The organism is Agrococcus baldri, assembly GCA_900114805.1.
In the GTDB taxonomy this organism is placed as follows: domain Bacteria; phylum Actinomycetota; class Actinomycetes; order Actinomycetales; family Microbacteriaceae; genus Agrococcus; species Agrococcus baldri.
This window is the reverse complement of record FOZN01000002.1, coordinates 281,105-336,026: the sequence shown is the minus strand read 5'-3', so window position 1 is coordinate 336,026 and position 54,922 is coordinate 281,105. Positions and strand designations below refer to the sequence as shown.

Annotated in this window: 60 protein-coding genes and 2 pseudogenes (2 of these 62 cut by a window edge); 30 read left to right on the top strand and 32 right to left on the bottom strand. The window is 70.1% G+C overall.

The genetic code is table 11. From position 1 onward, the window contains the following. Positions 1-562, bottom strand: partial view of a sensor histidine kinase gene (locus BM288_RS05750; RefSeq protein ID WP_143103040.1) — the 5' portion only. Its footprint begins 668 nt before the window's first position; 562 of the gene's 1,230 nt are visible here — the first part of the coding sequence; its start codon is at positions 560-562; the stop codon falls past the left edge of the window. Positions 563-844: 282 nt separating this feature from the next. Between BM288_RS05750 and BM288_RS05745 the strand changes: the two genes are divergently transcribed. Beyond that, positions 845-1,507: a DUF6766 family protein gene (locus BM288_RS05745; protein ID WP_404799685.1), complete on the top strand. Its 663-nt coding sequence runs from the start codon at positions 845-847 to the stop codon at positions 1,505-1,507. 27 nt (positions 1,508-1,534) lie between these two features. Here BM288_RS05745 and speB read toward each other — a convergent pair whose 3' ends face one another. Beyond that, complete coding sequence (speB, locus tag BM288_RS05740; RefSeq protein ID WP_092916823.1) at positions 1,535-2,503, bottom strand: agmatinase; 969 nt, start codon at positions 2,501-2,503, stop codon at positions 1,535-1,537. 156 nt (positions 2,504-2,659) lie between these two features. Here speB and BM288_RS05735 point away from each other — a divergent pair, with 156 nt between their 5' ends. From BM288_RS05735 to BM288_RS05725, 3 genes are all read left to right on the top strand, one after another. Next, positions 2,660-3,337 (top strand): O-methyltransferase, encoded by a 678-nt coding sequence (locus BM288_RS05735; protein WP_092916821.1) that lies wholly within the window; start codon positions 2,660-2,662, stop codon positions 3,335-3,337. Between the two features lie 88 nt (positions 3,338-3,425). Continuing rightward, the gene (locus BM288_RS05730; protein ID WP_092916819.1) at positions 3,426-3,683 is read left to right on the top strand and encodes a hypothetical protein; all 258 of its coding nucleotides are present in this window, start codon (positions 3,426-3,428) and stop codon (positions 3,681-3,683) included. 94 nt (positions 3,684-3,777) lie between these two features. Continuing rightward, positions 3,778-3,975 (top strand): hypothetical protein, encoded by a 198-nt coding sequence (locus tag BM288_RS05725; protein ID WP_092916817.1) that lies wholly within the window; start codon positions 3,778-3,780, stop codon positions 3,973-3,975. A 37-nt stretch (positions 3,976-4,012) separates the two neighbouring features. On the opposite strand, the gene BM288_RS05720 is transcribed toward BM288_RS05725, so the two are convergent. Then, on the bottom strand, positions 4,013-5,194 hold the full coding sequence (locus BM288_RS05720; protein WP_092916815.1) for an MFS transporter: 1,182 nt from the start codon (positions 5,192-5,194) through the stop codon (positions 4,013-4,015). Between the two features lie 113 nt (positions 5,195-5,307). Here BM288_RS05720 and BM288_RS05715 point away from each other — a divergent pair, with 113 nt between their 5' ends. Then, positions 5,308-6,564 (top strand): MFS transporter, encoded by a 1,257-nt coding sequence (locus BM288_RS05715; protein ID WP_092916813.1) that lies wholly within the window; start codon positions 5,308-5,310, stop codon positions 6,562-6,564. 60 nt (positions 6,565-6,624) lie between these two features. Here BM288_RS05715 and BM288_RS05710 read toward each other — a convergent pair whose 3' ends face one another. The 3 genes from BM288_RS05710 to BM288_RS05700 all read right to left on the bottom strand — a co-directional run bounded on the left by BM288_RS05710 (position 6,625) and on the right by BM288_RS05700 (position 9,336). Then, on the bottom strand, positions 6,625-7,452 hold the full coding sequence (locus BM288_RS05710) for a MetQ/NlpA family ABC transporter substrate-binding protein (protein WP_092916811.1): 828 nt from the start codon (positions 7,450-7,452) through the stop codon (positions 6,625-6,627). Between the two features lie 97 nt (positions 7,453-7,549). Further along, positions 7,550-8,353 carry a methionine ABC transporter permease gene (locus tag BM288_RS05705; protein ID WP_092916809.1) on the bottom strand — a complete coding sequence of 268 codons (804 nt, stop codon included), beginning with the start codon at positions 8,351-8,353 and terminating at the stop codon, positions 7,550-7,552. Beyond that, positions 8,350-9,336 (bottom strand): methionine ABC transporter ATP-binding protein, encoded by a 987-nt coding sequence (locus BM288_RS05700; RefSeq protein ID WP_092916807.1) that lies wholly within the window; start codon positions 9,334-9,336, stop codon positions 8,350-8,352. Before BM288_RS05700 ends, BM288_RS05705 begins: the two co-directional genes overlap by 4 nt. 221 nt (positions 9,337-9,557) lie before the next feature. Between BM288_RS05700 and BM288_RS05695 the strand changes: the two genes are divergently transcribed. Next, complete coding sequence (locus BM288_RS05695; RefSeq protein WP_092916805.1) at positions 9,558-9,965, top strand: (deoxy)nucleoside triphosphate pyrophosphohydrolase; 408 nt, start codon at positions 9,558-9,560, stop codon at positions 9,963-9,965. A gap of 25 nt (positions 9,966-9,990) precedes the next feature. On the opposite strand, the gene BM288_RS05690 is transcribed toward BM288_RS05695, so the two are convergent. The 3 genes from BM288_RS05690 to BM288_RS05685 form a co-directional block, all read right to left on the bottom strand. After that, positions 9,991-13,101, bottom strand: coding sequence for a DEAD/DEAH box helicase (locus BM288_RS05690; protein ID WP_143103039.1), 3,111 nt, complete (start codon positions 13,099-13,101; stop codon positions 9,991-9,993). Positions 13,102-13,139: 38 nt separating this feature from the next. Next, positions 13,140-13,328, bottom strand: a complete 189-nt coding sequence (locus BM288_RS14280; protein ID WP_143103038.1) for a hypothetical protein — start codon at positions 13,326-13,328, stop codon at positions 13,140-13,142. A 743-nt stretch (positions 13,329-14,071) separates the two neighbouring features. Continuing rightward, a complete protein-coding gene (locus BM288_RS05685) occupies positions 14,072-15,055 on the bottom strand; it encodes an alpha/beta hydrolase (RefSeq protein WP_092916801.1) in 984 nt (327 codons plus the stop codon). Between the two features lie 145 nt (positions 15,056-15,200). Here BM288_RS05685 and BM288_RS05680 point away from each other — a divergent pair, with 145 nt between their 5' ends. Continuing rightward, positions 15,201-16,076, top strand: a complete 876-nt coding sequence (locus tag BM288_RS05680; RefSeq protein ID WP_092916799.1) for an aldo/keto reductase — start codon at positions 15,201-15,203, stop codon at positions 16,074-16,076. A gap of 71 nt (positions 16,077-16,147) precedes the next feature. Here BM288_RS05680 and BM288_RS05675 read toward each other — a convergent pair whose 3' ends face one another. Further along, on the bottom strand, positions 16,148-17,155 hold the full coding sequence (locus BM288_RS05675) for a hypothetical protein (protein WP_143103037.1): 1,008 nt from the start codon (positions 17,153-17,155) through the stop codon (positions 16,148-16,150). Between BM288_RS05675 and BM288_RS05670 the strand changes: the two genes are divergently transcribed. The 5 genes from BM288_RS05670 to BM288_RS05650 all read left to right on the top strand — a co-directional run bounded on the left by BM288_RS05670 (position 17,147) and on the right by BM288_RS05650 (position 20,176). Continuing rightward, positions 17,147-18,112 carry a hypothetical protein gene (locus BM288_RS05670; RefSeq protein WP_143103036.1) on the top strand — a complete coding sequence of 322 codons (966 nt, stop codon included), beginning with the start codon at positions 17,147-17,149 and terminating at the stop codon, positions 18,110-18,112. The two genes, BM288_RS05675 and BM288_RS05670, sit on opposite strands and share 9 nt — an antisense overlap. A 50-nt stretch (positions 18,113-18,162) precedes the next feature. Next, positions 18,163-18,357, top strand: a complete 195-nt coding sequence (locus BM288_RS05665; protein ID WP_092916793.1) for a hypothetical protein — start codon at positions 18,163-18,165, stop codon at positions 18,355-18,357. Between the two features lie 116 nt (positions 18,358-18,473). Then, complete coding sequence (locus BM288_RS05660) at positions 18,474-19,025, top strand: nitroreductase family protein (protein WP_177220268.1); 552 nt, start codon at positions 18,474-18,476, stop codon at positions 19,023-19,025. A gap of 90 nt (positions 19,026-19,115) precedes the next feature. Then, positions 19,116-19,709: an ArsR/SmtB family transcription factor gene (locus BM288_RS05655; RefSeq protein WP_092916789.1), complete on the top strand. Its 594-nt coding sequence runs from the start codon at positions 19,116-19,118 to the stop codon at positions 19,707-19,709. Further along, positions 19,706-20,176, top strand: coding sequence for a HEPN domain-containing protein (locus BM288_RS05650; RefSeq protein WP_092916787.1), 471 nt, complete (start codon positions 19,706-19,708; stop codon positions 20,174-20,176). Before BM288_RS05655 ends, BM288_RS05650 begins: the two co-directional genes overlap by 4 nt. 69 nt (positions 20,177-20,245) lie before the next feature. On the opposite strand, the gene BM288_RS05645 is transcribed toward BM288_RS05650, so the two are convergent. Then, positions 20,246-20,638, bottom strand: a complete 393-nt coding sequence (locus BM288_RS05645) for a MerR family transcriptional regulator (protein WP_177220267.1) — start codon at positions 20,636-20,638, stop codon at positions 20,246-20,248. A gap of 173 nt (positions 20,639-20,811) precedes the next feature. Here BM288_RS05645 and BM288_RS05640 point away from each other — a divergent pair, with 173 nt between their 5' ends. Both BM288_RS05640 and BM288_RS05635 read left to right on the top strand, forming a co-directional pair. Next, the gene (locus tag BM288_RS05640) at positions 20,812-22,332 is read left to right on the top strand and encodes a SulP family inorganic anion transporter (protein WP_092916785.1); all 1,521 of its coding nucleotides are present in this window, start codon (positions 20,812-20,814) and stop codon (positions 22,330-22,332) included. A gap of 85 nt (positions 22,333-22,417) precedes the next feature. After that, entirely contained in the window at positions 22,418-22,909 is a 492-nt protein-coding gene (locus tag BM288_RS05635; protein WP_092916783.1) for an HNH endonuclease, read from the top strand. 16 nt (positions 22,910-22,925) lie between these two features. Here BM288_RS05635 and BM288_RS05630 read toward each other — a convergent pair whose 3' ends face one another. Beyond that, positions 22,926-23,492 (bottom strand): hypothetical protein, encoded by a 567-nt coding sequence (locus BM288_RS05630; RefSeq protein WP_143103035.1) that lies wholly within the window; start codon positions 23,490-23,492, stop codon positions 22,926-22,928. A 111-nt stretch (positions 23,493-23,603) separates the two neighbouring features. Here BM288_RS05630 and BM288_RS05625 point away from each other — a divergent pair, with 111 nt between their 5' ends. From BM288_RS05625 to BM288_RS05595, 9 genes and pseudogenes are all read left to right on the top strand, one after another. Further along, positions 23,604-23,960 (top strand): PadR family transcriptional regulator, encoded by a 357-nt coding sequence (locus BM288_RS05625; protein WP_092916779.1) that lies wholly within the window; start codon positions 23,604-23,606, stop codon positions 23,958-23,960. Further along, a complete protein-coding gene (locus BM288_RS05620; RefSeq protein ID WP_092916777.1) occupies positions 23,957-24,706 on the top strand; it encodes a hypothetical protein in 750 nt (249 codons plus the stop codon). The genes BM288_RS05625 and BM288_RS05620 overlap by 4 nt, the downstream gene beginning before the upstream one ends. Before the next feature lie 135 nt (positions 24,707-24,841). Further along, positions 24,842-25,416 (top strand): annotated as a pseudogene (locus tag BM288_RS14590) (DUF1016 N-terminal domain-containing protein). Further along, positions 25,392-25,565, top strand: a complete 174-nt coding sequence (locus tag BM288_RS14585; RefSeq protein ID WP_318255423.1) for a PDDEXK nuclease domain-containing protein — start codon at positions 25,392-25,394, stop codon at positions 25,563-25,565. The pseudogene BM288_RS14590 and the gene BM288_RS14585 overlap by 25 nt, the downstream one beginning before the upstream one ends. After that, the gene (locus BM288_RS14580; RefSeq protein WP_318255356.1) at positions 25,550-25,708 is read left to right on the top strand and encodes a hypothetical protein; all 159 of its coding nucleotides are present in this window, start codon (positions 25,550-25,552) and stop codon (positions 25,706-25,708) included. The genes BM288_RS14585 and BM288_RS14580 overlap by 16 nt, the downstream gene beginning before the upstream one ends. Before the next feature lie 21 nt (positions 25,709-25,729). After that, complete coding sequence (locus BM288_RS05610) at positions 25,730-26,632, top strand: LysR family transcriptional regulator (RefSeq protein WP_092916775.1); 903 nt, start codon at positions 25,730-25,732, stop codon at positions 26,630-26,632. 101 nt (positions 26,633-26,733) lie between these two features. Next, entirely contained in the window at positions 26,734-28,032 is a 1,299-nt protein-coding gene (locus BM288_RS05605) for an aminotransferase family protein (protein ID WP_092916773.1), read from the top strand. Continuing rightward, on the top strand, positions 28,029-29,186 hold the full coding sequence (gene ald / locus BM288_RS05600) for an alanine dehydrogenase (RefSeq protein ID WP_318255355.1): 1,158 nt from the start codon (positions 28,029-28,031) through the stop codon (positions 29,184-29,186). Before BM288_RS05605 ends, ald begins: the two co-directional genes overlap by 4 nt. Before the next feature lie 66 nt (positions 29,187-29,252). Beyond that, positions 29,253-30,761, top strand: coding sequence for an aldehyde dehydrogenase family protein (locus BM288_RS05595; RefSeq protein ID WP_318255354.1), 1,509 nt, complete (start codon positions 29,253-29,255; stop codon positions 30,759-30,761). A gap of 6 nt (positions 30,762-30,767) precedes the next feature. Here the strand turns inward: BM288_RS05595 and BM288_RS05590 are convergent, their stop codons facing one another. Together BM288_RS05590 and mgtE are read right to left on the bottom strand one after the other, a co-directional pair. After that, positions 30,768-32,543, bottom strand: coding sequence for a nuclease-related domain-containing DEAD/DEAH box helicase (locus BM288_RS05590; protein WP_092916767.1), 1,776 nt, complete (start codon positions 32,541-32,543; stop codon positions 30,768-30,770). 25 nt (positions 32,544-32,568) lie between these two features. Then, entirely contained in the window at positions 32,569-33,918 is a 1,350-nt protein-coding gene (mgtE, locus tag BM288_RS05585; protein ID WP_092916765.1) for a magnesium transporter, read from the bottom strand. A 252-nt stretch (positions 33,919-34,170) separates the two neighbouring features. Between mgtE and BM288_RS05580 the strand changes: the two genes are divergently transcribed. Continuing rightward, a complete protein-coding gene (locus BM288_RS05580; protein WP_092916763.1) occupies positions 34,171-34,842 on the top strand; it encodes a DNA alkylation repair protein in 672 nt (223 codons plus the stop codon). A 14-nt stretch (positions 34,843-34,856) separates the two neighbouring features. Here BM288_RS05580 and nhaA read toward each other — a convergent pair whose 3' ends face one another. From nhaA to BM288_RS05565, 3 genes are all read right to left on the bottom strand, one after another. Beyond that, a complete protein-coding gene (gene nhaA, locus BM288_RS05575) occupies positions 34,857-36,116 on the bottom strand; it encodes a Na+/H+ antiporter NhaA (RefSeq protein WP_177220266.1) in 1,260 nt (419 codons plus the stop codon). Positions 36,117-36,220: 104 nt separating this feature from the next. Then, the gene (locus BM288_RS05570) at positions 36,221-37,000 is read right to left on the bottom strand and encodes a GOLPH3/VPS74 family protein (RefSeq protein ID WP_318255353.1); all 780 of its coding nucleotides are present in this window, start codon (positions 36,998-37,000) and stop codon (positions 36,221-36,223) included. 44 nt (positions 37,001-37,044) lie between these two features. Beyond that, on the bottom strand, positions 37,045-37,593 hold the full coding sequence (locus tag BM288_RS05565; protein WP_092916759.1) for a small multidrug efflux protein: 549 nt from the start codon (positions 37,591-37,593) through the stop codon (positions 37,045-37,047). Positions 37,594-37,828: 235 nt separating this feature from the next. On the opposite strand from BM288_RS05565, the gene BM288_RS05560 reads away from it, so the two are divergent. Continuing rightward, positions 37,829-38,602, top strand: coding sequence for an SDR family NAD(P)-dependent oxidoreductase (locus tag BM288_RS05560; protein ID WP_092917732.1), 774 nt, complete (start codon positions 37,829-37,831; stop codon positions 38,600-38,602). A 16-nt stretch (positions 38,603-38,618) separates the two neighbouring features. On the opposite strand, the gene BM288_RS05555 is transcribed toward BM288_RS05560, so the two are convergent. Continuing rightward, on the bottom strand, positions 38,619-39,377 hold the full coding sequence (locus BM288_RS05555) for a helix-turn-helix domain-containing protein (protein ID WP_092917730.1): 759 nt from the start codon (positions 39,375-39,377) through the stop codon (positions 38,619-38,621). A 182-nt stretch (positions 39,378-39,559) separates the two neighbouring features. Here BM288_RS05555 and BM288_RS05550 point away from each other — a divergent pair, with 182 nt between their 5' ends. Further along, a complete protein-coding gene (locus tag BM288_RS05550) occupies positions 39,560-39,994 on the top strand; it encodes a DUF4260 domain-containing protein (protein WP_092916757.1) in 435 nt (144 codons plus the stop codon). Between the two features lie 9 nt (positions 39,995-40,003). Here the strand turns inward: BM288_RS05550 and BM288_RS05545 are convergent. The 8 genes and pseudogenes from BM288_RS05545 to BM288_RS05520 form a co-directional block, all read right to left on the bottom strand. Further along, positions 40,004-40,391: pseudogene (locus BM288_RS05545) on the bottom strand (M18 family aminopeptidase); the annotation flags it as partial. A gap of 222 nt (positions 40,392-40,613) precedes the next feature. Beyond that, positions 40,614-41,528, bottom strand: a complete 915-nt coding sequence (locus BM288_RS14275) for a hypothetical protein (protein ID WP_143103034.1) — start codon at positions 41,526-41,528, stop codon at positions 40,614-40,616. A 36-nt stretch (positions 41,529-41,564) separates the two neighbouring features. Continuing rightward, positions 41,565-42,323 (bottom strand): hypothetical protein, encoded by a 759-nt coding sequence (locus BM288_RS14270; RefSeq protein ID WP_143103033.1) that lies wholly within the window; start codon positions 42,321-42,323, stop codon positions 41,565-41,567. A 171-nt stretch (positions 42,324-42,494) separates the two neighbouring features. Beyond that, positions 42,495-43,793, bottom strand: coding sequence for a M18 family aminopeptidase (locus tag BM288_RS05540; protein WP_092916755.1), 1,299 nt, complete (start codon positions 43,791-43,793; stop codon positions 42,495-42,497). 76 nt (positions 43,794-43,869) lie between these two features. After that, complete coding sequence (locus BM288_RS05535; RefSeq protein ID WP_318255351.1) at positions 43,870-44,661, bottom strand: alpha/beta fold hydrolase; 792 nt, start codon at positions 44,659-44,661, stop codon at positions 43,870-43,872. A 55-nt stretch (positions 44,662-44,716) separates the two neighbouring features. Then, a complete protein-coding gene (locus tag BM288_RS05530; RefSeq protein ID WP_318255350.1) occupies positions 44,717-45,253 on the bottom strand; it encodes a LapA family protein in 537 nt (178 codons plus the stop codon). A 79-nt stretch (positions 45,254-45,332) separates the two neighbouring features. After that, the gene (locus tag BM288_RS05525) at positions 45,333-45,557 is read right to left on the bottom strand and encodes a putative acetyltransferase (protein ID WP_092916751.1); all 225 of its coding nucleotides are present in this window, start codon (positions 45,555-45,557) and stop codon (positions 45,333-45,335) included. A 46-nt stretch (positions 45,558-45,603) separates the two neighbouring features. Then, positions 45,604-47,028: an SDR family NAD(P)-dependent oxidoreductase gene (locus BM288_RS05520; RefSeq protein WP_404799693.1), complete on the bottom strand. Its 1,425-nt coding sequence runs from the start codon at positions 47,026-47,028 to the stop codon at positions 45,604-45,606. 197 nt (positions 47,029-47,225) lie between these two features. Between BM288_RS05520 and BM288_RS05515 the strand changes: the two genes are divergently transcribed. The 4 genes from BM288_RS05515 to BM288_RS05500 all read left to right on the top strand — a co-directional run bounded on the left by BM288_RS05515 (position 47,226) and on the right by BM288_RS05500 (position 51,772). Further along, positions 47,226-49,739 (top strand): DEAD/DEAH box helicase, encoded by a 2,514-nt coding sequence (locus BM288_RS05515; protein ID WP_092916749.1) that lies wholly within the window; start codon positions 47,226-47,228, stop codon positions 49,737-49,739. Between the two features lie 65 nt (positions 49,740-49,804). Next, positions 49,805-50,278 carry a transporter substrate-binding domain-containing protein gene (locus BM288_RS05510; protein ID WP_092916747.1) on the top strand — a complete coding sequence of 158 codons (474 nt, stop codon included), beginning with the start codon at positions 49,805-49,807 and terminating at the stop codon, positions 50,276-50,278. Then, entirely contained in the window at positions 50,275-51,273 is a 999-nt protein-coding gene (locus tag BM288_RS05505) for a cation diffusion facilitator family transporter (protein WP_092916745.1), read from the top strand. The genes BM288_RS05510 and BM288_RS05505 overlap by 4 nt, the downstream gene beginning before the upstream one ends. 55 nt (positions 51,274-51,328) lie before the next feature. After that, on the top strand, positions 51,329-51,772 hold the full coding sequence (locus BM288_RS05500) for a nitroreductase family deazaflavin-dependent oxidoreductase (protein ID WP_092916743.1): 444 nt from the start codon (positions 51,329-51,331) through the stop codon (positions 51,770-51,772). A 151-nt stretch (positions 51,773-51,923) separates the two neighbouring features. Here the strand turns inward: BM288_RS05500 and BM288_RS05495 are convergent, their stop codons facing one another. The 6 genes from BM288_RS05495 to BM288_RS05470 form a co-directional block, all read right to left on the bottom strand. Then, entirely contained in the window at positions 51,924-52,112 is a 189-nt protein-coding gene (locus BM288_RS05495) for a hypothetical protein (protein ID WP_092916741.1), read from the bottom strand. A 6-nt stretch (positions 52,113-52,118) separates the two neighbouring features. After that, on the bottom strand, positions 52,119-52,748 hold the full coding sequence (locus tag BM288_RS05490) for an SDR family NAD(P)-dependent oxidoreductase (protein WP_092916739.1): 630 nt from the start codon (positions 52,746-52,748) through the stop codon (positions 52,119-52,121). A 25-nt stretch (positions 52,749-52,773) separates the two neighbouring features. Continuing rightward, the gene (locus tag BM288_RS05485) at positions 52,774-53,283 is read right to left on the bottom strand and encodes a nitroreductase family deazaflavin-dependent oxidoreductase (protein ID WP_092916737.1); all 510 of its coding nucleotides are present in this window, start codon (positions 53,281-53,283) and stop codon (positions 52,774-52,776) included. Between the two features lie 43 nt (positions 53,284-53,326). Continuing rightward, positions 53,327-53,518: a hypothetical protein gene (locus BM288_RS05480; protein ID WP_092916735.1), complete on the bottom strand. Its 192-nt coding sequence runs from the start codon at positions 53,516-53,518 to the stop codon at positions 53,327-53,329. 96 nt (positions 53,519-53,614) lie between these two features. Then, positions 53,615-54,250 carry an NAD(P)-dependent oxidoreductase gene (locus BM288_RS05475; protein ID WP_092916733.1) on the bottom strand — a complete coding sequence of 212 codons (636 nt, stop codon included), beginning with the start codon at positions 54,248-54,250 and terminating at the stop codon, positions 53,615-53,617. A gap of 109 nt (positions 54,251-54,359) precedes the next feature. Then, positions 54,360-54,922: the 3' end of a glycosyltransferase gene (locus BM288_RS05470; protein WP_092916731.1), read on the bottom strand. The gene runs 673 nt beyond the window's last position; only the last 563 of its 1,236 coding nucleotides appear in the window; its start codon lies beyond the right edge, outside the window — the gene reads right to left on this strand; it ends in the stop codon at positions 54,360-54,362.

Below are 54,922 nucleotides of genomic sequence, written 5' to 3'. Positions count from 1 at the left end.
CGTGGGCGGCGGCCAGGCGCTCCTGCTCGAGGGCGCTCGCCCAGGCGCGGTCGCCGAAGATCCAGGCGCCGCCGAAGTAGGCGATGTTGATGACGATCTGGATCATCAGCAGCGCGAAGAACGCCGAGACGCCGCGCTCGCCCGTCTCCGGGTCGAAGAAGCCGCGCACCGCCGACGACGCGAGCCACGCGGCCATCACCACGACGATGCTCACGCGCGTCCACAGCGCGCGCGTGCGGTTCGCGTCCCACGCGCCGATCGAGTAGAAGCCCATGAACAGCGCCACCTGCGAGACGTAGATCTCGATCACGCCCAGCTCGCCCGCGACGATGTAGATGACCACCTGCGCGATCGAGGCCGCCACCGGCTGCACCCGGCGCAGCATCAGCGGCGCGGCGAGCACCACGGCGGCGAGCATCGGCTGCCAGATGGGCACGTCGGCGAACTGCATCCCGGTCATCGCGGTGAGCGCCACCATCAGGCAGCCGACCAGCGCGAGCACGCCGGCGAGCAGCGCGTCGGCGCGCAGCGATCGCGCGTCGGGGGCAGGGCGCACGGGCATGCGCTCGAGCCTATGCGCGCGGCGGCGGCGCGCGCCTCCGTCACGAGGCGGGCGGATGCGTCGGGTCGCCTCCGCCGCGCGGGGGAGCGCAGCGCTGATGCGCGCCCGGGGGCCGCGGCGCGGCTCTGAGCCCCATCTCAGGGACGCGGAGCATGCTTCGAGCATGCGTGACGATGAGCGGGGCACGCCCGGCACCCGGGCGGTGTTCGCAGTCTGCCTGACCGTCATCGCGATCGGCCTCACGATCATGATCGTGCTGCCGCTGGTGGGGCGGTGATGGGCATGCGCAGACACGGGCTCTCGATCGCCTTCGGCGCCATCTTCCTGCTGGCGCTGCTCGGCCAGTCGTTCGCCGGGCTGGCGGTCTTCAACGACGAGCAGGTCGCGCACGGCGACGCGACGGTCGGCTACGTCGACTTCATCGCCTCGTCGTCGTTCCTGGTCGACGTGGCCGAGAACTGGCAGTCGGAGTATCTGCAGTTCTTCCTCTACATCTTCGCCACCATCTGGCTCGTGCAGCAGGGCTCGCCGGAGTCGAAGAAGCCCGGCGAAGAGGGCATCGGCACCGACGAGCAGCAACAGGTGCACGAGTTCGCCAAGGCCGATTCGCCGCAGTGGGCGAAGGTGCGCGGCTGGCGGCATGTGCTCTTCTCGAACTCGCTGCTGCTGACCATGGGCGTGATCTTCGTGCTCTCGTGGCTCGCGCAGTCGCTGGCCGGCGTCACCGTCTACAACGACGAGCAGCTGCAGCACGGCGAGCAGACGATCGGCTGGCTCGAGTACGTCGCCTCGGCCGAGTTCTGGAACCGCACGCTGCAGAACTGGCAGTCGGAGTTCCTCGCCGTCGGCAGCATGATCGCGCTGTCGATCTACCTGCGCCAGCGCGGCTCACCCGAGTCGAAGCCGGTCGGCACGCCGCACGGCACCGCCGCCGAGAGCGGCTGAGCCGCGCGCGGCGGGTGCGGCCCGGCGTCAGCCGGCGGCGCCGCCCTCCCGCGCCGGCAGGTCGATGAGCGTCAGCAGCTCCCACGCGGTGTGGGCCGCGGCGAGCCCGGTGATGCCGGCGTGGTCGTGCGCCGGCAGCACCTCGACCACGTCGCCGCCCACGATCGGCAGCCCGCGCAGCAGCCGCAGCACCGCGAACAGCTCGCGGGTGCTGATGCCCGCGACCTCGGGCGTGCCGGTGCCGGGCGCGTGCGCCGGGTCGAGCACGTCGATGTCGATCGAGATGTAGACGGGGCCAGAGCCGAGGCGAGCGCGGATCTGCTCGGCGATGCTCTCGGGAGTGCGGCGGCCGAACTCCTCGCTGGTGATGATCCGGAAGCCCGCCTGCGCGTCGTCCTCGAGCTCGCTCGGGTCGTAGACGCCGCCGCGGATGCCCACGTGCTGGCAGTGCTCCAGGTCGAGCAGCCCCTCCTCGGCGGCGCGGCGGAAGGGTGAGCCGTGCCAGATGCTGGCGCCGTGCAGCGTGTCCCACGTGTCGAGGTGCGCATCGAAGTGCAGCACCGCGAGCGGCCCGTGCTGCGCGGCCGCCGCCCGCAGCAGCGGCAGCGCGATCGTGTGGTCGCCGCCGATGGCGATGATGCGGGTGCCCTGCTCACCGAGCGACCTCGCCTGCGCATGGATCGACGCCACTGCGGCCTCGATGTCATACGGCCCGACGCGGAAGTCGCCCGCATCGACGACCTGGCGGTCGCGGAACGGGTGGGCGTCGTGCATGAAGTGATACGGATGCAGCTGCCTCGAGTGCTCGCGCACATGCGCCGGGCCGAAGCGCGCGCCCGGCCGGAAGCTGGTGCCCGAGTCGAAGGGGATGCCCACGACGGCGATGTCGGCGTGCTCCACCGCGTGCGCCTGGGGCAGCAGCGCGAACGTCGCGATGCCCCCGTAGCGGGGCATGCCGGGATCGTCGCGCTGTCCGATGATGTGCTCGTTGGCCATGGTGGCCATGCTCCCAGAGGGAGCGAGCATGTGCGCGTGGCACGACCGCGACCGGCTTCGAGAGTGCCGCGAATGGGATGTGGCGGCCGCCGACGAGTGAGCCCTGGCGCCCGCCGCGCCCGTGCCGCAGACTGGCGACACGAGCGAGGAGGCACCATGGCCGAGCCCACCGAGGTCACCGCGAGCGAGGTCGAGGCCTACCTCGCCGCCACCCTGCGCGTCGAGGATGGCGCCGCCGCCGGCACCCGCGCCCGCCAGCACTCCGAGGGACTGCCCGACATCGAGGTGTCGCCGCTGCAGGCTCGGCTGCTCGAGCTGCTCGCGCGCATCGCCGGCACGCGCCGCGCCCTCGAGATCGGCACGCTCGGCGGCTACTCCACCCTGCACCTGGCGCGCGGCGTCGGCGAGGGCGGGCAGGTCGTCACGCTCGAGCTCGAGCCCGACCATGCCGCGATTGCCCGCGAGAGCCTCGACGACGCGGGGCTGGGCGAGCGGGTCGAGATCCGCGTGGGCCGCGCCGTCGACAGCCTGCAGCGCCTCGTCGACGAGGCCGCGCATCCGTTCGACTTCGTCTTCATCGACGCCGACAAGGAGTCGAACCTCGCCTACCTCGACTTCGCGATGCGGCTGACCGGCCCGGGCGCGCTCATCGTGGTCGACAACGTCGTGCGCGCCGGCGACGTCGTGCACGCGCACGCTGAGTCGTCGATGACGCAGGGCTCCCGCGCGGTGCTCGAGGCGATGGGGGCGGATGCGCGGCTCGAGTCGACCGCGCTGCAGACGGTGGGCGCGAAGGGCTGGGACGGCCTGGCGATCGCCCGCCGCGTCACGTAGCGGCAGCCCGACGGCGGTCGGCGATGCAGTCGGTCGTCGGCCGGTCGCACGAGCCGTGTACCCCAAAGGTGTACCCCGATGGGCTAGCGTGAGATGCATAGCTCTCCACCCTGCCCCGCACGTCGTCTCCCTGGTCGCCGACTCCGCCGACATCCCCAGCACCGCCCTCGCCTGGCCCTGGCTCCAGCTCGTCTCCGCGGCGACGACGCCCAGCGCATCCGATGGCCTGTGGAGCCTCATGGTGCCGATCGGGGTCGTCGCGCTGTTCGTGGTCGCGGTGGTCGTCGGCGTCATCGTGCTGCGCGCGGTGATCACCCGCCGCAACCCGGAGATCAAGGAGCCGTAGGCCCCGCCGCCATTGCGCTGACGCAGCTGATGTGGCCGCCGGGAGCGAGGCTCTGGGTGATCGTGCAGCTGCAGTAGCCGGGCCGCGACCGCGCGTGCGCGAGGGCCGCCGCGGCCGGGTCCTGCCCGCCTGGGTCGGCGTCGCGCTGGGCGCCTGGGCACTCGGATGCGTCTGGATCGTCGGCCCGAGCGGCTTCCTGACGCTCTCGGTGCCGGTGACGCTGCTGCTGATCGCCAGTGCCCGTGCCCGTGCGGCAGCCGCGGTAGAGGCGCGCGGCCAGGCGACGGCTTGACGCGCACTGCTGTGCCTCTAATCGCGTCGGAGCGCGATCAGCGCCCGCGGGGGAAGGCGAGCATCGCCGCAGCACTCAGCAGCCAGATGCCGCCCGAGAGCGCCAGCATCAGCAGCGGGTCGAGCCCCGCCAGCGCGCCGGCGAGGGCGGTGCCGGCGGCGCTCGCGGTGGTGCGCAGCGCGGCGCCCATGGTGAACACCTGCGCGACGACCTCGGCGGGGCTCTCGTCGCGCCGCAGCAGCAGCATCGCGGCGGTCGGTGCCGCGCTGCACAGCCCGGAGAGCGCGATGAGCGCGACCGTCCAGCCGATGCCGAGATCGATCGCGGCGGCGAGCGTGGCGAGGCCGACGAGTGCGTAGCCGATGCCCAGCGTCGCGTGCGCCGAGAGCGTGCGGCGGCGCAGCGGCTCGATCACGGCGCCGATGAGCGCCCCGACCGCGTAGCCGGCGACGATGAGGGCGCTCAGCGACGCATCCCCGGTGGCGAGCAGCGCGATGCCGATGGCGGCGATCGGCATGATGCCGCGGCCGAGCTCGGCGAGCGTGCCAGAGATGGTGACGACGGCAAGTCGCCGGTGGACGACCATCGCGGTGATGCCTGCGCCCATCGATCGCAGGAGTCCCGGATGCTTCGCGTCGCGGGGGCGCATCGGCAGCAGCGGGTAGGCGGCGAGCGAGACGAGCGCGATCACCGCCATCGCCGCGAGCGCCCAGCGCGCCCCGAGCGTCGGCGCGAGGGCTGCGACGATCGCCGGTCCTGCAACCCCGCCCACGTTGTAGCTGAGCGCGTCCAGCGCGTACGCGCGTCGCGCATCCGAGCCCGGTGGGGCGACGAAGCTCGACAGCCCACCGAAGCCGAAGGGTGTGAGTAGGCCGCTGACGGCCAGTGCTGCGGCCACCGCCCACACCGGCACGGGTCCGAGGGCGGCGGCGATGCCGTAGGCGACGGCCATGCCGGCGGCGGCGGCGATCAGCAGGGCGCGCGGCCGGCGGGCGCGATCCAGCAGCGCGCCCGCGAGCGGTGCGGCGACGATGCTCGGCACGAGCGCGACGGCGACGAGCGCCGCGCCGAGGGCCAGGTCGCCGGTGATCTCGACGGTCAGGATCGGGATGGCGATCTGCGTGCCGCTGACCGCCGTGCGGATCGGCGCCGAGGCTGCGAGCTGGCGCGGGCCGGCGATCGCTGAGGCGGCGCCGTCACGGGGCGAGAGGTCGAGCACGCTCCATTCTCTCGCGCCTCGTCACCGTGCCCGGTCGCAAGGGGTGACAGCCGGGCACTCGCACGGCTACCGTGAGCCTGACGCCTACGACGTTCCTACGAGCGGAGCCGACGATGTCGACGAGCGCCCCTGCTGAGCAGACAGCTGCTGCTGCACCGAACCTGCGCGGCGGCATGACCCAGGTCATCATCGCGACGCTCGCCTCGACCGTGGGCTTCTGGGCGTGGATGGCGATCGCGCCGCTGCAGAACATCTACGCCGAGTCGATGGCACTCGATCAGGGGCAGATGTCGATCCTGCTCGCCATGCCCGTGCTCGTCGGCGCGCTCGGGCGCATCGTCGTCGGGGCGATGACCGACCGGTTCGGCGGGCGCATCATGTTCAGCGCGGTGCTGCTGCTGGGTGTGCCGGCGGTGCTGCTGGTCGCCCTCGCAGGCAGCATCGGCAGCTACCCGCTGCTGCTGGTGGCGGCGTTCCTCCTCGGCATCCCCGGCACGATCTTCGCCGCCGGCATCCCGTTCGCGAGCGCCTGGTTCGCGCCGCAGCGACGCGGCTTCGCGACCGGCGTGTTCGGCATGGGCATGATCGGCACCGCCGTGTCGGCGTTCCTCACGCCGCGGCTCGTGGCATGGGTCGGCTACTGGCCGACGCACCTCCTGATCGTCGCAGTCATGGTGCTCTTCGCGCTGCTGGTCTGGTTCGGCATGCGCGAGTCGCCGGCGTGGGCCTCGAGCCACCAGAAGCTCGTGCCCAAGGTCGTCGGTGCACTGGGGCTGCTCATCACGTGGAAGATGTCGTTCCTGTACGCGATCGTGTTCGGCGGCTTCGTCGCGTTCTCGACCTACCTGCCCAAGTACCTGATCACGATCTACCCCAACGAGGTCGACCCGATCGGCGCCGGCACGCGCACCGCGCTGTTCGCTGCGGCGGCCGTGGTCGCGCGCCCGATCGGCGGTGTGCTGGCAGACCGGTTCGGGCCGAAGGTGGTCGCGCTCATCTCGCTCGCCGGCATCCTTGTGACCGCCTACGTCGTGGGCCAGCAGCCGCCCGAGGGTGTGCTCACGGGAGTGGTGTTCATCCTGATGGCGGCGGCGATGGGGCTCGGCATGGGCGCCGTGTTCGCCTGGATCGGCCCGTCGACCCCGCCCGACAAGGTGGGCGCCGTCACCGGCGTCGTGGCCGCGGCCGGCGGCCTGGGCGGCTACTTCCCGCCGCTGGTCATGGGCGCCACGTATCACGCCGAGACGAATTCGTATGCGCTCGGCCTGTGGCTGCTCGTGCTCGTCGGCTCCGCGGCGCTCGTGGTCGCCGGCATGCTGCGCGACGCGCGGCCGCAGATCGCCGCAGCAATGGAGCCGAAGACGAGTTGAGGGTCCGCGTCCGAGTTGAGCACTACTCGGACGCAAACCCTCAACTGACGGGGGAGTCGCTCAGTTCTCGATCGGCACGATCAGCCCGCCCCAGGTGTCGAGCAGGTACTGCTGCAGCTCGTCAGAGGTGAGCAGCTCGTAGAGCGCGGCCACGCGCGGGTCGTCCTCGAGCTCGGGGGTGGTGACGAGCGCGTTGAAGTAGTCGCTGTCGCTGCCCTCGACCAGGATCGCCTGCTCACCGGTCAGACCGGCCGGCAGCGCGAACGAGGCGGTGACGAAGACGGCGTCGTTGTCGGGGATCGCCAGCGGCAGCGTGGCGTTCTCGACCTCGGTGAACGCGAAGTTCTGCGGGTTCGAGGTGATGCCGTCGAGGTTGGTGGTGCCCTCGGCGATCTCGATCAGGCCCTCGGCCGCGAGGATCTCGAGCGCGCGCGCCTCGTTCGTCGGGTCGTTGGGGATGGCGATCGAGGCGCCCTCGGGCAGCTCCTCGAGCGAGCCGATCGACTCCGAGTAGAAGGCGGCCGCCGGCAGGTAGATGTCGCCGACCGAGACCAGCTCGCCACCGGCCTGCGAGTTGTAGGTCTCCATGAACGTGGTGTTCTGGAACAGGTTCGCCTCGGTCGAGCCGTCGGTGAGCGCCGGGTTGGGCGTGTTGTAGTCGGTGAACTCGACCCACTCGATGTCGAGGCCCGCCTCTTCGGCGAGGTTCTCGTCGACCCACGTGAGCATGTCGCCGGCCGGCACCGGCAGGGCGCCGACACGGATGGTGCCGAGCGAGCCGTCCTCGGGCGCCTCGGCGGGCGCGCCCGCCGAGCAGGCGGCAAGGGCCGCGACGGTCAGGCCCGCGGCGATGGTGGTCGCGACGCGACGCTTGATGGTGAAAGTCATGGTGCTTCCTTCGGTGGTGATGGGTTCGGATGCGCTGCGGCGGCCTGGGCGCGCCGGCGCGGGTTCGGGTGCTCGGCAGCAGGGCCGCCGGGCTGGCTCAGTGCGGGCTCTGCGGCACGGTCGTGGACCGCGTGCTCGGGACGTCCGCATCGAGGTGCGCCTGCGCATCCGTCATCGCCTTCTTGCCGCCGCGCCTGGTGGGCACGGCGCCGAAGCGCTTGGCTGCGAGGGTGAGCAGCCACTGGATGGCCTGCACGAGCACGAACAGGATGATGACGACGAAGACGATGTGCAGCACGCTGTAGCGCTGCATGCCGTAGGTCAGCGCGACGTTGCCGAGGCCGCCGCCGCCGACCACGCCGACCATCGCCGAGAAGTTGATGATCGAGGTGATGGTGGTGGCGGTGCCGAGCAGGATCGCCGGCCACGCCTGCGGCAGCAACACGCGCTTGACGAGCAGCCAGCGGGAGGCTCCGAGCGAGTCGGCCGCCTCGAACAGGCCCGGGTCGACCTCGCGCACGGCGATCTCGACCACGCGCACGAAGAACGGGATCGCCACGAGCGTCAGCGGCACGATCGCGGGGCCCGTGCCGATGAACGAGCCCAGCAGCCAGCGGGTGACGGGGATGAGCGCGATCATCAGCACGATGAATGGCACCGAGCGGCCCAGGTTGACGACGAAGCCGAGCACCCGGTTGATGGCGGTGCCGAGCCAGCGCTGCCCGGCCGGCGCCTCGAGGAAGCGCCCCTGCTCGGTGCCGACCAGGACGATGCCCAGCGGCAGGCCGACGACGAAGGTGATGGCCATGGCGATGGCCGTCATGTAGATGGTCTCCCACGTGCCCTCGAGCATCACCTCGAGCAGCTTCGGCCAGAAGTCGGGCGAGTTGACGTCGATCATGCGTGCACCTCCCAGGCGGTGACGCCCTGTGCGGTGAGTCGGTCGATCACCTTGAACGAGACGGATGCGTCGCCGGGCACGGCGAGGCGGGTGCGGCCGGCCTGCTGGCCGTTCAGCGTCTCGAGTGCAGCGCCGAGGATGGAGACGTCGAGCCCGAACTCGCGCGTGAGCTGCGCGATGATCGGCCGGTCGGCGCTCAGGCCCCGGTAGGTGATGTCGACGATGCGGTGGCCCGGGATGTAGTGGGCTTCGCCGACGGGGAAGAGCTCGGCGGCGACGCGCGAGCCGGGCGTGCGGATGAGCTCGTCGAGCGAGCCCTGCTCGATGACGCGGCCGGTCTCCATGAGGGCGGCAGCGTCGCAGATGCGCTTGACGACCTCCATCTCGTGCGTGATGAGCAGCACGGTGAGGCCGAGCTCGCGGCTGAGCCGCTGGATGAGCTCGAGGATCGAGCGGGTGGTCTCGGGGTCGAGGGCGCTGGTGGCCTCATCGCTGAGCAGCACGTCGGGCTTCGAGGCGAGCGCGCGGGCGATGCCGACGCGCTGCCGCTGCCCGCCGGAGAGCTGGCCGGGGCGGTCGTCGGCGCGGTGGGCGAGCCCGACGAAGTCGAGCATCTCGAGCGCCTTCGAGCGGCGCTGCGCCTTGGGCGTGCCGACCGCCTCGAGCGCGAACTCGACGTTCTGCACCACGCTGCGGTTGCCGACAAGGTTGAAGTGCTGGAACACCATGCCGATGCGGTGGCGCTCCTTGAGCAGCGCCTTGCCCTCGAGCGCGGTCACGTCGACGCCGTCGACGACGACCCGGCCCGAGTCGGGCCGCTCGAGCGCGTTGACGGTGCGCAGCAGCGTCGACTTGCCGGCGCCCGACTGCCCGACGACGCCGAAGATCGAGCCGCGCGGCACCTCGATCGACACGTCGTCGAGCGCGACGACGGCGTCGGGGCCGTCGCCGAAGCGGCGGCTGACGTGCTCGATCGAAATCATGGAACTCCAAGTAGGGGCGCGGCCGACGCCCTGGCTGTGGTCTGGTGCAGCCCGTCACCGACGACGGGCTATCAGACATTGTCTCGCGGATGCGTTGCAAGCGCGAGCATGTGACGTCGCGTGACGCTCTTGACGGTGGTCGAGCGGGCGCGCGCAGCGCGCAGTATCGAGACCGGGTCACTCGCTCGGCCTAGGGTGGAGGGCAACCGGGGGAGGCGTCCGTGAAGAAGCAGATCAACGTCGTCGGTGCAGTGATCGTCAAGGAGGGGGAGATCCTGTGCGCGCAACGGGGCGAGCGCGGCTCGCTCGCCGGCATGTGGGAATTCCCGGGCGGCAAGATCGAGCTGGGTGAGACTGCGCGAGCAGCACTAGAGCGGGAGATTGCGGAAGAACTTCGGATTCGCGTTGACGTCGGCGACGAAGTCGAGACGACGACACACGAGTACGAGTTTGGCGTCGTGACACTAAGCACGTTCTACTGCGCGCTGCAGAGGGGCGAGCCCGAACTCCTCGAGCATGCCGCCCTAGAATGGCGTGCACCGGGCGACCTCCACGAGTTGGACTGGGCGCCAGCTGACCGTCCGGCCGTTGAGCGGGTCCAAGCCTGCTTTGCACGCCAAGTTCGATAGCTGCTCAAGTCGGCGGAACCGGCGATTAGCTGACGGCTGCTGCAACCTGGAAGAGTGTAGTGGGCATCGCCTTATCGAGTTTCCACTTGATAGCCATGGGGAGTTCGCCTTCGTGCTCTACGTAAGTTGCACCACCGATGCAGACGTAGGGACTGGTGCCAATCGGTCCGTCCTTCTCCTCGCGAACGAACAGGACTACCGCCGAATCTTCAGCCACATGATTGATGTATCGCTGGCCCGTCGGGCTGTCCTCGCGCGTCCCCGCTTGCGATTCCCAGTGCATAAGTGTCGGACTGATCGCATAGTCGTTGTACATCGTCGTCGGTGAGTATTGGTGCTCTGCCTTCATTAGGGTCACCATGAACGCGTCGAGCCGCTCGGTCTTGGAGTAAACCACACCCTGGCGAATAGAGTTCGGGCGCCGACTGCCGAGCTGGGAGTAGCGAATTGCCGGCAGTATCTCTTCACGTGAATATCGAGCATGCACGGAAAGTACGAGGTGAAGGCGATTCTCGATCGCAGGACTGTTGCCCACGTGGCTGGCGGACTTTGCTGCCTCCAGCAAGTTGAGATTCTCGTCGACGAACAGTCGATCGGAACGCAGCTCTGCAAGACCCGCTTCGAATGACGTGAATTGCTTCTCGTTGCCTGGCCAGACGCTGAAGAACAGCATTTCGGCGAAGACCCGGTCACGTTCCGTCATGGCTCCGTACGATCCGGATTGACCGCGCAGAATCCGCGAGTAGGCGTCAGCCCGCTCTGGGTCATCAACGTGCGCCAGCGAACGGGAGCGCTTGAGCAGCTTCGCCGTTCGCTCTTCGATCGGGCTCTTGTCATTGAGCGCCAGCCGCCGCAGCCCAGTCCACGTGCCTTCCGAGCGGTAGACATCTTCAATCGACCAGCCACTGTCTCTGAGGAAGGGGTCAAGCTCTGGTGACTGAAGCTCACGAAGATCCGAGGCCATGACAGACTTCGACGCGCGAAGTCCACGCTTGACATTCGCGAGTACCGTTTCCTGCGACTCCCGGTCGAGGATTATTTGACTCCCAGGTGGCGCGGTAGGAAAGCCTTCTTCAATCTCGCGAACTACGTGTCTGTGGCCAACACCGGTGAGTGCTCTAAAGCGATCCGCGTACGAGAAGCGGTCGGACTGCTTGGAAACGAAATCGAGCACGGTCAGGACGGACTTCCCCTGAGAGCGCCTTAGGCCCCGGCCGAGCTGTTGCAAGAAGACGGTCACGCTCTCGGTCGGGCGCAGGAAGAGGACCGTATCGATCTCCGGAATGTCGACGCCTTCGTTAAACACGTCGACGCAGAAGATGGCTTGGAGGCCACCCTGGCGAAGTTGCTGCACTGCCCGCTCGCGCACGTCCTTCGGCGTGCCTGCGACGATTGCCGCGACTTTGAAGCCTGCCGCGGTGAAAGCCTCCGCCATGAAAGTTGCGTGCTCAACTGAAACGCAGAATGCAAGTGCTCGCATTCGAGACGTATCACCAAGGTAGCGTCGGGTGGCGTCCACGACTTTGCCTGCTCGTGCTGCGTTATGTGAAAGCGCAGCACTCAGCTGCACAGAATCGTAGCCGCCGCGAGCCCACTTGAGGCCAGATAGATCCACATCGTCAGCGATGCCGAAGTAGTGGAAAGGAGAGAGCAGATCGGAGCTGAGCGCATCCCAAAGCCGGAGCTCACTAGCAATCCGGCCATCGAACACGTCGAGGATCGACTTGCCGTCGCCGCGTTCAGGAGTAGCAGTGAGACCCAGCAGTTCTTGGTGCTCGAAGTGATCGGCTGCAAGTCGCCATCCCCGTGCCGCGACATGGTGCGCTTCGTCGAGAATGACGATCTCAAACTGCTTGGGATCGATAGTGCTCAGGTGCTTGGAATGAAGAGATGCCACACTCGCAAAAACGTGCTCGTACTCCGTCGGCTTAAGCTCGCCAGTGAGGATCTCGCCAAAACTGCCATCCTTTAGGACAGCGCGGAATGTGGCTCTTGCCTGTCGGAGAATCTCCTGACGATGCGCGATGAAGAGCAATCGAGGGCGCCTACCTGCCTGCTGCTCTGAAAGCAGACGGTAGTCAAGCGCGGCGACAACCGTCTTTCCAGTTCCGGTCGCGGCGACGACAAGGTTCCGGTGATTGCCACGGGAGCGCTCACCTTCCAAATCCTCCAGGATCTCCTGCTGATGCGGCAGCGGATTGATGTCGAAGGCGGGGAGATCATCGATCGCACTATCGAAGCCAAAGCGCGACGCCTCGCCCCCAGCAGCCTGGGCAATAGCTAGCCGCAACCGGTCGCGATCCGTCGTTGTGTCGTAGTCCTCAAACGCAGAATCATTCCAATACGACTCAAACGTCGCGCGGAACTTGCGAACGAGGTCGTGGTTCGAAGAATCAGAGAGCCGAACGTTCCACTCCAACCCATCAACGATCGCGGCAGACGACAGATTGCTGCTGCCGATGTACGCCGTGGACAGAGCACCGTTGCGCTCAAACAACCACGCCTTCGCGTGCAACCGTGTCGAGGCTGTGTTGTAGTTCACCTTGACGGTGGCCCCAAGCCTCGTCAGGTGTTCAATCGCGGCGGCATCGGAAGCGCCCAAGTACGTAGAGGTGATGACTCTGACAGGCACACCGCGCTCTATCGCTCGACGGAGCTGGCGCTCGAGCAGGCGGATTCCGGAGTACTTGACAAACGCACAGAGCAGGTCGATCGACTCGGCCGTCGCAAACTCCGAGTTGAGTTGCGAAGCAAGGCTTGGCTCCTTCGGGGCGTTCGTGATGAGCGCACTGTCGTGGAATCCGATGAGCGGGCGACGGTCGACGTCGACGTCTTGAAAACCCATCACGGGTTTGACGACGCCGGCGAGGATCTCGTCCTGCCTCCTGACGGTGAGACCCGGTTCAAGCCGAGACACCAGCTCGTTAGTGGCATCCAAGCGATCGGCGTCGGTCGAAAGTGCTGCCAAGTGGCGTCGAACGACCCCCGAGATGTGGCGGGTCAAGCGGTCCGAGAGCGTCGCCGGTTCGAGGGCGGCGAATCGAGCTTCACCGATACCGGGCCGCATCGAATCGATTGCAGCCAATAGTTCTGCAGTTAAGAGCGAGTCGTGGACGCCGAAAGGGACCTTATTCAAGCCGTACTCCTCAGCAGGCGGGCAATTGATTCATCCTCTCAGCCGGCACCGACACGACCGAACACATCGCCGAAAGCTCTGCGATTCGCCAGAAATCGCCTCCAACAGCATGTGCGCATGAACACGGGCAGGGAATCGGGCGGCTGCCCACCCGATTGCTCCTGCCCGTTCTCGTCGCGGTAGCGCACGACCGGCAGGGGATACTCGTCAGGCTCGTCCTCGCCCACGTCGCGATCGAAGCCTATCCAGAGGTCGCGCTCGGCAGACGCTCAATCAGCTCGGCGAGCTGCGGGGCTCAGTTTGGTAAGAGCTTGTTCAGTAGCGAATCAGTCGTCGAGAATTCGCCGCGCTCAAGCTGCTCGCGCCGTCGCACGCGGGCTCGAAGCCACGCATCGAAGTCCAAAGGGCTCCCGGACCATTGGCCTCGACGATCGCAAGCATCCAGCCAGCTGATGACGTGGCTGACATAGTCGCGCGCGTTCTCGCGCCACTCAGAATCAAACCTGCGATCCAGTGCGGCGTCGGACCACTCCGTGATCCGATGCGCACGGCCAATCGCCCCGAAGTGTTCACCGGTTGCTGCGCTGACGCTTCGATCCAAGTGAGTTGCCGTAGCAGGGAACCAGTCTCTCCAACGGTCGTGAGCGACGCCCCAGCGCCGCATTGCGTCGAGCACCATGCGTGACGTGACGCCGCGGGGTCCAGGTGAATTGTCGATGAGCTGACGGAGCGCAACAAGCGCTTCGCGCAATTCAGACGCCGCCTCGCGAACGTGTATGCGACTCTCATGAGAGATGTCTCTGCGGCGGCTAAGCCAATAGGTGAAACCGGAGCCTACGATAGCGCCAGCGACTGCAATGCCGACTTCCGGCATCAGTCCTGCAAGTTCGTCGATGATGGCCTCCCGGTACGTGCCTTGGTCGGACTGTACCGACTGCCGCTGACGAGACTCCCCTGCGCGCTGCCCGTCTCAGTCGCGCAGCGTCTGCGTCGCCCACCTTCGCATCACGCCGTAGGCGTGCGCGCGCGGCGCGGCCCGCGACAGGAAGACGTCGTGGATCGCGCCCTCGATGCGCGCGAGCGTGACCATCGAGCCGATCCTCACGGCCGCACGCGCGACGTCGTCGACGGTCAACACCGAGTCCGTGCTCGTCAGCGCATCAACCCACTTGAACGGTGGCGTCGACCGTGCGGACAGCAGCACCAGTGCGGGGCAGCCGACGTCGACGCCGGCGGCGACCCGCTGGTGGCCGGCCAGGATCGCATTCAGCCATCCCGGGTGGATCGGGAACGCCGCCGCCGGCCGCCAGTGCTCGACCCCCTCGAGGTTCGGCAGCGAGCCGATCTCGCCCTGCGCCCGGGCATAGAAGCCCATGTCGATGGCCGGCGTGGCGGCAAGCGGCGCCACCCGCGCGTGCGCGCGCAGCACGGGCGAGAGCGCCTGCCGTGCGAGCGCCCCGGTCTGCAGTTCGAGCCACGGGCTGTTCAGGATGAGGGCGGATGCGCGACCCGGGTTGCGCGCGGACCAGAGGGTGAGCACGAGGCCGCCCGTCGAGTGCCCCAGCAGCACCAGCCGACGGGAGGGCTGATCACCCAGGCCCATGGCTGCGAGCGCGGCCGCGATGTCGGCGTCGTAGGTGTCGAGGGAGTCGACGTAGCCTGGCGCCTGCCCGTCGCGCAGCGAACGGCCGTACTTGCGTAGGTCGAGCGCATAGAAGCGGGCGCCGAGATCGTTCCAGGCGCGCGCCAGCTCGGTCTGGAAGAAGAAGTCGGACCAGCCGTGCACATACAGCACGTCGACGTCGTTGAGCGGTGCGAGCATCCGCTGCCTCCACCCCGGCAGGCTGCGCACCAGGGTCGCGACGAGTTCGCCTTCGGCATCTTCGCCGAGCGGCAGCGTGCGCTGCTCGAAGGGAGCGCCGAGCAGGTCGGGGGTCCACGCCTCTGCAGCCATTGCTCAAGCCTAGGAGCGCCGCCATGGATTCGGCGCCGCGGTCCAGCGCGACATGAGGGCGCTCGCGAGCTGTCGCTGCTGCTCGGCCTCGTCGCGTACTGGCAGGGCCTCCCTGACTGGCGCGCGTGGTCGTAGCGTGGGGCGCATGGAAACCTTCACACTTCGCGACGGCGTCGAGATCCCTGCACTGGGGCTCGGAGTCTTCCAGACCCCGCCGGAGGAGACGACTGCCGCGGTGACCGCGGCGCTCGAGACCGGCTACCGCCACATCGACACCGCCGCCGCGTACGGCAACGAGCGCGAGGTGGGCGACGCCATCCGCGAGTCCGGCGTCCCCCGAGACGAGGTCTTCATCGAGACGAAGATCTGGATCAGCGACTACGGCTACGACGAGACGCTGCACGGCTTCGAGAAGTCGGCCGCCAAGCTCGGCGTCGACACGATCGACCTGCTCATCCTGCACCAGGCGCTCCCGGGTGAGTTCGAGCGCACGCTCGAGGCCCACCGGGCGCTCGAGCAGCTGCTGGCCGACGGCCGGGTGCACGCGATCGGCGTCTCCAACTTCATGGTCGAGCACCTCACCACGCTGCTCGACAGGGCCGATCGCCTGCCGTCGGTCAACCAGATCGAGGTGCACCCCTACTTCCAGCAGCGCGAGGTGCAGAAGCTCGGCGCGCAGCACGGCATCCTGACGCAGGCCTGGTCGCCGATCGGCGGCATCACTTCCTACCGCGACTCTGAGAGGCGCAGCTTCGACGAGCCCGTCATCCTCGACATCGCCGCCGGCTACGGCAAGAGCGCGGCGCAGGTCATGCTGCGCTGGCACATCCAGCAGGACCGCCAGGTGATCCCCAAGTCGGTGCACGCCGAGCGCATCGCCGAGAACTTCGACGTGTTCGACTTCGGGCTGACCGGTGACGAGCTGTCGGCCATCGACGCGCTCGAGACCGGCGTCCGCGGCGGGCCCGAGCCGGAGGACATCACGATGGATGCGTTCGGGCGCCCGATCCCGGAGGCATGATGCTGCGGGCCGGCCACGCGCCCGGGTGACGCTGTGGGCGTGCGACAGCAACGCATCCGTTGTCGTCGTGGTCAGGTCTGCTGGGCGGTGACCGCGCTGATGCGGCAGTCGCGGCACCAGAAGGCGTAGATGATGCCCTCGGTCCAGCGCTCCCAGCCGTAGGAGCCCTCGAAGGGGGTGAACGCACCGAACTGGGCGACGATCGGTATCGTCTGCGCGCAGGTGGGGCAGGTCGGATAGATCATGTCCTGCACCCAGCTGCCGACGCCACCGACGCGGTTGAGGTTGCCGCCCAGACCCCAATCCTGCACGTGCCAGCGTGGCGGGGTGGGGTGGAACGTCGCTGGCAGATCGGGCACCGGATCGGGGACCGGCATGCCGGCGTCGGGGAACTCGTTCACGCGCGGCACCGAGACGGGTGTGCCGTCGGCGTGCGAGAAGAACTGGCCGGTCCACATGCACGGCATGTTGGGGCAGACGACGATCTGGGCGGGCACCGTGCCGTCGTCGACCCCGGGGAAGGTGCCGAGCTCGAGCACGCGGTGCAGCTGCCAGCCGCAAGCCGAGCAGAGGCCATCGGCGAGCCCGCCTACCCTGCCCTCGCCGATCGACGGCGCGGACGGCTGGTCGGTGGGGTCGGGCGAGGCCAGCGCCTGCCACTGCGCGGAGTGACCGATGCGCACGCTGTGCTCGATACTCGAATCGTCGACCAGGCCCTCGCGGATGACGATGTGGTGCGGAGGCAGGCCGACGAGCGAGCGGTCGCCATCCCGTGGGTCGACCGGCCAGATGTAGGGGACGTCGTCGAGCTCGTCGGCGTGCTGCTCGATCAGGTGCGGGGCCTGCAGCATGAGCAGCTGCCCGAGCTCATCGGCCCCCTCGTCGGGCAGGTGGCGGACGACCGCTTCGGCCAGCTGCGGCAGGTCGCCGTCGGGAACCCGGTCGAGGAGCCCCCTCAGCAGCGCCTGCGTCAGCGGCTCCCGATGCTCGAGCGCTGCGAGCAGCACCTGCGTCGGCGACGGCATGGCGGCGAGGCGGTCGAGCAGCTCGAGGCGCTCGGGGGTGAGGTCGTGGGGCATCGGCTCCTCCTGCATCGGTGCACTGCTCGGAGGGTAACCCGCCACCCGGCCGAAGGCGAGCAGTTCTCGGAAATGTCATGCAGCCGCGGGGCGGGCGGGTCCAGGCGTGGAGAACGCGTCATCAGGCATGTGGGCGCCCGGGGCCATGATCGCGGCATGGATGCAGAGTGGCGCAAGGCCGGCGGGATTCTCATGACGGACGCTCCGATTCGCGCGTACGGCGGTCTCAGGATCCCGCGGGAAGCCCTGGAGGACTTCGCCCGCCGGGTGACCGCGGGCGAGGTCTCGCTGCATGCGCACCACGACAACCGGGTGCGCATGCGCAATCTCCAGGTCGACGTCGTCGACCGTGAAGACGGTGTCAGCATGCTGCGATTCGTCACCGACCGGCACAAGGGTGACGACCAGTGGCTGTGGGCGATCCATCCGCTGTCGGCGAGCCTGACAATACCGATCGCTCGCGACGCGGAGCGTGCGCGGCGCGACGACGCGGCCTTGTCGCTGCGTGCGGATCACGCGTGGTTCGCGGATGCGGTGCTCATCGAGGCAGAGCAGCGCCTGCTCGCGAACGGGGTCGAGTGCGACGGGCTGCGGGTGCAGCGTGCGCTGCAGTTCGCGTCCGAACCCGAGCCTTGGATCTTGGTCGACATCGCTCGTCCACTGCTCACGTCTCTTGGAGCGGGTGCGCTGTGGGATGCCATCGAGGTGCTCTTCGCGGGGCGGACCACGCCTGCACACGGCGACGCGGGCGCGGCGACCGTCGTCAACGTCAGGGTGACGGACGGCGACGGGGCGGTGACAGCTGTCGTGGTCGCGGCGGATGAGGCTGTGGCGCAGCGTGCCCTCGGCTCGCTCGAGGAAGCGGTGGGGTCGTTCTTCGGCCGGCCTCCCGCTTCGAGCGCACCTGAGCCGGTGATGCTGTGGCACGAAGACAGCAGCGCTTGGATGCGTGCCTGAGGCGCTTTGGGCATAGGGCCGATGCGCTCCCACGGCGGTACGGTCGAGGCATGGATGAGTCGACGATCACACCGGTGGAGCTCTCGCGCGAGCTGGGGATGGATCGCAAGGGTCGGCAGATCCGCGGCTTCCTGCGCAACCCCGCCGATGGCGGCGGGCCATTCGAGGGGCACGAGATCGGCACCGAGTGGCACCTGACGCAGGAGCAGGCGGAGCGGATCCGGAGGCACTTCCGGCGCGACTGACCTGGCGGCCGCGGATGTCCGTGGATCTGCTCGCGCGAGGTGGCGCGCGCGTTCTGAGCGAGGGTCGTCGCGGGAACAAGGAAATGAGGCCGCAGGCGGCCGTGCATGATGGTGCGATGACGAAGCCAGCACCGGACCTGCTCGACACACTGCGGAGCCTGCGCCAGTCGCGCCGATTCCTGCCGACGCCGATCGCGCACGAGGACCTCGAGCAGTTGCTCGAGGTAGCCCGCTGGACCGGCAGCGCGAAGAACACCCAGCCGTGGCACCTGATTGTCGTGACGGAACCCGAGGCCAACACGGCACTCGCCGGCTACGGAGACTTCACCGACTTCCTCGCAGGCGTGGCCGCCTCGATCGTCGTGGCCGTCGAGGGCGAGGGCCGTTCGGTCGCGTTCGACGACGGCCGACTGCAAGAGCGGGTCATGCTCGCCGCCGCCGCGCGCGGCATCGGCAGCGGCACCGCCTGGTTCAGCAGCGGCACGGCCCGTCGGAAGGTGCGTGATCTCCTCGGGTTTCCATCGCACATGGAGCCCTGGTCGGCGATCGGCCTCGGCCACACCGACACCTCGCAGGCTCAGGCATCGCCGCAGCTGTCGGGGCGCAAGGCGGTCGAGGAGATCGTCAGCTGGGGTCGCTACGGCGTCGTCTCGCCCAGCGGCGAGTAGACCGGGCTGCTGCCATCTCGGGATGGCGGGCAACGGGAACCGCCGAGTCGTGATGGACAGTTGCGATAGGCGATAGATATCATAACTAATATGAAACCGTCGGTCCCCGTGCTTGCACCGCTCCTGCGATCCGACGTGCAGGGCCGGCTCCTGGCCGAGCTGTATCTGCATCCGGCACGCGAGCGCACAACGACCGAGCTCGCGCGACAGGCGGAGACCACGATGCCGAACGCCTCGAGAGAACTCCGGCGCTTGGTGGACTCCGGCTTCCTGCTCGCACGCACCTCAGGTCGGAATCGCTACTTGCGTGCGAACACCGAGCATCCGCTCTTCGAGCCCGTGGCCGAGATCGTGAGCTACGCATATGGGCCGGTCGCCGTGCTGGGCCCTTTGTTGAGCGACATCTCCGGCCTCACGCATGCGTTCATCTACGGCTCGTGGGCCGCGCGGCTCATGGGCGAAGTCGGAGCCGATCCTCAAGACATCGATCTGCTCGTCGTCGGCGACGGCATCGAGCACGCAGCCGTCGATGCTGCGGCCGAGTCCGCTCGTCGTCGACTCGGACGCGAGGTGAACCCGCGGCTCGTTTCCACGCGAGCCTGGGGACAGAAATCCGACCTCTTCCTGCGTCATCTGTACGATCGCCCGCTTGTGAGCATCCCCCTAGAGACCTCAAGCGAATGACGCCCGGCTGGCAGCAGGGCCGGGCGGAACTGGACGCCATGCTGCAACGCGGACAACTGCAGCGCGCCCCAGCGAGCGCAGAGCTGGTGTTCGAGTATCTCCACCAAGCACAGGCGCACCTGGGCACAGCGAGCCGCAACGTCGAAGAAGACCCGGTCGGCGCATTCCAGCTCGCCTACGACGCGGCGCGAAAGGCGCTCGCATCGCTGCTGCTCATGCAGGGCCTTCGACCCACGGCCAGCGGCGGACACATCGTCGTCTACGACGCCGTGTTCGCTCAGTTCGGCTCTGTCCTCGGGGACGTGATCCGACCGTTCGGCGGCATGCGCCGACTGCGCAACTCAAGTGAGTACCCCTCCGTTGAGAGGCCGATCGCGTCGGAGGACGATGCCTGGGATGCGATCGAGCACGCGCGTGCCATGGTTGAGGCCGCGTGGCGCCTCCGCAAAGAGCTGCCGATCTACTGACCGAGTTCGAGCTTCACGCAGAGGCCGCACTGGAGGCGATGTCGCACAGGGGCGGGAACAGGTCGGCGCTCACGCCCCGACGAGATCGACCAGTGCGTCGGCCTCGATCAGCTGGTGGGCGAGCTTGTCGCGGCGAGCGCGCATCTCCGTGCGGAAGTACGCGGCGCGGTCGGCGGGCATCGCCGTGAACGGCTCGGCGGGCGAGTCCTCGATCGCGTCGACGAGCTCGGCAATCTCGTCGAGCGAGAAGCCGAACGGCTTCATGCTCATGATCAGGCGCACGCGCCGCTCGTCAGCCTCGGTGTAGAGGCGAAACCCACCCTCGCTGCGGCCCGACGCCTGCATGAGGCCCAGCTCATCCCAGTGGCGCAGCGAGCGCAGCGACAGGCCGGTGCGCTCAGCGAGCTCGCCGATGTGCATGGTGCGGCCAGCAAGCTCGGCGGGTGCGGTCTCGTCGGTCATCGGCTTTCCTCTTCAACTCTACCGTCACGTTAGGGTAGAGTTCTTGCTGGTCGCTACGGCGACCCCGCTGTCCATTCTGGCCCGTTCGGCTGGGCAGCCCGCGCGATGACGCGCACCACACCGACTGACCTTCGCTGCGGCACGCCTGCGCGAGCACTCACCCGAGGAGCCCAATGGCAACCACCGTCCCCGCGCTCGATCGCGCGCGGTACCGAGACGACCCATCCGCCATCACCGTGCTGCGCAATCCGCGCCTGCTCACGCGCGAGGCGCTCGCGGGGCTCGTGGTGGCGCTCGCGCTCATCCCCGAGGCGATCTCGTTCTCGATCATCGCCGGCGTCGACCCGGCCGTCGGGCTCTTCTCGTCGTTCATCATGGCCGTGACGATCGCGTTCGTCGGCGGCCGGCCCGCGATGATCTCCGCCGCCACCGGCGCCGTCGCGCTCGTCATCGCGCCGATCATGCGCGAGCACGGCTTCGACTACTTCATTGCCACCGTGCTGCTGGCGGGCGTGCTGCAGATCGTGCTCGCGGTGCTGGGGGTGGCGAAGCTCATGCGCTTCATCCCGCGCAGCGTCATGGTCGGGTTCGTCAACGCGCTCGCGATCCTCATCTTCCTCGCGCAGATCCCGCACCTCGTGGGCGTGCCGTGGCTCGTCTACCCGCTGACGGCGGTGGCGCTCGCGATCCTGGTGCTGCTGCCGCGCGTGCAGAAGGTGGTGCCGGCGCCGCTGATCGCGATCGTGGTGCTCACCGCCGCGGTGCTGCTGTTCGGCTGGTCGGTGCCGAACGTCGCCGACCAGGGCGAGCTGCCCTCGTCGCTGCCGGCGCTGTTCGTGCCCGACGTGCCGCTGACGCTCGAGACGCTCGGCATCATCGGGCCGACCGCGCTCGCGATGGCGCTCGTGGGGCTGATGGAGTCGCTCATGACCGCCAAGCTCGTCGACGACATCACCGACACCCGCTCGAACAAGACGCGCGAGTCGTGGGGCCAGGGCGTCGCTAACCTCGCCTCGGGCATCTTCGGCGGCATGGGCGGCTGCGCCATGATCGGCCAGACGATGATCAACGTGAAGGTCTCGGGCGCCCGCTCGCGCATCTCGACGTTCCTTGCAGGCCTCTTCCTGCTCATCCTCGTGGTGGTGCTGGGCGACATCGTCGGCCTCATCCCGATGGCGGCGCTGGTGGCCGTGATGGTGATGGTCTCGGTCGGCACCTTCGACTGGCACTCCATCTCGCCGTCGACCCTGAAGCGGATGCCCGTGTCAGAGACGCTCGTCATGGTCGTCACGGTCGTGGTCGTCGTGGCCACCTCCAACCTGGCCATCGGCGTCGTCGTGGGCGTCGTCGTGGCGATGGTGCTGTTCGCGCGGCGGGTGGCGCACTTCGCCTCGGTGACGCGCGAGGTGCGCACCTCGGACGGCGGCACTGCTGTGCACTACACGGTCGAGGGGGAGCTCTTCTTCGCCTCGTCGAACGACCTGACGACGCAGTTCTCGTACACCGACGACCCCGACCACGTCGTCATCGACCTGTCGCGCTCGCACATCTGGGACGCATCCACCGTGGCCTCGTTGGATGCGATCGAGACGAAGTACGGCCGGCTCGGGAAGCGGGTCGAGCTGCACGGGCTCAACGCCGCATCGGTGTCGATGCGCGAGCGGATGTCGGGGCAGTTGGGCGGCGAGGGCTGACGCTTCCGGACGAAGCTGGGCATTGATCGGCGAGTCCTGAGGCGATCGGAAGTCCAACCGCTGGTTCGCGGGCGATGATTGCGGCATGGAGATCTTCGGGCCGCTGCTGGCGGGCTTCGCCCCTGTGGTCGGGCCGCAGCTGTGGTGGCTGATCCCGGTCGTCGTCGCGGCGCTCGTGCTGCGGTTCCCGATGCTCGGGCGCGGGCCGAACTCCTCGCGCCGCGACCCGTGGCGCGGCTTCAAGTTCGGAGCACGCGCCGCCGTGCTGGAGCGCGCCGGCGGCCGCTGCGAGGGCAGCGCTTTCCTCTTCTGGGGACGCTGCGATGATCCGGCGGTGGAGGTCGACCACGTGATGCCGTGGTCGCGCGGCGGGCCGACCGTCGTGGGCAACGGGCAAGCGCTGTGCAGGGCGCACAACCGCTTGAAGGGCGCGTGGACGCCGGCCTGGTGGTACGTGCTCGGGCTCGAGCGCCGCCGCCGCAGCTACTTCCCGGTGGGGGCGGATGTGCGGGTGCTCGCCGTCATGAGCGGTGCCGACCGGATGCTGCGCGAGCGCTCGGCGGCCAAGCGCGTCTGACCGCTGGCCGAGGGCGCTACATCGCCCAGACGAGCGACTCCGGCACCGCGAGCACGAAGTAGCGCCACCGCTCTGCGTCGGAAGCGGCTCGGTGCTGTCTGCGGAAACGCTTCGCCGCGTTGTGGAGCGGCACGATCGCGGCGCCGAAGTCGGCGAACGGGCCGTCGAGCAGCACCCAGCGCTCGGCACCCTGGTCGACGATGACGAAGTGCGCCCGTGCGGCATCCGCGTCGAGCGGCAGCACGTCGAACGGTGACTCGTCGTGGATGCCGGGGGAGAGGTCGGGTCGGTGCACCGCGCGCTCGCGGGCGTCGAACAGCGCTGCGGCGCCGAGCCAATCGAGGGGCGCGACGGCGGCCCAGGCGGCATCCGCCGCGACCATGTCGCCCTCAACGCCGCCCTCGGGGATCGGCGGCTGCTCGGCGTCGAGGTGGCCGAAGCGGTCGTCGTCGCTCGGGGGATCCGTCGACTCGTCGGCCCACTGCTCCTCCGCCGGTGTGAACGGGTCGGGGTGCTCCTCGAGCCCGTCGAGCGGCACCGCGCCCAGGTCGATCGGTTCCCGCTGCTGCACCTGCTCGAGCATGCTCACCTCATCTCGTCGTGCACGCAACCTACGCGAGCGCGGTGGCGACACGCATCCGCGAGCATCTCGCACTAGTTGACGTGCCTGACTAGTCAGAGCTACTGTCTAGTCATGACCGAAGAGCAGTGGCCGAGCGAGTGGCTTCGCGGCGTGCTGGGCGTGTGCGTGCTGCGCATCCTGCTCGACGGGCCGAGCTACGGCTACGCGATCTCGCAGCGGCTCGTCGAGGCTGGCCTCGGCGAGGTGAAGGGCGGCACGCTCTACCCGCTGCTCGGCAGGCTCGAGCAGGCGGGCCACGTCGAGGTCGAGTGGCGACCCGGCGACGGCGGCCCCGGCCGCAAGTTCTTCGCGCTCACCCCCGCCGGTGAGCAGCACGCGCGCGAGCAGGCGCGCCGCTGGGCGGCATTCACGAGCACCACCCGCGCGCTCGCCGACGGCGCGCTCACCGACCAGGAGGCATCCCGATGAGCACCGACAAGCAGCCGTCCGTCGCCCGCCGCGATCCGGCCGACCTCGCACCCAGCGTCGACCGCGACTGGGCGAACGAGTTCATCCTCGAGCTGCGGATGCTCGACGTGCCCGGGCACCGCATCGGCGACGCGCTCGTCACGGTCGAGGCGCACGTGCGCGACTCCGGCGAAGCGGTGGGGGAGGCCTTCGGCGACGCGATCGCCTACGCGCGGCAGCTGGCGCGCGACGAACCCGGCCGCGCAGTCCCGGTCACGGCGCGCTCGATCATCGCGGCCGTGGTCGGCCTGCTGGGCATGTTCACGCTGCCAGCCGCACTCACCGCTTGGCTCGAGGACACCACCGCCTCCATCACCGCAGGCCAGTTGGCCGTCGCGGCGCTCGCCCTGGCGCTGCTGCTCGGGTTCGCGCTGGCTGCCGACCGCGCGCTGCGCGTCCTGGTGCGTCGCGCCTGGGTCGGGGCCGTCGGCACCGTGCTCTTCCTCGCCGCCGCGATCGCGATCATCCTCGCCCTGCCGACGGTGGTGGTCGAGCTGCCGCCGCTGCTGCTCGGCGGCGCGGGTCTGCTGCTGCTCGCCGTCTCGACCGCCCTCTCGTGGAGCGAGTTCACCGCGGATGACAGCGTGCTCGCACCGGGTGAGCAGCCGCCGTCCCGCGGTCCCGGTCGCCGCGTCGCCGCGCTCATCATGCCCGCCTTCGCGCTCGTGATCCTCCTCTTCACGTGGGTGATGCACCTGCTGGCATGACCCCCGCTCGCCGCCTGCGAGGCGTGCTGTGGAGAACCCGACGCCGATGTCGGCTGTGCGACCTACCTTCGCCGGCATGAGCGAGATCGAGCTTCCCGAGCACTACGACGAGATCTGGCGACGCTGAAGCAACAGGTGCGCGGTGCGCACCTGAGAGCGCAGCGAACCGTGAACACCGAGCTGATCGCGCTGTACTGGCGCATCGGCAAGACGATCCTCGAACAGCAGCGGCAGGCGGGCTGGGCAGCAAAGTCGTGGAGCGCCTGGCACGCGATCTTCGGCGGGAGTTTCCGGAGATGACGGGGCTGTCGCGACGCAATCTCATGTACATGCGCAGCTTTGCCGAGGCATGGAGTGAGGATTCTACAATTGTGCACCAGCCCGTTGCACAATTGCCGTCGCGCCATGTCACGGTGCTTCTGGACAAGCTGGAGTCTCGGAAGGACCGAGATTGGTACGCAACCCGAGCAGCGCAAGAAGGATGGTCGCGCGCGCTCCTCGAGCACAACATCATGGGGCAGCTTCGGGAGCGCGAGGGCGCGGCACCGAGCAGCTTCGACGGGAAGCTCGAAGAGCGCGATGCCCGGCTGGCTCAGGCGATCGCGAAGGACCCGTATGTCTTCGACTTCCTCGGGCTCGGCAAGGAGGCGGCCGAGCGCGATCTCGAGCAGGCCACACCGAGCAGCTGCGCTACGTCGTCTTCGAGCTGAAGGCCGGCAAGTTCAAGCCCGAGTACACCGGGCAGCTCGGCTTCTACGTCGCCGTTGTCGACGACCTCATCAAGCGGTCACAGCACGCGCCGACCGTGGGCATCCTGCTGTGCTCCGACAAGAACGAGTCGTCGTGCGCTACTCACTGAGCGCCACCAACGGCGCGCTCGCGGTGTCGTCGTACACCTATGAGGCGCTCCCCGCTGAGGAGCGGGCGGCGCTGCCCGACGCCGATCGCATCGCGCACGCGCTCGATGGGCTGGAGCAGGCAGGCGAGCAGGACGGCTCGTGACGGCCCGCGTAGGCTTCGGCTGTGCTGGATCTCAACCGCCTCGTGATGCTGCGGGCGGTCGCGATGCACGGCAGCATCACCGCTGCCGCCCGAGAGCTCGCCTACACGCACTCGGCGATCTCGCAGCAGCTCGCGCTGCTCGAGCGCGAGACCGGCACCGCCCTGCTCGAGAAGGTCGGCCGTACGGCGAAGCTCACACCCGTCGGCCTCGAGCTCGTGCGCAACACCGAGGCGGTGCTGGCCGCCATGGAGCACGCCGAGACCGAGCTCGCAGCCTCGCACCACCAGCCGCGCGGCATCGTGACGGTCGCCGTCTACTCCTCCATCGCGCGGCTGGTCATGCCCGCGGCGCTGCGCACCCTCATGCACGAGCAGCCCGGGCTCGAGCTGCGGCTGCGTCGCCTCGACCCCCAGGAGGCCGTGCTGCAGCTGGTGGGAAGGCGGGTGGATGCGGTGGTCGTCGACACCTTCTCGGGCACCCAGCTCGCACCTGCAGGCGTCATCGACGCGGCCGAGATCGGTCGCGACCCGGTGCGCGGCTACCTGCCCGAGTTCCACGCGGCTGGCTCGGTGGAGGAGCTCAGCGATGTGCCGTGGGTGATGGAGCCGCCGGATGCGCCCTCGACCCAGTGGGCGATGCGCGTGTGCCGCGAGGCCGGCATCGAGCCGCGCGTGGTCTACGAGTCCTCCGACATGCTCTTCCACCTGCGGATGGTCGAGGCCGGCCTCGCGGCCGCCTTCCTGCCGGACCTGGTCGTGCGCGAGGCGCGCAGCCGCGTGCAGGCCAGCCCGCTGCTGCCGACCGAGCCCGGCCGCCGCATCCTGCTGCTCACCCGCACCGGCGCGGCCGAGCATCCGGCGTTCCTGGCCGTCCGCACAGCGGTCGCGTCGGCGCTTGCGAAGTACGTAAGCAACACTGACTGAACGTCGTCAGTAAGCGTCGCTGTACCTAACGCATCCGTTCTCGTAGCGTGGCGAGCAGGCCGCACGCACCGCGCGGGCCGCACTGCGAGCAAGGAGTAGCGATGACGCTCACCGATTCCACCATCGACACCCGCCAGGGCACCGTCGTCGACGGCCCGGCCCTCTGGTCGGCACAGGCGCAGATGCCTGCCGTCCTCGGCCGCCAGCTCGTCATCGAGCGCGGCGAGGGGTCCTACATCTTCACCGCCGAGGGCCAGCGCCTCTTCGACGGCACCGCAGGCCTGTGGCACGCCAACGTCGGCCATTCGCACCCCGAGATCGCGCAGGCCGCCTACGACCAGATGCTGAAGCTCGAGACCTACCACGTGTTCCAGCGCTACGCCAATGACCGGGCGATCGAGCTGGGCGAGCGCCTCGCCGCCATCTCGCCCATCGAGCGCGCGAAGGCCATCCTCAACTCCGGTGGCTCCGACGCCATCGACGTCGCCTGCAAGCTCGCCCGCCGCCACTGGCAGCGCGAGGGGCGCAGCACGAAGCAGATCATCCTCAGCCGCGAGCACAGCTACCACGGCCTGCACGCCTACGGCACGTCGATCGCCGGCCTCGACTTCAACCGCGAGGGGCTCGGCACCGACTCGCTCGTGCCCGAGACCGCGCTCGTCTCGCACGACGACATCGCCGCGGTCGAGGCGACGATCCGCTCGATCGGCCCCGAGAACATCGCCGCGATTTTCACCGAGGCCATCCAGGGCACCGGCGGAGTCAACCCGCCCGAGCCCGGCTACCTCGAGGGCCTGCAGCGGCTCTGCACCGAGCACGACATCCTGCTGGTGATCGACGAGGTGATCACCGGATTCGGCCGCACCGGCGAATGGTTCGCCTCGCAGCGCTACGGGCTCGAGCCCGACATGGTCACCTTCGCCAAGGGCGTCACCTCGGGCTATGCACCGCTCGGCGGCGTGCTCGTCGCGCCCCGCCTGTGGGAGCCGTTCTACGTCGACGACACCACGACGCCGGTCTTCCGCCACGGCGCCACCTACGCCGGCCACGCCACCGCGGCGGCGGTCGCCATCGCCAACCTCGACATCATCGAGCGTGAGCGGCTCGTGCCGCGCGTGCGCGAGCTCGAGCAGGTGCTGCGCACCGAGCTCGACGCCCTGCAGCAGCGCAGCGAGGCCGTCGTCGACGTGCGTGTCGCCGGCTTCCTGGGCGGCATCAGCCTCGACGACCGGCTCGACAACGCCCGGGTCGCCGACCGCGCTGTCGAGCTCGGCTTCATCGCCCGCTGCCTGCGGGGCAACACGCTGCAGCTGAGCCCGCCGTTCATCGTCAGCGACCGCGAGGTGGTCGACTACGTCGCAGCTATCGAGCAGGCGATCACCGAGGAGGCCGGCCGTTGAGCGCGACCACGAGGAGCGGCGAGCCGATGAGCTTCGGTGTCATGAAGGAGATCAAGCCCGGTGAGGAGCGGGTCGGGCTGACGCCCGCCGGCGCCGCCGACCTGGCGCGCGGCGGCTGCAGCGTGCTGATCGAGACCGGCGCGGGGGAGCGGGCCGGCTTCGCCGACGAGCTCTACCTCGCGGCCGGCGCCGACATCGTCTCGCGCGAGCACGCCTGGGCGGCCCACACGGTGGTGAAGGTGAAGGAGCCGATCGCGGCCGAGTACGGCTACCTGCGCGACGACCTGACGCTGTTCACCTACCTGCACCTGGCCGCCGACCGCCCGCTCACCGAGGCGCTGCTGGATGCCGGCACGCTCGGCATCGCCTACGAGACGGTCGCCGACGCCACCGGGCTGCCGCTGCTGCAGCCGATGAGCGAGATCGCTGGTCGGCTCGCGGCGCACGCCGCCGCCACCCACCTGATGCGCCCCGGCGGCGGTCCCGGTCTGCTGCTGGGCGGCTCGCCGGGCGTCGCGCCGGCGAGGGTGGTCGTGATCGGCGGCGGCGCCGTCGGCACGCAGGCTGCCCTGCTCGCCCTCGGCATGCAGGCCGAGGTGACGGTGCTCGACATGTCGCCCGCGCGCATCCGTCAGCTCGACGCGCTGCTCGACGGCCGCGCCCGGGTGCTGATGTCGGATGCCGCGACGGTCGAGGCCGAGATCGCGCACGCCGACGTCGTGATCGGCGCCGTGCTGGTGCCCGGGCGGGCGGCACCCAAGGTGGTGCGGCGCGAGCAGCTCTCGCTGCTGCGGCCCGGTGCGCTGCTGATCGACGTGGCGATCGACCAGGGCGGCGCCTTCGAGACCTCGCGGGCGACGACGTACGACGAGCCGATCTTCGAGGTCGACGGCGTGCGGCACTACTGCGTCGCCAACATGCCCGGCGCCGTGCCGCAGACCTCGACGCGGGCGCTGACGAACGCGACGCTGCCGTACGTGCGGCGCATCGCGCAGCTGGGCGTCGAGCAGGCGATCGAGCGCGACCCGGCGCTCGCGCTGGGCGTCAATACGCGGGCCGGGCGCATCGTGCACCAAGGGGTGGCGGATGCGTTCCCCGACCTGGCGACGACGGCCCACCCGGGCGCGCGCGAGCCCGTGCTCGCCGAGCGGTAGGACTCGCCGAGCGGTAGGAGCAGGACGCGCGGCAGCGCCGCCGTGCTTGAGCTGGAGGAGGACACCGTGAACCAGAACGACACTCTCGACATCGCCGGAGTCGATATCGCTGGAGTCGACCTCGCCGATCGCGAGCTCGACCTCAGCACCCTGGGCATCCCCGGCGGCGGCTACGTGGACTGCGAGTGGATCACCGCCGACCTCTCGCTGCCCGTCACCGACCCGGAGGACGACACCCTGATCGCCCACGTCCACCTCGGCGACACCGCCGACATGGACCGCGCGCTCGACGGTGTCGAGCGCAGCCTGCGGGACGACGCGTGGGAGCTGTGGGAGCGGCGGGAGACGCTCGAGCGCGCGGTCGCGCTGATCCGCGCCGAGTCGAGCAGGCTCGCGCGCATCATCTCGGCCGAGGGCTCGAAGACCATCGCCGAGGCGACCGGTGAGGCCGCCCGCACCGCCGAGACCATCCGGCTGGCGGCAGGCTCGGCGCAGCTGCTCGAGGGCGAGACGCTGGCGCTCGCCGACACGCCGCGCGGCCGCGGCCGGCTGGGCTGGAACCGCCGCACCCCGCTCGGGGTGATCGCGGCGATCACCCCCTTCAACGACCCGATGAACCTGGTTGCGCACAAGGTCGGCCCCGCGCTCATCGCCGGCAACGCCGTCGTGCTGAAGCCGTCCCGCGCGACCCCGCTGTCGGCGCTCGCGCTGCTCGAGATCCTGCTGCGCGCCGGCATGCCGAGCGGGCGGATGGCCGTGCTCGTCTCCGATCGCGAGGCCGGCACGGCGCTCGTGAGCGACCCGCGCGTCGCCGCCGTCTCGTTCACGGGCGGTCCGGCGACGGGCGAGGTGATCGCACGATCGGCAGGTGCGCGGAAGATCCTGATGGAGCTCGGCGGCAACAACGCCGTGGTGGTCTGCGACGACGCCGATGTCGAGGCGGCCGCGGCCGGCATCGTCGACGGCGCGTTCGGCGTCGCCGGCCAGAACTGCCTGTCGGTGCAGCGCGTGTACGTGCACGAGAGCCGCTACGAGCAGCTCGTGCAGCTGGTCGTCGACGCCACGTCCAAGCTCGTCACCGGCTCGAAGCACGACGCGGCGACCGACGTCGGGCCGCTGATCTCCGAGCAGGAGGCGCGGCGGGTGGAGGAATGGGTGGATGCGGCCGTCGCCGACGGCGCGCGCGTCGCGACCGGCGGGGTGCGCCGCGGGCCGTTCCTGGAGCCGACCGTGCTGCTGGAGGTGCCGGCGTCGGCGAAGGTGCTGCACGAGGAGGTATTCGGCCCGGTCGTCTCGATCGTGCCGTTCGCCGACCTCGACGACGCCCTCGCCCGCGTCGACGACACGCAGTACGGGCTGCAGGCGGGCGTCTTCACCGCCTCGCTCCAGACCGCCATGCACGCCGCCGACCGGCTGCACGTCGGCACCGTGCTGATCAACGAGACCAGCGACTTCCGCATCGACTCGATGCCCTTCGGCGGCTCGAAGCGATCGGGGATCGGGCGCGAGGGCGTCGCGAGCGCGGTGCTTGAGCTGAGCGAGCCGAAGAACGTCATCGTCTCCCGGCTCGGTTAGGAGTCCTCACCACTCGCTTCGCCCCGGCAGCGGCGCCCGATCGGCGATCTCGTCCAGTGTCGTCAGCACCACCAGGCGCTCGGTCGCGCGGGTGGCGCCGATGTAGAGCAGGTCCTCCCACTGCGGCGTCGTGCCGTCGACGTCGGTGAGCACCACCACCGAGGCCTCGAGCCCTTTGAAGGCGTGCACCGTGCCCCACGGCGTGCCGTTGGCATCCCCGTCGTGGTGCGCCAGCGCATCCGCCACCGCACCCTTCGCGCGGCTCGCCGCCGATGCCCGGCGCGGGGAGAGGATGAGGATCTCGGGCGGATCCCAGCCGTCGTCCCAGAGCGCCAGCAGCGTCTGCTGCAGAGCCGCCTGCTGCTCGGCCTCGTCGCGGTAGCGGTGGATGGTCAGCGGCGGCTCGTCGGGCTCGTCCTCGTCGACGCCGCGGTCGTAGCCGAGGTAGAACTCGGTGTGCAGCATGCGCTCGATGAGCTCGGCCAGCTGCGGCGACTGGCGCACGTTGTTGCTGAGCGACATGGTTGCGGCGGGGATGACGCGCCGGGCGATGGCCTCGAGGCGCGAGTTCGCCGGGTCGGGAGGCGCGGGCGGGTTCGCGGTGTCGCTGACCAGCGGCAGGGCAGACAGCGGCCGGTAGATGTCCTGCCGCGTGAAGTCGCCCGCGAGCACCGCCCGCGAGCCGGCGAGGCCGCCAACGAGCAGGCTGTCAAGCACGTCGAGGGTCGACTCGCGCGCCAGATCCTGCGCCTCGTCGGCCATCAGCGCCGTGAACGGCGGCGCGAAGCCAGGCGCGCGCGTGACGGCGAGCGTCGCCGCCGGCAGCGTGCCGTTCCACCAGGCGTCGTCGGCGCCGGCGGGCGGCGTGAGACCCGAGTAGGCGAGCATCAGCTGGTGCACGCGGGCGACCGTGATGTCGTCGCGGGTGCGCAGCCGGTGCCGCAGCTCGGCCTCGAGCCGCATGTTGAAGCAGGTCAGCAGCACCCGCTCGTCGCGGTTCGCCGCCAGCAGCGCCGCGCGCACCGCCACGTTGGTCTTGCCGGTGCCGGCCGGGCCCTCCACGATCAGCCGCGGGTTGCCGGCGAAGTACTGCAGCGCCTGCTCCTGCCGCTCGGTCGCCTCCCGCAGGCTGCGCTGGCGCTCCTCGCGCCGCTCGGCCATCGTGCGGTGGAACGAGATGCTCGGCACCAGCACCTGCTGCGCCTCGGCGACATCCTGCGCGTCGGGGCGGTCGGCGCCGAAGGCGGGCACGCGCCGCTCGATCTCGCTGCGGCCGTGGCGCAGCACGCCGATGATGCTCGTCACCATGCGGGATGCGTCGAGGTCGGCCCGCGTGAGCGTCTCGTTCGCGGGCACGTCGATGCGCGCCTCGAGCTGGGCGACCAGCTCGCCGCCGCGGTTCGGGAACCACACCGCCTGCCAGATCGGGTAGGGCGCGACGTACGCCCTCCGCTCGATCCATTGCCTGATGCTGCGTGTGTTGTCCCACACCTGGTCGTAGGGGGAGCGGGGCGTCGGCGCCTGGTTGCCGAGCCGCCAGAGGCCGTCGTCACCGACCTCGACCCGGTCGTGCGACTTCACCTCGACCACGAGCATCCCCTCGCCCGGCACGAGCAGCACGAAGTCGGCCTCGCCCTCGATCTGCGTCTCATGGTGACGGATGGGCAGGCCGTGCCAGACGAGCCAGCCGCCGGTGCCGGGGTGGTCGCGCAGGGCGTCGAAGACGGCGCGCTCGCCCGGCGGGGCGCCCGCGCGCAGCAGGCCGGGGATCATCGTCGCCATGCTCGGAGCGTATCCGTGCCGGGCGTCAGAGCCCGAGCACCGCTCGCGCGATCAGGAAGTAGACGATCAGCCCGGCCGCATCGACGAACGTCGTGATGAACGGGTTCGAGAAGACGGCGGGGTCGACCCGGATGCGCTTCGCGATGAGCGGCATGATGCCGCCGATCGATGCCGCGAGCGAGCAGATGCACAGCAGGGTGAGGCCGACGACCAGGCCGATCGGCACGCCGTAGACGAGCGCGGCGACCCCGAAGCCGGCCGCGCCGATGATGATGCCGAGGCTGACGCCGGTGCGCGCCTCGCGCGCGAGCACCGCGAGGATGTCGCGCGGCGTCACGTCGCCGAGCGCCAGTGCGCGTGTGACGGTGGTCGCCGCCTGGTTGCCGGTGTTGCCGCCGGTGCCGATCAGCAGCGGGATGAAGACCGACAGCACCACCATCTGCGCGATGGTGTCCTCGAAGCGCTCGAGCACCTGCACGGTCAGGCTCGCGCCGATCGCCAGCACGAACAGCCACACGACGCGTGAGGTGACGAGCCTGCGCACCGGCGTCGACAGGTAGGGCCGCCGCAGCGGCTCGGAGCCGCCCGAGCGCGCAGCGTCCTCGCTCTCCGCCTCCTCCAGGATGGCAAGCGCATCATCGACGCTCAGGATGCCGACGGCGCGGCCCTCGGCATCGACGATCGGCAGCGCGAGCAGCCGGTGGTCGGCGCAGCGGCGGGCGGCGAGCTCCGCCGATTCGCCGACCTCGACCGCCTCCGTGGAATGCAGCATGCCCGCCACACGCTCGGCGGGATCAGCGGCCAGCAGATCGCGCAGGCGGAGCGCGCCGACCAGCCGGCGCTCGTCGTCGGTGACGAGCAGCGTGTAGACCGTCTCGGCGCTGTCGAGGTTGCGCCGCATGCGCTCGAGCGCCTCCTCGGCCGTGTGGTCGGGGCGCACCGTGATGATCTGCGCGCTCATGCGTCGTCCGATCGAGCGCGGCGGGTAGCCGAGCACGGCCGACGTGCGGGTGCGCTCCTGCTCGGGCAACGCGCGCACGAGCCTGCTCGCGACGACCGCCGGCAGCTCGTCCAGCAGCCCCACGCGATCCTCGGGGTCGAGGCGGGCGAAGACATCCGCGACCTCCTCGCCCTGCAGTGCATGCACGAGGTCTGCCTGCAAGGGATTGTCGAGACCGTCGAACACGTCGATCGCGAGCGGCTTCGGCAGCATGCGGAACACCAGCGCCCGCTCGCGCTGCGGCAGCCGCTCGAGCAGCGAGATCGCCTGTCGCGGCCGCAGACCCTCGACCTGCTCGGAGACCGCTGCCAGGTCATCCGCGCGCAGGAGCCGCTTGATCGCGGGAACGGACGGCCGGTCGCTGGTCGCTCGCATGCTGGGCACGATGCACCTCCGGGTCGATGGGTGAGCGCCGACGGAGCTTGGCCACGGTCGACGATCGACCCAAGTCTGTCGTCGCAGCGCTTCGTGACCAGTTCAGCCCAGGGAGCCGCCGATGTCGAATCCCGCGTCCTGCCCGGCGTCCGCCGAGCACACTCGCGCCGAGCAGCTCCTGCTGATCGCGCTGGCGCACCGCACCCTCGTCCGCACGTGCGCTCGCGCGCATCCGTCTGCCACCATCGATGCATGAGCGAGAGCACGGTCCCCGAGCTGCTGGCCGAGCTGGCCGCCCTCGAGGATCCCCGCGCGCGGGCGATCAACGAGCGGCACGGCGACGACCACGGCGTCAACCTCAGCAAGCTGCGCGCGATCGCGAAGCGGCTGAAGACCGACCACGAGCTGGCGCTCGCGCTGTGGGCGACGGGCGAGACGCCCGCGCGGCTGCTGGCGCTGCTGATCGCGCGCCCGAAGGCCTTCCGCGAGGACGAGCTCGACGCGATGCTGCGCGAGTCGCCCGCGCCGAAGGTGCAGGACTGGCTCGTCAACTACGTCGTCAAGAAGGGCCCGCACGCCGAGGCGCTCCGCCGGCGCTGGCTGGACGATGCGGATGCGTCGGTCGCCGCCGCGGGCTGGGCACTGACGAGCGAGCGGGTGCGCAAGGCGCAGACGGAGCACCTCGACCTGCCGGGCATGCTCGACACGATCGAGGCAGAGATGGCGACCGCGCCCGAGCGGCTGATGTGGGCGATGAACGAGAACCTCGCGAACATCGGCATCACGCAGCCGCCGCTGCGCGAGCGAGCGATCGGCATCGGCGAGCGGCTCGGGGTGCTGAAGGACTACCCCGTCGCGCGCGGCTGCATCTCGCCCTTCGCGCCCATCTGGATCACCGAGATGGTCGCGCGGCAGGAGGCGTAGGGCGCGCGACCCCCTCAGTCGCCGATGCGCTGCTGCACCGCATCGGGCACGCCGTCCCTGTTCTCGTCTGCCGCGCGGGCACGGCGGGCATCCCAGCGCAGCAGCGGCGCGGCCAGGAGCGCGGCCACTCCCGAGCCGATGAGCACGGCGAGCTTCGCGGCGTCGGTGCGAGCGTCGTCATCGAACGAGAGCTCGGCGATCAGCAGGGAGACGGTGAAGCCGATGCCGGTCAGCAGCGCGACCGGCAGCAGATCGCGGATGCCGATGCCGTCGGGGAGCCGCAGCGGCGTCAGCCGGGTGATCAGCGCCGTGACGCCGAGCACCCCGAGCAGCTTGCCGAGCACCAGTCCTGCCGCGACGGCCAGCAGCACCGGCTGCGCGGCGAGCTGCAAGAAGCCTCCGCCGTCGACGACCGAGACGCCGGCCGAGCAGAAGGCGAAGACCGGGAGCGCGATCGCCGTGGACCACGGTCGCACGGCGGCTTCATGGCGATGCGTGCGCGGCTCTCGCTGGCCGTGCACGGGGCGCGCGGGAACGAAGGCGCCGAGCACCACGCCGGCGATGGTCGCGTGCACCCCCGACTCGTGCATGCACCACCACGCGACCAGGGCGATGGGGAGGAGCACCCACCAGAAGTCGTAGCGCGAGCGCGCGACCAGCGCGAACGCCAGCACCGCCAGCGCCGCGCCGAGCAGCGCGAACAACTGCACGGAGGCGGTGTAGAACACCGCGATGACGAGGATCGCCAGCAGGTCGTCGACCACGGCGAGCGTGAGGAGGAAGGTGCGCAGCCCGATGGGCAGGCCGCGGCCGAAGATGGCGAGAACGGCGAGCGCGAAGGCGATGTCGGTGGCGGCGGGGATGGCCCAGCCGCTCAACGCATCGACGTCGCCGGCGACGAGCACGACCGCCACGTACACGAGGGCCGGCAGCGCCATGCCGCCGACTGCGGCGAGCACGGGGACGGCCGCGCGCTTCGGATCGCGCAGGCTGCCTGCCACGATCTCGTGCTTGAGCTCGACGCCGACGACGTAGAAGAAGACCGCGAGCAGACCGTCGGCCGCCCAGGCCGCGACGCTCAGGTCCAGGTGCATCGCCGCGGGCCCGATGCGAAGCTCCATGAGTGAGGCGTACGACTCCTGCCACGGCGAGTTCGCCCAGATGAGCGCGAGGGCTGCCGCGACCAGCAGCAGCACGCCGCTCGTGGTCTCGAGGCGCAGCAGCTGCGCGAAGCGCGCGCGTCGTGCACCGGTGGGCGTGCGGGTGGGTTCCACGGGACTCCTCTCGACGCCGCCGAACCTCGTGCCCGGCGGCACGCCGACCAGGCTTCCCGGCACACCGCTTCCAGTCTAAGCGCGACGGCGCGCCCCCGCGCTCGCTACGTGCGCGGCTGCGTCGCCACGACCACGCTGCTGACCACGATCGCGGTCAGAGTGCGCACGACCGCCTCGGACGCGGCGCTCGCGCCCCAGTCGCCCTGCTCGAGCTGCTTGCCGCGGGTGGCGACCGCGGAGTTCCACGGGATCTCGCGATAGAACTGCGGCAGTGTGCCGCTGCCCGAGAGCAGCGCCGCCAGCGCGGCCACTCGAGGGGTCGGCTCGGCGCCTTCGGCCAGCACCGTGCGCACCGCCTCGAGCAGGCTCGCTCGGCGCTCGCCGCCGTCGCCGCTGAGCACCGTGGTCTCGAACAGCCCGAGTGCCCTGCGACTGGTGCGGCGGATGTCGCCGCGCGCGACGACTCGATCGAGCACGGGCTTGCGGAGCATCGGTCCGATCGCGGCGAGCACGGTCTGCATGCCCCGCGGCTTCACGGCGATGTACTCCCAGGCCTTGTGCAGCAGCGCGTCGGCCGGCGGGCGCCCGGCGACCGCCTCCACGCGGGCGGCACTGCCGCCGTCGCCCTCCGGTCGCACATGACCGCCGAGCGCCAGCTCGGTCACGACGGCCCCGGCGAGCACGTAGAACAGCGTGCCCTCGCCTGCGATAGCGCCCGAGCCGCGACCGCCCGCGCCGGGCTGAAACAGCAGCAGCAGCAGATCCTCGGCGAGGGTGGGTGCAGCCTGCGCCGACGGGGCGGGGTCGAGCGCGGGGGAGTCGTCGGGCTCGACGCCCGAAGCGGGCTCGCCGCCCGAGGGGACATCTGCGGGTTGACCGTTCACGGTGTTGCTCTCCTTCTCTCTCTGGTTCTTCGCGGGGAAGCCGCTCAGCCCAGCAGTGCGGTGACGCCGAGCCAGACGATGGTGGTGATCACGATCGTCCAGAGCGCGATCGCGATGGCCTGCCACAGCAGCACCCAGCCGCGCGGTACGCCCGAGCCGGCGAGCATCGCTGCGGTGAAGTGGGTGGGGATCGCTGCCGGGCCCAGCAGGCTGGCACCGGGGACGCCGAAGCGAACCACCCAGCGCTTGAATCGCTGCTTGCCCTTGGATTCGGGCTTGGGCGCGGGCTCGGGCTCGTCGGCCTCGAGGGTTGCGACACCGCCGGCAGCGCAGCTGCTGCGCCGCGTCACGACCGCCTGGCGGGTGCGCGCGGTGAGCGTGACCACAGCCAGCACGGCCAGGAAGTTGCCGATGGCCGCGGCCACGCCGGCGACGATCGGGTTGAGGCCGCCGACGATGCCGATCGCACCGCCGCCCTCGCCTTCGATGAAGGGCACGGCGCCGGCGAGCATGACGACGAATGGCTGGACGAGCTCGGGCACCTGGGCCACAAGGGCTTGGAAGCCTCTGACGAGCTCCTCGATGGGGGTCACGACGGTTCTCCTCGGATCGGATGATGCGTCGAGTGCTCTCGACGTGGTGCCCAGTAGGCACCGTGTTCCCACCACAGGGTCAAGGGGCCGGTGGCTCGCTCTCAGCGAACGTCGTCGGGCGGTCCGCCGTCGAGTTGCCGAGCCGACTCTGGACAGGCCTTGCGCGCACCCGACAGGGTGGAGCAATGACCCCGCTCACGCCGCGCTCGTGCCGCCCATCGACGAGGCCTGCCGCATGAGCGCGTCACGGCGGGGCGTGCTGATCACCGGGGCGTCGCGCGGCATCGGGCGTGCCGCCGCGCTCGGGTTCGCTGCCCGCGGCGACCGGGTCGCGGTGCACTTCGGGCGCGACCGAACGAGCGCCGAGGCGACCCTCGCCCTCCTCCCCGGCACGGGGCATGCGATCGTGCAGGCCGATCTCGCCGATCCGGATGCAGCACGCGCGCTCGTCGACGACGCGGTCGGCGCGGTCGGCGACCTCGATGTGCTGGTCAACAACGCGGCGGCAGCGCCGAGCGAGGGCAACGTCCATCGGCCCGACGACGGGGTGTTCGAGGAGTGGGCGGCGGCGTGGCAGCTGATGGTGCAGGTGAACCTCCTCGGTGCCGCGCATGCGAGCTGGGCGTTCGCGCAACACCTGATCGCTCGGGAGGCACCAGGCGCGATCGTCAACGTCGGCTCGCGCGGGGCGTTCCGCGGTGAAGCGGACCATCCCGCCTACGGCGCGACCAAGGCTGCGCTGCACGCGATGGGCCAGTCGTTGGCCATCGCGCTCGCGCCGCACGGCATCTCCGTCACCTCGGTCGCTCCCGGGTTCGTCTCCACCGATCGCCAGCAGCGCAAGCTCTCCGGTGCGAGCGGGGCAGCGCTGCGCGGGGAGAGTCCGTTCGATCGCGTCGGCACGCCGGACGACGTCGCTGCCGCGATCGTGCACCTCGCGTCGCCCGAAGCCCGCTGGTCGTCCGGTGCCATCCTCGACGTCAACGGCGCCTCCTACCTCCGAACCTGACCCCCGGGGTCGACCCTCACTCGGCGTCGTCGCTCGACGAGCGCGCGGCTTCGACGATCGCCTGCGCGAGGGCACCGGCGCGTGCGTAGACGTCGAGCTGGGCCGGGTTGTACAGCTCGCTGAGGGCTTCGATGAACGTGCGCTGAGCGACGAGCTTGCTCTTCGAGAGGTTGGCCAGGGGATCGCTCAGCCACGGAAAATCGATCAGGTTCTGCGCGAAGGATGGAGCGAGCTGCTCTGCCAGGCGCTGCCGCGTCGCCTCGTCCGCATCCGCAGGGAGCGTGTCGACCTCGTGGTTGACGGCGCCGGCGTCGGCATCGACTTCCACCATCCGCCGCAGATCCGCCATAGTGGCCTCGTCGTAGAACTGCGAGTAGATGTGGATCATCGACCTGTCGGGCTCGGACAGGTCGGATGCGACGCTCGCGAATCCTGCGGGCGCGTCGGCCGGTGAGTGCTCGCTCAGGATGGCCGCGATGTCGTCGCGGGCCCGACGGAGGCGTTCCATGCTCGCCGCGAGCTCGACATCCAGCTCGCGCAGCGCGTCGGGCGCGCTCTCGGCGCCTGAGCTCACCGCATCGATCTGTGACAGCGGCACACCCATGTCTGCCATCCTTCGGATCCGCAGCAGGCTGACCAGATGGCGAACCCCATACTGCTTGTATCCGTTGTACCGACGCTCTGGCTCTTCGAGCAGACCGAGCCGGTGATAGTGCCGGATGGTGTTCACTGTCGTGCCTGCCATCTCAGCGAGGTCACGCGTGCTCCAGGCCATGTGCTGCTCCTCCGTGACGTGGAACGTGGCCTTCGCCTCGTTCATTCCGACGCGCGCACACGAGACCGGCGAGCGGGATGGGCGCGCCCGGCGTTCTCCGCTCGCGAACGGACTTGACCCTGTGCCGAGAACACGGTGTCACGTGACCATCGGCACATCGCCACTCGCAGAGGGAGAGAGCAATGGGATACAACGCCGTCGGCAAGCGCGTTCCGACAGGTGGCCGCAACGTGAAGCCGCGGACGATCGTGCGGATCGAGAGCGGCCTGATCGCCGTGCTCGCCATCACCGGGGTGCTCGTCATCGCCCCTGGCATGTGGTGGTTCCCGTTCGCAGCCTTCCTCGTGTTCGACCTGTCGATGCTCGGGTATCTGCGCTCTCCCGCCGTGGGCGCAGCCTCGTACAACGCGATCCACACCTACGCGTGGCCCGCGGTGCTCGTGGCGGTCGCGCTGGTGACCGGCTCGTTCGCCCCGGCGGTGTCGCTGTGGTTCGCGCTCATCGCGCTCGCGTGGGCGTTCCACGTCGGGATCGATCGGATGCTGGGCTACGGGCTGAAGCTGCCGGATGCGTTCACGCACACGCATCTGGGGTGGATCGGCAAGCACCGCCCGTAGCGACCGCGCTCAGCGGCGGAAGAACGCCTCCGCGGCACGCGTCAGGTCGAACAGGTCGCTGACGCCGGCGAGCTCGCGCGCCGAGTGCATCGACAGGATCGGTATGCCGACGTCGACCGTGCGGATGCCCAGCCGGGTCGCGGTGATCGGGCCGATCGTCGAGCCGCACGGCACGGTGTTGTTCGAGACGAACGACTGGCTCTGCACGCCCGCCTGCGCGCACCACGCGTGCCACGCGGCAGCGCCCGCGCCATCGGTCGCATAGCGCTGGTTGGCGTTGATCTTCAGGATCGGGCCCGCGCCCAGCAGCGGCTGCACGACCGGGTCGTGCTTGTGCGCGTAGTTCGGGTGCACCGAGTGACCGACGTCGCTCGTAGACGCGCCACGATTGCGCGGGCGCGCCGAGGCGCTGCGGGAGCGCGTCATCGGCATCGGCGAACGGCTGGACGTGCTGAAGGACTACACGGCCGCTCAAGGCTGCGTCTCGCCCTTCCGCCGATCTGGATCACGGATATGATGCAGCGGCAGAGCCGTCGTACACTCGGCGTTGCGTGCGTGCAAGCGCAGTCGTAAGCGTTAACACCTTCGCCCGCGCGGGCGTTGAGCGGCTCAACCCGCTCTAGTCCCACCAATTGATTCGGAGCGCGACATGTGTCGCGCGCCCTCCCACTGATTCGTCTTCGCTCAGTCCGCCGACGAGCCATGTCACTGGGCGACTTGGGACCTTATCCTTCTTGGTAATTCGCATGTGGACGCCGGAAGGGATGCCGAATTCTCGGGAGGTGAACCCCGTATCATCCTGCGCCGTTACCCAGACAGCAGGAACCGGCAAGAGCACCTTCTCCTTCGGTTCGGAGTTTGCATCTTCCAAGAACTCTTCGGCGTCGAACCAAAGATCCGAGTCGTCTGCTTCGGATTCGACTGGGTCGTCGTCGCCATTCACCTCCCGTAGCCAGGCGGCGTTTTCATCGGCGAGGTAAGTCCGTACGCACTTCGGCTCTCCAGGAAAGTATGAGCCGGAGGCACGCCAGTAAATACCGGACCGGTCATCGTCATCGATGCGGTAGGCGACGCAAGATGCCACATTGACGTCTACGATTGTCGGGTCAATTTCTACCTCCACCGCAACGCTGGCGGACGGCGGAGATGAGAGCAGGCGAGCGTCGGCGTCCGCATCAAATATGTCGACAGCGAAGAGGCGCACTCGCAGGTCGTCGAGCACGTCCCGATTGATGCGGCCGAGTTCGACCCTTGCGGACAGGCGGCTGCGTCCACCCTTCTTCGGGCCGTTATAGAGCACCCAGTCGTAGAGTTCGGGTGCACTACTACCGTGAACTCCGATGACGAGATACGGCCCCTCGGCGTCTTCATGGAATTCTGGAATGCGTGTGCGTGCCTGTTCACCGGAGACCAAAAGAGTCGCGAAAAGTTCGTCGCCATATTCCTCGATGGACAACCTGCCCCTCACGTCAAACACTTCAATACCATACGGCAGTAAGTGATCCGGCGAGTACTGCATATCGATGTCACGCACGCGTGGTGCCACTTCAGCTCCGTTCGGAAAGGGATGCTACGCGAGAACCAAGGATTCACGCCAAATAGCGCTCGGCTTATGGTACAGCCAGGGCGACCACCCCTTATCGAGCACGGAGTAGGAAGGCATCAAAATGCTGAGCTTCGGGTTGTCCCCCCGGTCGACTCGCCAGGAGCCGTATGCCATCGCCGCCCGCCCGTCCAGACGGGCAGCACGCACGTGGGGGCTGAACCGTTCAGACATGAGCTCCGTCAAACGCCCGCATTCCTCGCCGTCGCAAAAGACACCGAGCGTGCGCTGGTCCCCAGTCGTGGGTGAAAGCTCAAAGAGTCGCGCCTGTGTACCGTCCGGCGACTGCCCAACCCGGCGTTGCCGGGTGACCTGAGCGGTCACAGCGGTGTCGCGTTCCGGAAGAAAGATTCGCGCTGCACCTCGGGTTGGATCGGCGGCGATGCACCAGCCTGGTGCGATCCAGGCGTACACACTCAGCGCAGTCGGATCCTGGCCTCGCCAGATCTTCCCTGGAAACACTGGCACGGAGCCGCGCCGCCGCATTTCGTAAACGGCTGACCGCACATCGTCGCTCGCCTCGCTACTGAGGTACCCGCATTTATAGGCCAATCCGTTGACGATCAGGTCGGCTCGCACTGCTGTGTTCGGCGCGAATGGATTTTCCGGCTCGGCCATGAGCGCAACCCACAGCCAGCTGTCGGAACCGCTTTCCTTTCGGGCTTGAGCAATCTGCCTGGGCACATAGGAGCCGCCAACAATTCGCACATCGCCCGTGCCTGCCATGGGCACCAAAGATAGTGTCGTGTGCTGCAACGGATATGGGCGCGGACTCGAGCGGAACGTCACTCTAGGGATGTTATGCGCCCGCGAGTCCATGGAACTCGCGACCGCGACGCCGTCGGTGTTGGCTCCGCACAGGGGGCGGCGAGACTGTACGCGGAACGGTCGGAAACCCTAGGAGCGGCAAGCGAAAAAGGCCTCCGCGGCACGCGTCAGGTCGAACAGGTCGCTGACGCCGGCGAGCTCGCGCGCCGAGTGCATCGACAGGATCGGTATGCCGACGTCGACCGTGCGGATGCCCAGCCGGGTCGCGGTGATCGGGCCGATCGTCGAGCCGCACGGCACGGTGTTGTTCGAGACGAACGACTGGCTCTGCACGCCCGCCTGCGCGCACCACGCGTGCCACGCGGCAGCGCCCGCGCCATCGGTCGCATAGCGCTGGTTGGCGTTGATCTTCAGGATCGGGCCCGCGCCCAGCAGCGGCTGCACGACCGGGTCGTGCTTGTGCGCGTAGTTCGGGTGCACCGAGTGACCGACATCGCTCGAGACGCACCACGACGACGCGAGCGCACGCATCCGCTCTGCACGGTCTGCGCCGAGCGCCAGGCCGATGCGCTCGAGCACGTCCTCGAGGAACGGGCCGGCCGCGCCCGAGCGGGTCGCCGAGCCGATCTCCTCGTGGTCGAACACGGCGAGCACGGGGATGTGCTCGGCGTTGAAGCCCTCGGCGGCAGCGGCGAGCGCCACCGTGCCGGCGTGCACGCTGGCGAGGTCGTCGAGCCGGCCGGCAGCGAAGAAGACGTCGTCCTTGCCGAAGACGGCGCCGCGTGCCGAGTCGGCGACCACCAGGTCGAAGCCTCGGATGCGACCGGCATCGACCGGCGCGCCGTCGACGGTGGCGGATGCGGCCACCTCGGCCAGCAGGTCGGCCGACGCGGGTGCGCCAAGACCCCAGACGGGCTGCGTCTGCGTCTGCTTGTCGAGCTGCAGGCCCTCGTTCGCCTCGCGGTCGAGGTGGATCGCCAGCTGCGGCAGCCGCAGCAGCGGCCCCGTCGCCGCCAGCACCACCGCGCCGTCGTCGAGCACCAGCCGGCCGGCGAGCCGCAGCTCGCGGTCGAGCCAGGAGTTCAGCAGCGGTCCGCCGTAGACCTCGACGCCCGCCTGCAGCCACCCGAACCGACCGGTGGTGGGCTGCGGCTTGAGCTTGAAGCCGGGGGAATCGCTGTGCGCGCCGAAGACCCGCACGGGCGTCGTGACCGTCGCGCCCTGCGGCACGACCCAGGCGATGACGGCGCCGTCACGCACCACCAGGTACCTGCCCGGGGCCTCGGGCCACGCATCCGTCTCGTCCAGTGCCGTGAAGCCGGCATCCTGCAGCCGGCGGGCGACCTCGGCGGCTGCGTGGTAGCTCGAGGGCGATGCCTCGACGAACGCGGCGAGATCCTCGGCGTGGGTGAGCGGGGCAGCGGGCACGGCGGGGTCCTCCAGACAGACGGGCTCTCGATCGTATCCGGCGGTGCTGCGCGGCGGTCTCGGCGCGCGAGACCGGTCAGGCCGGCACGCGCTCCGCGACGATCGCCGCCGTCGCGGGCGGGTCGATCGCGTGGTTCCGCGACTCGGGCACGCGCACGAGGGTGGCCGACGGCATCCGCTCGGCCAGCATCGGTGCGGCCCGCTCGAGCACCGGCATCGTCTCGGCGCCCACCAGCACGGTGGTCGGCACACCCAGCGAGAGCAGCGCCTCGCTTGGCGTCGAGGTGGCGGCGGCGACCGTCGCGTCGTAGACGGTCGACTGGGCGAGCGTCGTCAGGTGCTCGAACAGCGGCGAGGCCTTGATGCCCTCGACCATATGCGGCGGCAGGCCGACGCCCTCCAGCTGGAACGTCGTCACCGCATCGCCTGCGCGGCCCTCATCGACGAGCGCCTGCAGCCGCTCGGGCAGGTCGGCGGGCGGCTCGTCCTGCCCGAAGCGCATCGGCGGCTCCGACAGGAACAGGTGCACGATCGCGGTGCCCGCCTCCGGTCGATTCGCCGTGTGAGCGGCCGCCAGCAGCGCCACCATCGCGCCGGAGGAGTGCCCGAGCAGGATCGCGCTGCCGCCGACCGCCTCGACCACCGCCGCGACATCCTCGGCCTCGCGCTCGGGGGCATAGGGCTTCGTGTCGCCGCTGTCGCCGCGCGCGCGACGGTCGAAGGCGACCGCCTCGAAGCCCTGCGCGATCAGCGCCTCGGAGAGCGCGGATGCGTCGGCCGCCGTCGAGAAGGCGCCGCCCACGATCACGACGGGCGTGCCGCGCCCGCTGCGGTGCACGGTGATGGCCGTGCCGTCTGCTGATGTCACGTGCTGCACGCAGGCCAGCCAAGCACCGGGCGCCGCCGTCCTCCAGGGGCGATCGTCAGCGCAGGGCGCGCTTGATCTCCGCCCGCTCCTTCTCGAGCCGGCGCACGCGGCGGCTCAGCCGGAACATGCGCACCGAGCCCAGCAGCGCCGTGATCAGCACGCCGGCGATCGCCGCGAACAGCATCGCGATGCCCAGCGGCAGGCTGAACTCCCAGCCGAAGTAGGCGAAGCTCGCCGCCACGTTGTTCTGCAGGATGAAGATCAGCAGCAGGATGAGGATGAGCGCGCCGAGGATGAGCGCGATCCAGGTGCCGCCGGTGATGCCCTGCCGCTGGTGCGCGTCGAGCGCGGGGTCGAGCGTGACGCGCGTGGGCTCGCGCGTGCCTGCGGTGTCGTCGCTGCGGGTCGTGGGGGCGGATGCGGTGGTGCCGACCGCTGGATCGCTCACCCGGTCGGCACGGTGCGTGGGCGCGGCCGCTGCGCGGTCGTCCTGCGGAGTGCGGTCGGCTCCGGCGCCGTAGTCGATGACCATGTCGTCGTCGCCGTTGGCGTCGGAGCGACGGGGGACGCTCGGGGTGGCATTCGATTCCATGGCGTGCGCTCCTTGCTCGCGAGACTTTCTGCGTGCCGCACACTAACGCCGCTGGCTGGGAGGCGCACGACGCGCGGTGCTATCGCGGGCGCGGCGCGGGCGGCGGCGGCACCTGCTTCGCAGCGACGATGTCGGCGATGGGGATGACCACCTCGCCGCGACGCGTGGCGACCGTGCACGTGACCGCATCGACCGCGACCAGGTCGCCCAGCGCATCGGTGGCCCCGTGCGCCGCGTCGTGCAGCCGGTAGCGCACCACCAGGCGTGTGCCGAGCGGCAGCGCGCGCAGCTCCGCAGGGGTCATGACCGAGTGCCGCGGCCCGCGGCCGCTCCTCGACCGGCGGGAGCGCTCACCAGGCACCCTTGACGTAGTCCTTCAGGAAGATGCCGAAGAGATCCTCGCCCGCCTCGCCGCGCACGATCGGGTCGTAGACGCGGGCGGCGCCGTCGACCAGGTCGAGCGGGGCGTGGAACCCCTCCTCGGCGAGGCGCACCTTCGTGAAGTGGGGGCGCTCGTCGGTGATCCAGCCGGTGTCGACGGCGGTCATGAGGATGCGGTCGCGCTCGAACATCTCGCGCGCGCTCGTGCGGGTGAGCATGTTGAGCGCGGCCTTCGCCATGTTGGTGTGCGGGTGGCCGGGGCCCTTGTAGCCGCGGCCGAAGACACCTTCCATCGCCGAGACGTTCACGATGTACTTGCGGTGCGCGGTCGATGCGGCCATCGCCGGCCGCAGCTTCGACACCAGCAGGAACGGCGCCGTCATGTTCGCCAGCTGCACCTCGAGCATCTCGAGCGGCTCGACCTGGTCGACGTGCTGCGTCCAGGAGTTGATGTGCTCCTCGTCGGGCAGCAGGCCGCCGGCGTCGATGGCGGTGCCGGCAGCGAGCCGCTCGAGCGAGCTGCTGCCGGCCGCCATCGCCTGCGCGGTCAGCTCGTCGGCGGTGCTCGCGGCGGCCGCGAGGATCGGGTGGCTCGCGACCGAGGCGGCGAGGGCGAGCGGATGCGCGTCGTTCGTGTGCCCGAAGGTCACCAGCTCGGGCATCGGGCCGCCGTGCGGTGAGAGCTCCGGCAGGGGCGCGCTCTCGGCCTCGACGAGCGGCGCGTAGGCGCCGGGGGAGCGGCGCACGGTCTGCGCGGCGTTGTTGATCAGGATGTCGAGCGGGCCGGCCGCCGCGACGTCCTCGGCGAGCCCGACCACCTGCGCCGGGTCGCGCAGGTCGATGCCGACCACCTTCAGCCGGTGCAGCCAGTCGGCCGAGTCCTCGAGCGACGAGAAGCGGCGCACCGCATCCCGCGGGAACCGCGTCGTGATCGTCGTGTGGGCGCCGTCGCGCAGCAGCCGCAGCGCGATGTGCATCCCGATCTTCGCGCGGCCGCCGGTGAGCAGCGCGCGCTTGCCGGTCAGGTCGGTGCGGGCGTCGCGCTTGGCGTGGCTGAGCCGCGCGCAGTCGGGGCAGAGCTGGTGGTAGAACGCGTCGACGAGCGTGTACTGCTGCTTGCAGATGTAGCAGCCCCGCGACTTCAGCAGCGTGCCGGCGGTGGGGGCGGATGCGCGGCTCGCCAGCGGGATGCCGCGCGTCTCGTCGTCGATGCGGTCGGGGGCGCCGGTGGCGGTGGCGGCGATCACGGCGCGGTCGGCCGCCTGGATGCGCGCGTGCTTCGCCTTGCGGCTCGCGAGCTTGACCTCTTTGAACATGTTCGCGGTGGCCTGGCGCACGGCGACGTAGTTCGGGTCGTCGCGATCCATCTCGTGCAGCGTCGCGAGCACCCGCAGCGTCGTCTCGACGTCATCTGGCGAGAGCGTCGTCGGCTCGGCGCCGACTGCCGCGGCGGCCGCTGCGTCGGGCGTCGCTGGCACGTCGGCGGGCGCGCCGGAGGAGTCCGATTGAGGGGGGAGCACAGGAGATTCTACCGAACCCACGCGCGCCGCGGAGCGTCCGCCGCCGGCGCAAGTGCGACAGACTCGAGGCGATGAGCCTCCTCGACCACGCCACACAGCTCCGGGACGCCGGCACCTGGAACCCCGACCGAGCCTTCGACGCCTTCGAGGCCTGGTCGGCCGAGCGCGGGCTGACGCTCTACCCCGCGCAGGAGGAGGCGCTGCTCGAGATCGTCACCGGCAGCAACGTGATCCTCTCGACCCCCACCGGCACCGGCAAGTCGCTCGTCGCGACCGGCGCCCACTTCGCCGCCCTCGCGCAGGGTCGGCGCTCCTTCTACACCGCCCCGATCAAGGCCCTGGTGAGCGAGAAGTTCTTCGCCCTGGTGGAGACCTTCGGGGCCGAGCAGGTCGGCATGGTCACGGGAGACTCCTCCGTCAATCCCGACGCCCCGATCATCTGCTGCACCGCCGAGATCCTCGCCAACCTCGCCCTGCGCCACGGCGACGAGGCCGACGTGCACCAGGTGGTGATGGACGAGTTCCACTTCTACGGCGACCCGCAGCGCGGCTGGGCCTGGCAGGTGCCGCTGCTGACACTGCCGCATGTGCAGTTCATCCTCATGTCGGCGACCCTCGGCGACACCACCGCGATCGCCGATGACCTCAGCCGCCGCACCGGCCGCGAGACCGCGCTCGTCACCGGCGTCGAGCGGCCCGTTCCGCTGTCGTACGAGTACGCGATGACCCCCGTGCACGAGACGATCGAGGAGCTGCTGGCCACCCAGCGCGCCCCCGTCTACATCGTGCACTTCGCCCAGGCGGCCGCCCTCGAGCGGGCGCAGGCGCTCTCGTCGGTGAAGATCGTCAGCCGTGAGCAGCGCGACGAGATCGCCACGGCGATCGGCGAGTTCCGCTTCACCACCACCTTCGGCAAGACGCTCTCGCGCCTGGTGCGCTCGGGCATCGGCGTGCACCACGCGGGCATGCTGCCGAAGTACCGCCGGCTCGTCGAGCAGCTCGCGCAGCAGGGGCTGCTGCGCGTCATCTGCGGCACCGACACGCTCGGCGTCGGCATCAACGTGCCCATCCGCACGGTGCTGCTGACCGGCCTGACGAAGTTCGACGGGCAGCGGATGCGTCAGCTCACGGCGCGCGAGTTCCACCAGATCGCGGGGCGTGCGGGCCGGGCGGGCTACGACACCGCCGGCACGGTGGTGGTGCAGGCGCCCGAGCACGAGGCGGAGAACGCCAAGATGCTCGCGAAGGCCGGCGACGACCCGAAGCAGCGCCGCAAGCTGGTGCGGAAGAAGGCGCCGGAGGGCTTCGTCTCCTGGGGCAAGCCCTCGTTCGAGAAGCTCATCGAGGCCGAGCCCGAGCCGCTCGTGCCGCACATGCAGGTGAGCCACTCGATGCTGCTCAACGTCATCGGCCGCGGCGGCGACGCCTTCACCACCATGCGCGAGCTGATCGCCTCCACGCACGAGCCGCGCCGCGCGCAGCTCGCGCTCGAGCGGCGCGCGCTCGCGATCTACCGCACCCTCCGCACCGCCGGCGTGGTAGAGCAGGTGCCGGACCCGTCGATGCCCGGCGGCCAGCGCATCCGCCTCACCGTCGACCTGCAGCCCAACTTCGCGCTCAACCAGCCGCTCTCACCCTTTGCTCTCGCGGTCATCGACATGCTCGACCCGGCTGAGCCGACGCATCCGCTCGACGTCGTCTCGGTGATCGAGTCGACGCTCGACGACCCGCGGCCGATCCTGTCGCAGCAGCAGTTCCTCGCGCGCGGCGAGGCGGTCGCGGCGATGAAGGCCGAGCGCATCGAGTACGAGGAGCGCATGGAGCTGCTCGAGGAGGTCACGCACCCCAAGCCGCTCGAGGAGCTGCTGACCGCCGCGCTCGAGGTCTTCGCCTCGTCGCAGCCGTGGGTGGGCGACTTCGCGCTCTCGCCCAAGTCGGTGGTGCGCGACATGTGGGAGCGGGCGATGACCTTCGCCGACTACACGCAGCACTACTCGCTCGCGCGCTCGGAGGGGCTGGTGCTGCGCTACCTCTCGGACGCCTTCCGCGCCATCCGGCAGACGGTGCCGGAGGAGGCCAAGAGCGAGGATCTGCTCGACATCATCGAGTGGCTGGGCGAGCTCGTGCGGCAGGTCGACTCGAGCCTGCTCGACGAGTGGGAGGAGCTCATGCACCCCACCGGGCCCGGCGAGACGCCCATCGCGCCGCCCCCGCCGCCCAGCGTGGTGGCGAACCCGCGCGCCTTCCGCACGCTCGTGCGCAACGAGCTCTTCCGCCGCGTGCAGCTCGCGGCGCTCGACAAGCACGAGGCGCTCGGCGAGCTCGACCCTGCGTTCGGCGCGGATGCGTGGGGTGACGCCCTCGACGCCTACTACGACGAGCACGAGACGATCGGCACCGGCGCCGACGCCCGCTCGTCGCGCATGCTGGTCATCGACGAGGGGCGCGAGGTGTGGGAGGCGCAGCAGATCCTCGCCGATCCGGCCGGCGACCACGATTGGCGCATCTGGGCGACCGTCGACCTCCAGGCGTCGGCGGATGCGGGAGTGGCGGTCGTGCAGGTCACGCGCGTCGGGCGCATGTAGACCCCGAGCGCCAGCCGGAGCGCGCTGTGAGTCAGCTCCCCGGGCAGGTGGCTATGGTCGGCGGCATGATGCGAATCCGTGGGCTGATCGTGGCGGCGGCGCTGTCGGTCGTCATGCTGTCTGGCTGCGCGTCGGTGCCCGCCGATCCTGAGGGCACGCTCGATCGCGTCAGGGATGGCGTGCTGCGCGTGGGAGTGACCGAGCACGAGCCCTGGGTGCAGCTGCAGGGCGGCGAGGAGCCCACCGGCACGGAGCCGGAACTGATCGTGGAGTTCGCCGGGCAGCTCGGCGCAGAGATCGCGTGGACGACCGGCAGCGAGGCGGCGCTGATGGAGTCGCTCGAGCGCGGGGAGCTCGACGTGGTGCTCGGCGGCTTCCTCGCGGACACGCCGTGGAGCGACCGCGGAGCGGCCACGCGTCCGTACGCGGAGACGCAGTCGGGCGACGAGACCCGGCAGCACGTCATGCTCGTGCGCATGGGCGAGAACGGCTTCCAGCTCGCGCTCGAGCGCTTCCTGCACGAGGAGACGGGGCTGTGAGCGCTCGCTTCGGCCGCACCGAGCTGCCAGGGCAGCAGGAGAAGGCGCTGCGCTCGGCGATCAGGATCGAGTGGTGGACGATCGCCTTCCTGGCGGTGGCGATCACGATGGTCTACCTCGTCATGGGCTCCTCGCAGGCGATGAAGGCCGCCTGGATCGAGGACATGCTCTCGCTCGCACCGCCGTTCGCCTTCCTGCTCGCAGTGCGGCTCGTGAACAAGCGGCCGAACGCGAAGTATCCGTACGGCTACCACCGCTCGGTGGGCGTCGCGCACCTGGTCGCAGGGGTCGCGCTGTTCACGATGGGCGCTTTCCTCACCTTCGACTCCGCTTCCGGTCTCATCAGCGCCGAGCACCCGCCGATCGGCGGCGTCGTGCTGTTCGGGCAGACCATCTGGCTCGGCTGGCTCATGATGGCGGCGATGGCGCTGACGATCCCGCTGCCGATCTGGTTCGGCCGGGTGAAGATGCGGCTCGCGAAGGAGCTGCACGACAAGGTGCTCTACGCCGACGCCGACATGAACAAGGCCGACTGGATGACCGCGGCCGGCTCGATCGTCGGTGTCGCGGGCATCGGGCTGGGCCTCTGGTGGGCCGACTCGGCGGCTGCGCTGTTCATCGCCGTGAGCATCCTCTGGGATGGCTGCAAGAACATGAAGGCATCGATCACCGACCTCATGGACACGCGCGCGACGACGTTCGACGACGGCAGGCCGCATCCTGTCACCGAGAAGGTCGATGACCTGCTGCGCGGGCTGCCGTGGGTGAAGGAGGTCGGCTCGCGCACGCGCGATCAGGGCCATGTCTTCCACATCGAGTCGTTCATCGTGCCGCGACCGGGCATGATGCCATCGCTCGAGGAGCTGGCCGAGGCGCGCGACGCGTGCATCGACCTCGATTGGAAGGTGCAGGACATCGTGCTCGTGCCCATCGAGGAGCTGCCCGAGGAAGTGGGCGGCCCGGACCGCAACCGGCAGTCCGAGCGCAACCGCTGAGCGGCCGCCGATAGTCTCGTCGGGGTCCAGCACCCCGATCGAACCAGGAGCACGCATGCCATTGCAGGGCGAGTACGCACCGAGCACATCCGACTGGGCGCGCAAGCAGGCCGAGGAGTTCGAGGCCTCGAACGGCGCGGAGGCGAACACGCTGCGAGGGATGCCGATCATCCTGCTCACGAGCGTCGGCGCGAAGACCGGCAAGCTGCGCAAGACCGCGCTGATGCGGGTCGAGCACGACGGCGAGTACCTGGTCGTCGCCTCGATGGGCGGCGCCCCCAAGCACCCGGTCTGGTACTACAACCTCAAGGCGCAGCCGCACGTCGAGCTGCAGGACGGCGCCGAGCGGCACGACTACCTCGCGCGCGAGCTCGAGCCCGGCGCGGAGCGCGACGCGTGGTGGGAGCGCGCGGTGGCGGCCTTCCCGCCCTACGCCGACTACCAGCAGAAGACCGAGCGCCTGATCCCGGTGTTCGTGCTGGAGCGCAAGCCCGACTGACCCGCCGCAGCGCATGCTCCCGCCCTTCGGACGGGTCCCTGGTTCGGCAACCCTGAAAACGTCGTTGCCGAACCGCACGCCCGTCTGACGGACGGGAGCCGATGCCGGCCGTGACGCCGAACGGGCAGCGCACGACCCGGGCGCCGCCCGATCAGGCGTCGTCCGCCGTGTCGGTCCGGGTGCGGCGCGTGCCCGACCACAGATAGGCCGAGAGCGCGACCGCGAAGATGCCACCGCTCAGCCACTGCGGCAGCAATGCGTCGGTGAGGAGCAGGGCGAGCGCGATGAGGCCGACGAGCAGCCAGGCCGTGCTGGGCGGCACCGGGCGGAAGGTGCGCACGGCAGCTCAGTCGAAGGTGGGGTTCGGCGCGAACTCGGCCGTGAGCTCGGCCGCGAGCGCGGTCACGTCGGTGGCGCCCGCGAAGGCGCGCTCGGGCTGCGCTGCCCGCTCGGCATCCGAGACCAGCGACTTCACGCGCTTGACGACCGTGCGCGCGGGCGTGTCGCGCAGGGCGTGCCCGACCGCCGCGAGCCATGCCTCGGCCGCCGCCTTCAGCGCCACGTAGTTCGCGTTGCCGGCCGTCGGGTGCTCCACACCGGTGGACGAGACGATCGCGATGAGACCCGCATCCGAGCGCCCGATCGCGCCGGCGAACGCGCGCGTGGTGTTGCGCAGCGTGCCGACGACGCGCGACTCGAGCCACGCCCAGTCTTCGTCGGTCTGGCCGGCGAGGCCGCCGCCGCCGCGCCAGCCGCCCACCAGGTGGAGCAGGCCGTCGAGCTCGCCGATCTCGGCGGCGAGCGACCCGACCGCCTCGAGATCGGTCAGGTCGCACTCGAAGCGCTCGCTCGCGTCGACGAGTCCGAGCCGGTCGGCGTTCGATCCGACGGCGATGACGTGGTGACCTGCGTCGAGCAGGGCGGATGCGGTGGCGTGGCCGAGCGCGCTCGTGGCGCCCGCGATGAGGATGCGCATGGCGCCCAGTCTGCCGTGCCGAGCGCTACCGGCGCTCGCGGAAGGGCGACGGGACCGCATCCGTCGTCAGCCGGAACAGCCGCACGGTGCGCCCGGAGTCGCGCTCATAGGCGCGGTAGCCGGGCCACTGCGCCTCGATGCGGGCCCAAGCCGCGTCACGCTCGGCGTTCGGGATGCGGGCGGCGCGCACCGGGTAGCGCAGGCCGCGCACGACCACCTCGGCGTCGGGGTGCGCGGCGAGATTCGCCGTCCATCCGGGGTGCTGCGCGCGGGCGAAGCTGGTGCCGGCGATGATCGCGCCGCCGTCGCCGTCGGGCGTGAACATCAGCTCGCTCGCGCGCGGCTGCCCGCTCTTCGCGCCGACCGTGTGCAGCACGAGCGAGGGCACGAGAATGCCGGAGACCACCAGGCGCCCGCCGGTCAGCCGCTTGGCGATGCGCTCGGCGACCGGCAGTGCTCTCGGTCCGATGCGGCGGAACGCGCGCGTGCGCGTGACCGGCGCGAGCAGGCGGCGGAGGCGCTGGCGGATGCTCATGCGACGATCGTCGCACGGGCAGCCGGTGCCGGGCGGTGGTCTGTCAGTCGTGCCGCTTGGCGCCCTTGCGGGCATCCTGCACGAGCTGCCGCACCTCCGACTCGGGCGGCACCGCGCCGCCAGCGTTCAGCTGCGCCAGCACGGCGTCCACCGCGTCATTCTCGCTGCCCTCGAGCGGGATCGAGAGCCCGCGCTTGAGCAGCTCGCCGTAGTCGGGTACCCAGTCGATGCTCATGACCCCACCGTGCCACCTCCATGGGCGGCTGGCCAGGGGTCGATCCGCCGAGGAGGCTGCGGCCTCGTGGACCGCAGCCTCCTCGGCGCGTGTGGCTCAGTACGCGAAGTGCACGTGCGCGCGACTGTGCTCGCTCGACTCGATCGCGTCCACGATCGCGAGGGCGAAGTCGGGGCCGGAGATCGCGGAGCCGTCGGCCGCCAGCGGGGTCTCGCCGCCCGTGCGGTACTCGCCGCGGCGGGTCTGGTCGGGCACGAAGCTGCCGAAGGTGCCGGCGGGGGAGACGTACGTCCAGTCGACGTCGTCGACGGCGCTGACCCGCTCGTAGGCGGCGAACAGCTCGCGCGACTCGCCCTTGTACTCCGGCGCGAAGGCGTCGGTCTCGACGATCCGCTCGCCGGCCTCGTCCTTCAGCGAGCCGAACCCGCCGACGATGATGAAGCGGGTCGGGGTGCCCGCGAGCCGGCCCGCGATGTCGGCATACGCATCCGCCACCCTGCCCTCCATGTCGCCGCGCGGCGAGAGCGCGCCGACGACCACGTCGGCACCGTCGATCGCCTGCGCGAGCACGTCGCCGTCGAGCACGGAGCCCTTGATGACGCGGGCTCCTGCGGGCGCATCCTGCGGGGTCGAGCGCGACACCAGCGTGAGCTCGTGCCCGCGACTCGCGGCCTCCTCGGTGATGTTGCTGCCCGCGAACCCTGTCGCGCCGAGCACCGTGATCTTCGCCATGTGTGCGTTCCTCTCTTCGAAGTCTCTGCACTCAGACAACGACGAGGGCGGTGCGCGCATTCCGGTGGATGTGCCGTGGCGCGTCTGCGCAGACCGGCGGCTCCTGCGGCTACCGCGTCTGCTCGTGCAGCTGGGCCTCGATGAGGTCGGCGGCCCGGCCAGCGCCGCCCGCCGCCTCGAAGCCCGCAGCGACCGCATCCACACCGGCCTGCATCCCGCGGGCGCGGCGCACCGCATCCCGCAGCCGCTCGGGCGTCAGCCGCTTGCGGGGCAGCCGCACCCCGGCGCGCGCGTGCTCGACCCGGGCGGCGACCTCGAACTGGTCGCGGCCCCAGGGCACCACCACCACCGGCACTCGCTGAGCGAGCGCCTTCTGGGTCACGCCCATGCCGCCGTGGGTGATGGCGCAGATGGCCCGATCGAGGATCGGCCCGTGGGGCAGGAAGCCGGTCACGTGCGCGTTGGGCGGCGGCCGGAACCCGAGCCGCGCCTCGGCCGGCATGGTGGCGACCACCGTGACCGGCTCGTGCGCGAGCGCCGCGAGCGTCACGCGCACGATGTCAGTGTCGCCCTGGAAGTCGTTCGAGGTGGTCACCAGCACGATCGGCCCCTCGATCTCGTCGAGCCAGCGGGGCATGGCGGCCAGCGGCTCCCACGTGGTCGGCCCCACCA

What these genes read in the sequence shown, in the direction of transcription:
- BM288_RS05605 (WP_092916773.1), top strand. Translation starts at nt 26,734, where the DNA reads ATGACGCTCACCGATTCCACCATCGACACCCGCCAGGGCACCGTCGTC.
- speB (WP_092916823.1), bottom strand. Translation starts at nt 2,503, where the DNA reads ATGGCCAACGAGCACATCATCGGACAGCGCGACGATCCCGGCATGCCC.
- BM288_RS05715 (WP_092916813.1), top strand. Translation starts at nt 5,308, where the DNA reads ATGTCGACGAGCGCCCCTGCTGAGCAGACAGCTGCTGCTGCACCGAAC.
- BM288_RS05625 (WP_092916779.1), top strand. Translation starts at nt 23,604, where the DNA reads ATGACCGAAGAGCAGTGGCCGAGCGAGTGGCTTCGCGGCGTGCTGGGC.
- BM288_RS05645 (WP_177220267.1), bottom strand. Translation starts at nt 20,638, where the DNA reads ATGACCGACGAGACCGCACCCGCCGAGCTTGCTGGCCGCACCATGCAC.
- BM288_RS05675 (WP_143103037.1), bottom strand. Translation starts at nt 17,155, where the DNA reads ATGCCCCACGACCTCACCCCCGAGCGCCTCGAGCTGCTCGACCGCCTC.
- BM288_RS05735 (WP_092916821.1), top strand. Translation starts at nt 2,660, where the DNA reads ATGGCCGAGCCCACCGAGGTCACCGCGAGCGAGGTCGAGGCCTACCTC.
- BM288_RS05655 (WP_092916789.1), top strand. Translation starts at nt 19,116, where the DNA reads ATGAAACCGTCGGTCCCCGTGCTTGCACCGCTCCTGCGATCCGACGTG.
- mgtE (WP_092916765.1), bottom strand. Translation starts at nt 33,918, where the DNA reads ATGCGAGCGACCAGCGACCGGCCGTCCGTTCCCGCGATCAAGCGGCTC.
- BM288_RS05745 (WP_404799685.1), top strand. Translation starts at nt 845, where the DNA reads ATGCGCAGACACGGGCTCTCGATCGCCTTCGGCGCCATCTTCCTGCTG.
- BM288_RS05710 (WP_092916811.1), bottom strand. Translation starts at nt 7,452, where the DNA reads ATGACTTTCACCATCAAGCGTCGCGTCGCGACCACCATCGCCGCGGGC.
- BM288_RS05580 (WP_092916763.1), top strand. Translation starts at nt 34,171, where the DNA reads ATGAGCGAGAGCACGGTCCCCGAGCTGCTGGCCGAGCTGGCCGCCCTC.
- BM288_RS05560 (WP_092917732.1), top strand. Translation starts at nt 37,829, where the DNA reads ATGAGCGCGTCACGGCGGGGCGTGCTGATCACCGGGGCGTCGCGCGGC.
- BM288_RS05525 (WP_092916751.1), bottom strand. Translation starts at nt 45,557, where the DNA reads ATGACCCCTGCGGAGCTGCGCGCGCTGCCGCTCGGCACACGCCTGGTG.
- BM288_RS05705 (WP_092916809.1), bottom strand. Translation starts at nt 8,353, where the DNA reads ATGATCGACGTCAACTCGCCCGACTTCTGGCCGAAGCTGCTCGAGGTG.
- BM288_RS05680 (WP_092916799.1), top strand. Translation starts at nt 15,201, where the DNA reads ATGGAAACCTTCACACTTCGCGACGGCGTCGAGATCCCTGCACTGGGG.
- BM288_RS05635 (WP_092916783.1), top strand. Translation starts at nt 22,418, where the DNA reads ATGGAGATCTTCGGGCCGCTGCTGGCGGGCTTCGCCCCTGTGGTCGGG.
- BM288_RS05480 (WP_092916735.1), bottom strand. Translation starts at nt 53,518, where the DNA reads ATGAGCATCGACTGGGTACCCGACTACGGCGAGCTGCTCAAGCGCGGG.
- BM288_RS05475 (WP_092916733.1), bottom strand. Translation starts at nt 54,250, where the DNA reads ATGGCGAAGATCACGGTGCTCGGCGCGACAGGGTTCGCGGGCAGCAAC.
- BM288_RS14270 (WP_143103033.1), bottom strand. Translation starts at nt 42,323, where the DNA reads ATGGCAGGCACGGGCGATGTGCGAATTGTTGGCGGCTCCTATGTGCCC.
- BM288_RS05640 (WP_092916785.1), top strand. Translation starts at nt 20,812, where the DNA reads ATGGCAACCACCGTCCCCGCGCTCGATCGCGCGCGGTACCGAGACGAC.
- BM288_RS05630 (WP_143103035.1), bottom strand. Translation starts at nt 23,492, where the DNA reads ATGCTCGAGCAGGTGCAGCAGCGGGAACCGATCGACCTGGGCGCGGTG.
- BM288_RS05485 (WP_092916737.1), bottom strand. Translation starts at nt 53,283, where the DNA reads ATGAGCATCCGCCAGCGCCTCCGCCGCCTGCTCGCGCCGGTCACGCGC.
- BM288_RS05700 (WP_092916807.1), bottom strand. Translation starts at nt 9,336, where the DNA reads ATGATTTCGATCGAGCACGTCAGCCGCCGCTTCGGCGACGGCCCCGAC.
- BM288_RS05555 (WP_092917730.1), bottom strand. Translation starts at nt 39,377, where the DNA reads ATGGCCTGGAGCACGCGTGACCTCGCTGAGATGGCAGGCACGACAGTG.
- BM288_RS05650 (WP_092916787.1), top strand. Translation starts at nt 19,706, where the DNA reads ATGACGCCCGGCTGGCAGCAGGGCCGGGCGGAACTGGACGCCATGCTG.
- BM288_RS05685 (WP_092916801.1), bottom strand. Translation starts at nt 15,055, where the DNA reads ATGGCTGCAGAGGCGTGGACCCCCGACCTGCTCGGCGCTCCCTTCGAG.
- BM288_RS05620 (WP_092916777.1), top strand. Translation starts at nt 23,957, where the DNA reads ATGAGCACCGACAAGCAGCCGTCCGTCGCCCGCCGCGATCCGGCCGAC.
- BM288_RS05490 (WP_092916739.1), bottom strand. Translation starts at nt 52,748, where the DNA reads ATGCGCATCCTCATCGCGGGCGCCACGAGCGCGCTCGGCCACGCCACC.
- BM288_RS05500 (WP_092916743.1), top strand. Translation starts at nt 51,329, where the DNA reads ATGCCATTGCAGGGCGAGTACGCACCGAGCACATCCGACTGGGCGCGC.
- BM288_RS05590 (WP_092916767.1), bottom strand. Translation starts at nt 32,543, where the DNA reads ATGGCGACGATGATCCCCGGCCTGCTGCGCGCGGGCGCCCCGCCGGGC.
- BM288_RS05530 (WP_318255350.1), bottom strand. Translation starts at nt 45,253, where the DNA reads ATGGAATCGAATGCCACCCCGAGCGTCCCCCGTCGCTCCGACGCCAAC.
- BM288_RS05660 (WP_177220268.1), top strand. Translation starts at nt 18,474, where the DNA reads ATGACGAAGCCAGCACCGGACCTGCTCGACACACTGCGGAGCCTGCGC.
- BM288_RS05510 (WP_092916747.1), top strand. Translation starts at nt 49,805, where the DNA reads ATGATGCGAATCCGTGGGCTGATCGTGGCGGCGGCGCTGTCGGTCGTC.
- BM288_RS05515 (WP_092916749.1), top strand. Translation starts at nt 47,226, where the DNA reads ATGAGCCTCCTCGACCACGCCACACAGCTCCGGGACGCCGGCACCTGG.
- BM288_RS05550 (WP_092916757.1), top strand. Translation starts at nt 39,560, where the DNA reads ATGGGATACAACGCCGTCGGCAAGCGCGTTCCGACAGGTGGCCGCAAC.
- BM288_RS05665 (WP_092916793.1), top strand. Translation starts at nt 18,163, where the DNA reads ATGGATGAGTCGACGATCACACCGGTGGAGCTCTCGCGCGAGCTGGGG.